General features: G+C 52.6%; 39 protein-coding genes. 20 read left to right on the top strand and 19 right to left on the bottom strand.

Features of this window, described 5'->3' with window-relative positions:
* From FDW94_RS07720 to FDW94_RS07710, 3 genes are all read left to right on the top strand, one after another.
* A partial coding sequence (locus tag FDW94_RS07720) for a phosphoenolpyruvate carboxylase (protein ID WP_137377416.1) occupies positions 1-555 on the top strand: 555 nt, incomplete at its 5' end.
* Positions 556-766: 211 nt separating this feature from the next.
* Positions 767-2,500 (top strand): phosphoethanolamine transferase CptA, encoded by a 1,734-nt coding sequence (locus FDW94_RS07715; RefSeq protein WP_111466268.1) that lies wholly within the window; start codon positions 767-769, stop codon positions 2,498-2,500.
* A gap of 151 nt (positions 2,501-2,651) precedes the next feature.
* A complete protein-coding gene (locus FDW94_RS07710; protein WP_048215170.1) occupies positions 2,652-3,512 on the top strand; it encodes an AraC family transcriptional regulator in 861 nt (286 codons plus the stop codon).
* Here the strand turns inward: FDW94_RS07710 and FDW94_RS07705 are convergent.
* From FDW94_RS07705 to FDW94_RS07685, 5 genes are all read right to left on the bottom strand, one after another.
* Positions 3,499-3,855 carry a PTS fructose-like transporter subunit IIB gene (locus FDW94_RS07705; RefSeq protein ID WP_048215171.1) on the bottom strand — a complete coding sequence of 119 codons (357 nt, stop codon included), beginning with the start codon at positions 3,853-3,855 and terminating at the stop codon, positions 3,499-3,501. The two genes, FDW94_RS07710 and FDW94_RS07705, sit on opposite strands and share 14 nt — an antisense overlap.
* A 1-nt stretch (position 3,856) precedes the next feature.
* Complete coding sequence (locus FDW94_RS07700) at positions 3,857-4,735, bottom strand: [formate-C-acetyltransferase]-activating enzyme (protein WP_128317573.1); 879 nt, start codon at positions 4,733-4,735, stop codon at positions 3,857-3,859.
* Positions 4,701-6,998 carry a formate C-acetyltransferase gene (locus FDW94_RS07695; RefSeq protein WP_137377415.1) on the bottom strand — a complete coding sequence of 766 codons (2,298 nt, stop codon included), beginning with the start codon at positions 6,996-6,998 and terminating at the stop codon, positions 4,701-4,703. Before FDW94_RS07695 ends, FDW94_RS07700 begins: the two co-directional genes overlap by 35 nt.
* Positions 6,999-7,167: 169 nt before the next feature.
* Positions 7,168-7,488: a PTS fructose-like transporter subunit IIB gene (locus FDW94_RS07690; protein ID WP_003825151.1), complete on the bottom strand. Its 321-nt coding sequence runs from the start codon at positions 7,486-7,488 to the stop codon at positions 7,168-7,170.
* 14 nt (positions 7,489-7,502) lie between these two features.
* A complete protein-coding gene (locus FDW94_RS07685; protein ID WP_003825153.1) occupies positions 7,503-8,582 on the bottom strand; it encodes a PTS fructose transporter subunit EIIC in 1,080 nt (359 codons plus the stop codon).
* A 308-nt stretch (positions 8,583-8,890) separates the two neighbouring features.
* Between FDW94_RS07685 and ptsP the strand changes: the two genes are divergently transcribed.
* The 3 genes from ptsP to FDW94_RS07670 are packed head-to-tail and all read left to right on the top strand — an operon-like array spanning position 8,891 to position 13,186.
* Positions 8,891-11,392, top strand: a complete 2,502-nt coding sequence (ptsP, locus tag FDW94_RS07680) for a phosphoenolpyruvate--protein phosphotransferase (RefSeq protein WP_137377417.1) — start codon at positions 8,891-8,893, stop codon at positions 11,390-11,392.
* Between the two features lie 15 nt (positions 11,393-11,407).
* Positions 11,408-12,070, top strand: coding sequence for a fructose-6-phosphate aldolase (fsa, locus tag FDW94_RS07675; RefSeq protein WP_020996106.1), 663 nt, complete (start codon positions 11,408-11,410; stop codon positions 12,068-12,070).
* 12 nt (positions 12,071-12,082) lie between these two features.
* Positions 12,083-13,186: a glycerol dehydrogenase gene (locus tag FDW94_RS07670; protein WP_003825158.1), complete on the top strand. Its 1,104-nt coding sequence runs from the start codon at positions 12,083-12,085 to the stop codon at positions 13,184-13,186.
* Between the two features lie 86 nt (positions 13,187-13,272).
* Here the strand turns inward: FDW94_RS07670 and katG are convergent, their stop codons facing one another.
* The 4 genes from katG to metB all read right to left on the bottom strand — a co-directional run bounded on the left by katG (position 13,273) and on the right by metB (position 20,479).
* On the bottom strand, positions 13,273-15,453 hold the full coding sequence (katG, locus tag FDW94_RS07665; RefSeq protein ID WP_137377414.1) for a catalase/peroxidase HPI: 2,181 nt from the start codon (positions 15,451-15,453) through the stop codon (positions 13,273-13,275).
* A gap of 168 nt (positions 15,454-15,621) precedes the next feature.
* On the bottom strand, positions 15,622-16,509 hold the full coding sequence (gene metF, locus FDW94_RS07660) for a methylenetetrahydrofolate reductase (protein WP_137377413.1): 888 nt from the start codon (positions 16,507-16,509) through the stop codon (positions 15,622-15,624).
* 374 nt (positions 16,510-16,883) lie between these two features.
* Entirely contained in the window at positions 16,884-19,316 is a 2,433-nt protein-coding gene (gene metL / locus FDW94_RS07655; RefSeq protein ID WP_008787044.1) for a bifunctional aspartate kinase/homoserine dehydrogenase II, read from the bottom strand.
* Between the two features lie 2 nt (positions 19,317-19,318).
* Positions 19,319-20,479 (bottom strand): cystathionine gamma-synthase, encoded by a 1,161-nt coding sequence (metB, locus tag FDW94_RS07650; protein WP_003028818.1) that lies wholly within the window; start codon positions 20,477-20,479, stop codon positions 19,319-19,321.
* 265 nt (positions 20,480-20,744) lie between these two features.
* Here metB and metJ point away from each other — a divergent pair, with 265 nt between their 5' ends.
* Positions 20,745-21,062 carry a met regulon transcriptional regulator MetJ gene (gene metJ, locus FDW94_RS07645; protein ID WP_003825168.1) on the top strand — a complete coding sequence of 106 codons (318 nt, stop codon included), beginning with the start codon at positions 20,745-20,747 and terminating at the stop codon, positions 21,060-21,062.
* Between the two features lie 58 nt (positions 21,063-21,120).
* On the opposite strand, the gene FDW94_RS07640 is transcribed toward metJ, so the two are convergent.
* The 3 genes from FDW94_RS07640 to rpmE form a co-directional block, all read right to left on the bottom strand.
* Positions 21,121-22,545 (bottom strand): MFS transporter, encoded by a 1,425-nt coding sequence (locus FDW94_RS07640; RefSeq protein WP_032945626.1) that lies wholly within the window; start codon positions 22,543-22,545, stop codon positions 21,121-21,123.
* Between the two features lie 78 nt (positions 22,546-22,623).
* Positions 22,624-23,304 (bottom strand): oligogalacturonate-specific porin KdgM family protein, encoded by a 681-nt coding sequence (locus FDW94_RS07635; RefSeq protein WP_003825173.1) that lies wholly within the window; start codon positions 23,302-23,304, stop codon positions 22,624-22,626.
* A gap of 338 nt (positions 23,305-23,642) precedes the next feature.
* A complete protein-coding gene (gene rpmE, locus FDW94_RS07630; RefSeq protein WP_062776554.1) occupies positions 23,643-23,855 on the bottom strand; it encodes a 50S ribosomal protein L31 in 213 nt (70 codons plus the stop codon).
* Positions 23,856-24,112: 257 nt separating this feature from the next.
* Here rpmE and priA point away from each other — a divergent pair, with 257 nt between their 5' ends.
* From priA to rraA, 7 genes are all read left to right on the top strand, one after another.
* On the top strand, positions 24,113-26,311 hold the full coding sequence (priA, locus tag FDW94_RS07625) for a primosomal protein N' (RefSeq protein WP_137377412.1): 2,199 nt from the start codon (positions 24,113-24,115) through the stop codon (positions 26,309-26,311).
* A gap of 156 nt (positions 26,312-26,467) precedes the next feature.
* Positions 26,468-27,493 carry a DNA-binding transcriptional regulator CytR gene (cytR, locus tag FDW94_RS07620; protein ID WP_003825179.1) on the top strand — a complete coding sequence of 342 codons (1,026 nt, stop codon included), beginning with the start codon at positions 26,468-26,470 and terminating at the stop codon, positions 27,491-27,493.
* Positions 27,494-27,586: 93 nt separating this feature from the next.
* The gene (gene ftsN, locus FDW94_RS07615; RefSeq protein ID WP_008787037.1) at positions 27,587-28,561 is read left to right on the top strand and encodes a cell division protein FtsN; all 975 of its coding nucleotides are present in this window, start codon (positions 27,587-27,589) and stop codon (positions 28,559-28,561) included.
* Between the two features lie 91 nt (positions 28,562-28,652).
* Positions 28,653-29,183, top strand: a complete 531-nt coding sequence (hslV, locus tag FDW94_RS07610; protein WP_003028805.1) for an ATP-dependent protease subunit HslV — start codon at positions 28,653-28,655, stop codon at positions 29,181-29,183.
* A 9-nt stretch (positions 29,184-29,192) separates the two neighbouring features.
* Entirely contained in the window at positions 29,193-30,524 is a 1,332-nt protein-coding gene (hslU, locus tag FDW94_RS07605) for an HslU--HslV peptidase ATPase subunit (RefSeq protein WP_003028803.1), read from the top strand.
* Positions 30,525-30,591: 67 nt separating this feature from the next.
* Positions 30,592-31,521 carry a 1,4-dihydroxy-2-naphthoate polyprenyltransferase gene (menA, locus tag FDW94_RS07600; protein ID WP_003825185.1) on the top strand — a complete coding sequence of 310 codons (930 nt, stop codon included), beginning with the start codon at positions 30,592-30,594 and terminating at the stop codon, positions 31,519-31,521.
* A 92-nt stretch (positions 31,522-31,613) separates the two neighbouring features.
* A complete protein-coding gene (rraA, locus tag FDW94_RS07595; protein ID WP_008787034.1) occupies positions 31,614-32,099 on the top strand; it encodes a ribonuclease E activity regulator RraA in 486 nt (161 codons plus the stop codon).
* Between the two features lie 37 nt (positions 32,100-32,136).
* On the opposite strand, the gene FDW94_RS07590 is transcribed toward rraA, so the two are convergent.
* From FDW94_RS07590 to zapB, 3 genes are all read right to left on the bottom strand, one after another.
* Positions 32,137-32,526 carry a hypothetical protein gene (locus FDW94_RS07590; RefSeq protein WP_003825190.1) on the bottom strand — a complete coding sequence of 130 codons (390 nt, stop codon included), beginning with the start codon at positions 32,524-32,526 and terminating at the stop codon, positions 32,137-32,139.
* Positions 32,523-33,191, bottom strand: coding sequence for a hypothetical protein (locus tag FDW94_RS07585; protein ID WP_137377411.1), 669 nt, complete (start codon positions 33,189-33,191; stop codon positions 32,523-32,525). The genes FDW94_RS07590 and FDW94_RS07585 overlap by 4 nt, the downstream gene beginning before the upstream one ends.
* Before the next feature lie 92 nt (positions 33,192-33,283).
* On the bottom strand, positions 33,284-33,529 hold the full coding sequence (zapB, locus tag FDW94_RS07580; RefSeq protein ID WP_095533156.1) for a septal ring assembly protein ZapB: 246 nt from the start codon (positions 33,527-33,529) through the stop codon (positions 33,284-33,286).
* Between the two features lie 428 nt (positions 33,530-33,957).
* Here zapB and FDW94_RS07575 point away from each other — a divergent pair, with 428 nt between their 5' ends.
* The 4 genes from FDW94_RS07575 (at position 33,958) to fpr (ending at position 38,322) form a co-directional block, all read left to right on the top strand.
* Positions 33,958-34,803: an MIP/aquaporin family protein gene (locus FDW94_RS07575; RefSeq protein ID WP_008787032.1), complete on the top strand. Its 846-nt coding sequence runs from the start codon at positions 33,958-33,960 to the stop codon at positions 34,801-34,803.
* A gap of 22 nt (positions 34,804-34,825) precedes the next feature.
* Positions 34,826-36,334 (top strand): glycerol kinase GlpK, encoded by a 1,509-nt coding sequence (gene glpK / locus FDW94_RS07570; RefSeq protein ID WP_003028792.1) that lies wholly within the window; start codon positions 34,826-34,828, stop codon positions 36,332-36,334.
* A 135-nt stretch (positions 36,335-36,469) separates the two neighbouring features.
* The gene (gene glpX / locus FDW94_RS07565; RefSeq protein WP_008787030.1) at positions 36,470-37,480 is read left to right on the top strand and encodes a class II fructose-bisphosphatase; all 1,011 of its coding nucleotides are present in this window, start codon (positions 36,470-36,472) and stop codon (positions 37,478-37,480) included.
* Between the two features lie 95 nt (positions 37,481-37,575).
* Positions 37,576-38,322, top strand: a complete 747-nt coding sequence (gene fpr / locus FDW94_RS07560) for a ferredoxin--NADP(+) reductase (protein WP_048215185.1) — start codon at positions 37,576-37,578, stop codon at positions 38,320-38,322.
* A 63-nt stretch (positions 38,323-38,385) separates the two neighbouring features.
* On the opposite strand, the gene FDW94_RS07555 is transcribed toward fpr, so the two are convergent.
* On the bottom strand, positions 38,386-38,814 hold the full coding sequence (locus FDW94_RS07555) for a DUF805 domain-containing protein (RefSeq protein WP_008787028.1): 429 nt from the start codon (positions 38,812-38,814) through the stop codon (positions 38,386-38,388).
* Positions 38,815-38,914: 100 nt separating this feature from the next.
* Between FDW94_RS07555 and FDW94_RS07550 the strand changes: the two genes are divergently transcribed.
* Both FDW94_RS07550 and tpiA read left to right on the top strand, forming a co-directional pair.
* Entirely contained in the window at positions 38,915-39,517 is a 603-nt protein-coding gene (locus tag FDW94_RS07550) for a YiiQ family protein (RefSeq protein ID WP_071444510.1), read from the top strand.
* A 228-nt stretch (positions 39,518-39,745) separates the two neighbouring features.
* Positions 39,746-40,513 (top strand): triose-phosphate isomerase, encoded by a 768-nt coding sequence (tpiA, locus tag FDW94_RS07545; RefSeq protein WP_003028783.1) that lies wholly within the window; start codon positions 39,746-39,748, stop codon positions 40,511-40,513.
* Positions 40,514-40,552: 39 nt separating this feature from the next.
* On the opposite strand, the gene FDW94_RS07540 is transcribed toward tpiA, so the two are convergent.
* The 3 genes from FDW94_RS07540 to FDW94_RS07530 form a co-directional block, all read right to left on the bottom strand.
* Entirely contained in the window at positions 40,553-42,025 is a 1,473-nt protein-coding gene (locus FDW94_RS07540; protein ID WP_003825206.1) for a DASS family sodium-coupled anion symporter, read from the bottom strand.
* 113 nt (positions 42,026-42,138) lie between these two features.
* A complete protein-coding gene (locus tag FDW94_RS07535) occupies positions 42,139-43,443 on the bottom strand; it encodes an SLC13 family permease (protein WP_137377410.1) in 1,305 nt (434 codons plus the stop codon).
* Between the two features lie 73 nt (positions 43,444-43,516).
* The coding region (locus FDW94_RS07530; RefSeq protein WP_249358351.1) for a CDP-diacylglycerol diphosphatase at positions 43,517-44,204 on the bottom strand (688 nt) is incomplete at its 5' end.

The raw sequence follows: 44,204 nt of genomic DNA, 5'->3' as shown, positions 1-44,204 counted from the left end.
CCGGCAAAACGCCGTCCGACCGGCGGGGTAGAGTCTCTGCGCGCCATTCCGTGGATCTTCGCCTGGACGCAGAACCGCCTGATGCTCCCGGCCTGGTTGGGTGCAGGTACCGCGCTGCAAAAAGTGGTTGAAGACGGCAAGCAAAGCGAACTTGAAGCCATGTGCCGCGACTGGCCATTCTTCTCCACACGCCTTGGCATGCTGGAAATGGTTTTCGCGAAAGCAGACCTGTGGCTGGCAGAGTATTACGATCAGCGCCTGGTCAAAAAAGATCTGTGGCCGCTGGGTGCAGAGCTACGCCAACGCCTGGCAGCAGATATCGATGTCGTACTGGCGATTGCCAACGACTCGCATTTGATGGCCGACCTGCCGTGGATTGCCGAGTCCATTCAGTTAAGGAATGTTTATACTGACCCACTGAACGTCTTACAGGCAGAGCTGTTACACCGCTCGCGCCAGGCAGAAGAACAGGGCAATGCACCAGACCCACGCGTGGAACAAGCATTGATGGTCACAATCGCTGGTGTCGCCGCTGGTATGCGTAATACTGGCTAACGTCCCTCCCCCCGTCGCCTTCGTGCTATTGTATGAAGGCGACAGCAAAAACCACTGTTACAACCACTTCATTTTCAATATATTTCCCCTCGAACATATTCACCACGTGAATATAACAACGGCAAAACACGATCCTAAGATCGTGATGCTTCAGTTCCTCTTAATGTTTAGGTGCTAATCTTGGCGCTACAATTAAAGACAGGCTCATACTATGCAATCCTTACAACTCCAGTCTAAACCCGTATTTAGCTGGAAAGCCCTGGGTTGGGCGCTCCTCTATTTTTGGTTCTTTTCTTCGTTACTGCAGGCCGTTATCTATTTTAGCGGCTACAGCGGATCTACCGGTTTACGCGACTCCTTGCTGTTTAGTTCGCTGTGGTTGATTCCGGTATTCTTATTTCCAAACCGTATCCGCATTATTGCTGCCGTGATAGGCGTGGTGTTATGGGCGGCCTCGCTGGCTGCTCTGAGCTATTACGTCATCTACGGGCAAGAGTTCTCGCAAAGCGTTCTGTACGTAATGTTTGAAACCAATGCGAACGAAGCCAGCGAATATCTGAGCCAATATTTCAGCCTGAAGATTGTCTTAATTGCGCTGGCCTATACAGCTGTGGCAATTCTGCTATGGACACGTCTGCGTCCTGTGCATATTCCATCACCCTGGCGCTATCTGGTGTCGTTTGCACTGTTATACGGATTGATTCTGCATCCGATGACAGTGAACACATTTATCAAACATAAGCCGTTTGAAAAAACGTTGGATGGTCTCGCCTCACGCATGGAGCCTGCCGCACCGTGGCAGTTCATCTCCGGGTATTATCAGTATCGTCAGCAGTTGACCGCGCTGAATAGCCTGCTGAATGAGAACAATGCCCTGCCGCCGCTGGCCAACTTTAAAGACAACTCCGGTGATGCGCCGCGTACGCTGGTACTGGTGATTGGCGAGTCAACGCAACGTGGCCGCATGAGCCTGTACGGTTACCCACGCGAAACAACGCCTGAACTGGATGCGCTGCATAAATCCGATCCTAACTTCACCGTGTTCAATAATGTCGTGACCTCACGTCCGTACACCATTGAAATCCTGCAGCAGGCGCTGACCTTTGCCAACGAGAAGAACCCAGATCTGTATCTGACTCAGCCGTCCCTGATGAACATGATGAAACAGGCAGGTTATAAAACCTTCTGGATCACCAATCAGCAGACGATGACCGCCCGCAACACCATGCTGACGGTGTTCTCTAAGCAAACGGATAAACAGTTCTATATGAACCAGCAGCGTACCCAAAGTGCGCGCGAATATGACAGCAACGTGCTGGCGCCATTTAAAGAAGTACTGGCTGACCCTGCACCGAAAAAGTTCATCATCGTTCACCTGCTGGGTACGCATATTAAGTACAAATTCCGTTACCCGGATGGTCAGGGTAAGTTCGACAATAATATCGACAATGTGCCCGCTGGTCTGAGTAACGATGAGCTGGAAGCTTACAACGATTACGACAGCGCGAATGTCTACAATGACCATATCATTGCCAGTCTGATCAAAGACTATAAAGCGACCGATCCGAACGGCTTCCTGCTGTACTTCTCCGATCATGGGGAAGAGGTATACGATACGCCGCCGCATAAAACGCAGGGTCGTAATGAAGACAACCCAACGCGTCATATGTATACGGTGCCGTTCCTGCTGTGGACCTCGGAAAAATGGCAGGCTGCACACCCGCGTGACTTCTCACAGGATGTGAATCGTAAATACAGCAGCTCAGAGCTTATCCACACCTGGTCTGATTTAGCGGGCTTCACCTATGATGGTTTCGATCCAACTCGTGCCATTACCAGCCCGCAGTTCAAAGAGACGACCCGCTGGATTGGCAACCCGTACAAAAAGAATGCCCTGATTGATTACGATACCCTGCCTTACGGCGATCAAATCGGTAATCAGTAACAGTCTGCCGGATGCGCTACGCTTATCCGGCCTACAGCTCGCAAAGACTTGTAGGCCGGATAAGGCATTAGCCGCCATCCGGCAATAATCACTTGAGGGCGATTGTTTTCAACGTTACTGTTTCCCTGTCTGCTGCCTGCAAGGGATTAACATGTATCACGACATCAGCCACCTGCTCTCTCGCCTGATCAACGGCCCCACACCGCTGCGGCAGATTTACTTTGCCAGCACCAGTAGCTCAACGCCGGAACTGGCGTATCAGGTCGATTTTCCCCGACTGGAGATTGTGCTGGAAGGTGAATTCACCGATAACGGTGTTGCTGGCGCATCCGCGACGTTACAGCCTTGCGATGCCTTGTTCGTTCCGGCTGGTGGCTGGAACTTTCCACAGTGGCTCACACCGGTGACCACGCTCAGTATCTTATTTGGCAAACAGCAACTGGGTTTTAGCATCGTTCAGTGGGACGGTAAGCAATATCAAAACCTTACCCGCCAGCACGTTGCGCGGCGTGGACCGCGTGTTGGCTCATTCCTGCTGCAAACGCTCAATGAAATGCAGATGCAGCCGCAGGAGCAGCAAACCGCCAGGCTAATCGTTGCAAGCTTACTGAGCCACTGCCGCGATCTGCTCGGCAGCCAGATCCAAACCGCATCACGCAGCCAGGCGCTTTTCGAAGCCATTCGCAACTATATTGACGAACGCTACGCTTCACCGCTCACCCGAGAATCCGTCGCGCAGGCGTTCTACATCTCACCCAATTATCTTTCCCACCTTTTTCAAAAAACGGGCGCTATCGGTTTTAACGAATACCTGAACCACACGCGACTGGAACACGCAAAAACGCTGTTGAAGGGTTACGAATTGAAGATTAAAGAGGTGGCGCACATTTGTGGGTTTGTTGACAGCAACTACTTCTGCCGCCTGTTTCGCAAAAATACCGAACGTTCACCATCAGAATACCGTCGGCAGTACCACAGCCAATTGACGGAGAAAGAAGCTAATCCAGAGTAAGATGTGTGTGCTGTGGCGCTGAAAGCAGCTTTCGTACGGCGCTCATCACCCGCTGCGGCTCACGCAGAAATGCGCTAATGCCCGACTGAACGTATCGGCTCTGCGTAAAACGCTCTGCTCCTGCCAGTTCAATATCAGTAATGAGCAACACCACATCAGCGCGGTTAATATCCTCTTCCATCAGGCGATTTTCGGTTCCCAATGCCCCTTGAGTTTCGATCTTGATGCTCCATTTTTCCTGCTGGCAGAGTTTCTCCAGCCGCTCAGCTGCCATATAGGTATGGGCCACGCCGCTTACGCACGCGGTGACAGCAACCAGATATCGTACAGGTGCGATGGTCATACTATCCTCCTACTGTTACCTGAAATCCGGCGCATTCTGCCATCTTACGTATAATATCCACCTCTTGCGCCGTCGGTACGGGCACTTCTTTCATCAACCAGGGCAAACCGAGCAGGCTGTATTTGGGCTCGCCATATTGATGAAACGGTAGCAGGTGTACCTGTTTTATGCCTAGTGATGACAACATCGTCAACACATGCTGCGTGTTATCTGAATTCATCGTAAAGCCCGGAATCAGCGGCAGGCGAGGTATGACATTAACCCCTTCCTCCACCAATAGCCGTAAATTCGCCAGTACACGCGGTAGGTTCATGTTGATGACCTCACGAGCCAGATCTCCATCCATTATTTTGAGGTCGAACAACACCTCATCACACTCTTTTGCCAGCGATAACAAGCGACCGGCCGGCGCATCGCCAGCCGTTTCAATTGCACAGCGCACATCCCAGCGCCGCAGACGTTGCAGGAACCGTGTGGCAAAGGGCGCTTGCATCAGCACTTCACCGCCGGAAAGCGTTACCCCCCCACCAGAAGAGCGAAAGAAAATATCATCTTTCATCACTTCACGTTCCAGATCGTCCAGCGTGATATCACGACCAATACGTTCAAATGCCCCAGAGGGACACTCGTCGGCATCACGCAGACAGGGTGTACAGTGCAGACATTTACTCTCCCGCCGTACCGTTTCAATACGTGGCGAGAGTGATTCCGGGTTAGCACACCAAGGGCAGGTATGCGGACAGCCTTTAAAAAAGACGACCGTACGAATACCCTGCCCATCATTCAGTGAGTAACGCTGAATGTTGAATATACGCGCGACTTCCTCGCCTCGTGGGTCAATTACCTCACAGTTGATGCGCGGTGCGGCGAATAATGTCATCCTGGATCTCCTTCGACAACTCGACAAAGAAGGCGCTGTAACCCGCCACGCGCACCACCAGCCCGGTGAAATCCTGAGGGCGCTGCTGCGCTTCGCGCAATGTGTCGGCATTCACCACGTTAAACTGGATATGCTGGAGTTTGAGCTGGGTAAATGCCCGCAGAAAATCCGCCAGCTTGCGTAAACCGGCCTCACCTTCCAGTGTGGCTGGCGTAAACTTCACGTTCAGCAACGTCCCATTGGAAAGCAGTGTGTTATCCAGCTTGCTGACCGACTTCAATACCGCCGTCGGTCCTTGCATATCCTGTCCCAGCATCGGCGACAGCCCCCCATCTGCCAGTTGCTCCCCGGCTAAGCGGCCATCCGGTGTTGCCCCAACGACCGAACCCAGCGGCACGTGTGCAGAGACGGTATACGAACCCGGCGTAAATTGCCCGCCGCGCGGATTCTGGTATTTCTCTACCTCTTTGCAGTAATGACGTAGCAGTTCGGCGCTAATGTTATCTACATCATCGATATCGTTGCCGTATTTTTCGAAGCGATTGATCAGCCTGGCGCGAACTTTCTCGCCTTCCGGGGTAGCAAAGTTATCTTTTAGCACCGACAAAAGTTCATCAAAAGATAAGCGCTGTTGTTCGAATACCAGCCCATTGAGCGCATGCAGCGAATCGCTCAGGTTTGCAATACCGATCCCCTGTACGCCGGAGAAGTTATAACGCGCACCGCCGTCGGTAATATCGCACCCTTTATCCAGACAGTCGCTAATAAACGAGGAGAGCAGCGGAACCGGCGCCCAGTCGCGGTGACCGATATCGCAGATATTACTGCCCTCCACCATCAACGTGATGTAGTGGCTGATTTTGGCACGAATATGCGCCAGGAGATCGTCGTACGTCAGAGTGCGGTTGCCTTCGTTCTCATGCAGACAAATTTCCATCACTTTCAGCAGATTAAACATAGCGATATCGTGCAAACCGTATGTTCTGCCTGGAATAGACAGCTCGACACAGCCTACTACCGCGTAATCCCGCGCATCTTCCAGCGAAACACCGCGATTAAGAAACGCGGGCACCACCACTTCATCGTTAAAGATTTGCGGGATGCCGGTACCAAGACGAATGGTCTGTGCTGTTTTCATCAGGAACGGTGTATCGATCAACGCATTCGTGCGCACACCGAGGTTTGGTTGTGGTAGCTGTACGTTCTGATACGCATCAAGACAGAGGAAAGACAATACATTTACCGCACTACGACCATTCTCCGTCAATCCCCCCAGTAGCGCGGTGTAGCCTGTTGGGAAGCCAGCGAAATAGCGCGCGCTGCTGGTGGATCGCAGCAGTACGATGTCATTACATTTCACCCACAGGGATTCGAGGATCTCTTGTAAGAATGCCGGGTCTTCCCCCTGCGTCAGCGAGGCCTGATAAAACGGCAGCATATACTGGTCGAAGCGTCCAAGTGAAAGAGAACTGGCGTTGGATTCATATTGCAAAATAATGTTCATGTACCAGAACAGCTGACATGCCTGCCAGAAGGTTTGCGGCTTGCTTTGGGCGTTATGCCGAGAGTTTTCAGCAATCGTCAGTAATTCCTGGCGTCGCTGCGCATCCGGGCAGCTTTCCGCCATCTTCTCTGCCAACATAGCGTAACGCAAAATATGTTTTTGCGAAGCCTCAAGCAGTAGCAGCGCAGCCTGATAAAAGTGATTCTCCGGCTGCTGCAGACAATGCGCTCGCATCTGCGCTACCAGTTCGCCAAGCCCATGATTCAACAGGCGTGGATAATCAATAATGATATGTCCCTGACCTTTGTCAGTCTGGTTAATGCTAAAAATCTGGGTGCTGACGGCGGCTTTAACCTCATCGGTCATCTGACCGTTGATGAAATCTTTCATCGACCGCTTTTCCCAGTACGGATACAGCACATCGCGATAGAGATGTTTATCCTCTTCGCTGATGTCAAAACGGTCCTGCGGACGGGTTGGAAACTGCTCCAGCTCTTTAAGCAGCCAGTAAGGATCCATTTCCGGTGACATAATGCCCGCACGCGGTTTAACAGTACGGTTTCCGGCAATCAGTTCCTCATCACGAATCGAAATCTCAACGTGCTCAAGAATATATGCGGTGGCTTTCGCCCGACGCAGAATAACCGGCTCTCCCTCCGTCTGCTGGTGGCTGGCGGTATATAACAGCGCACGTTCAAGCGAAATTTCACGGTTGTTCTGAAACAGAGCGGTTTTTAAACGTTGGATGCGGTTAGTCATGAGGAACTCCCTGGAACCTGTCCATCAGGCTATCTTATTTGTCATTTTGAACCAGGGCAGTGCTCGCGCCCCTCACGTACTGCGTGTACGCTCGGGTTCCTGCGCGCTGTCCGTGTTCAAACTGCCTGCAACGATAACGCCTGATGAAGCAGGCTCTAAAAATGAAAAGTTAAGCGGTTTGCGCAAGGTGCGCGCCAATCTTGTTCATGATGGCGTCGGCACGTTTCACCGCATCGCTGATGTTGACGCGAACGATAGTTTTGCCCGCAAAGCGCTCTTCAAACTTGATACCAATATCCTTGGTCAGAATGACCATGTCGGCTTCCGCCACATCCGCCGCGGTCAGTTCGTTTTCCAGACCGATCGAACCCTGAGTCTCAACCTTTACTTGCCAACCTTTAGCTTTAGCGGCGCTTTCCAGCGCTTCGGCTGCCATATAGGTGTGGGCAACGCCAGAAGGACATGCGGTTACTGCGATAATCTTGGTCATGACTCATTCCTCACTTAATTCATTTCAAAATCTAAATCCAGGTCATCTTCTTTCTGATCGACCTGAGACACTTTTTTCCGCGCCAGACTTTTCAGTACGTTAACGCACACGGCGGTCACTACAGCACCAACGGCAACCGCCGCGATATAACCCAGTTTTCCTTCCACTACAGGCAGAACAATCAGCCCGCCCCAGCCGGCATAACACTGCGCACCAAACAGGGCGGCAGTTACCGTGCCGCAGGCGGAACCCACCATAATCGATGGAATGACGCGCAGCGGATCGGCTGCAGCAAACGGAATCGCGCCTTCCGTTACGCCAACGCAGCCCATTACCAGCGCAGCTTTACCGGCTTCGCGTTCTTCAGAAGAGAAATTCTTACGACCAATCAGCGTCGCTAAACCTAAACCCAGCGGCGGTACGCAGATCCCTACTGCGGCGATTGCCACGACGGTATAAACCCCCTGCGCCACACAAATCAGCATGAAGGCGTAGGCAACTTTGTTAATTGGCCCTCCCATATCGAAGGCCAACATCAGTCCCATAATTACCGCCAGCAGCACAATGCTGCCCTGCTGCATACCCTGCAGCCACTCAGTCAGGCTAGTGGTTAACGCGCCAACAGGCTCCCCCAGCCCCCACATCATGATGCCTGCGGTGATAAAAGTGCCGACAATGGGAATAACGAAGATAGGCATTACCGAACGCAACACCTTATGTACGGGGATCTTCTTCAGATAATGGACAACGATACCGCCAATAATCCCAGCAATTAATGCGCCAAAGAAACCTGCACCGAAGCTGTTTCCCACCCATGCGCCAATCGCACAAGGGGCCAGAGCAGAACGTTCAGCGATGGAATAGCCGATATAAGCGGCAAGAAATGGCACCATCAAAGTCAACCCGGCGACGCCAATATCAAACAGCTTTTTAAGATTAGGATCGGTCGCAGCATCCGGTACCGCGCCTTTGCCATACAGCATGACGGAGACAGCCAGCAAAATACCGCCCGCTACTACGAAGGGGATCATATGCGAAACACCGGTCATCAGGTGCTGACGAGTATTTTTCAGGATTTGTACCAACTCTTTCATAAGTCGCTCCCGGGCTGCCTAAAGCCCATATCCATAAACTTGTTGCGGAAAACAATAGGCAATCTGACGCGACGCAAACAGTGGATAAAAAGGCCATTTGCTGGACTTTTGTAATGTCAGTACAAAAATGCGATCCGCCTCATAACTTGCAGCTTCTCGGAATTTATAGTGGATACGCTGACTTGTGAGGGATGTCTCACTTTGATAGTTACATTACATTTATCCAGTTTTTGGCAGATTTGTCACATGGCAGGCTCAGGCGTTGCCCTTTTATCCTGTAGCGAGAAATCGTTATGGGAGATGAGGCTATGGCCCTGATTGTGGAATTTACCTGTGAGCTACCCAATGGCGTACATGCACGCCCGGCAAGCCACATAGAAACGCAGTGCAACACCTTTACCTCACACATTGAGTGGCACAACCTGCGTACCGAACGTAAGGGCAACGCTAAGAGCGCACTATCGTTGATTGGCACCGATACTCTGGCGGGTGATAGCTGCCAGTTGCTGATTTCCGGTACAGATGAACAGGCAGCCCACCAGCATCTGAGCCAATGGTTACGAAATGAATTTCCGCACTGCGATGCACCGCTAGCGGAAGCCAAAAACAACGAGCTGGAGCCACTTCCGGCATCGCTCACCCATTTAAATCCACAGCTTTTCCGCGCTCGCACCGTCTGCAGCGGCAGCGCAGGAGGCGTTCTGAGTCTGCTTTCTTCGCTGGATCTTAACGCGCTCAGTAACCTTCCATCCGCTCAAGATATTGAAACCGAGCAAGCGGCACTGGATAACGGTTTAACGCTGTTGATGAAAAATATTGAGTTTCGATTACTCGACAGCGACGGCGCTACCAGTGCGATTCTGGAAGCACACCGCTCGCTGGCAAGCGACCTCTCACTCCGTCAGCACCTGCTCGCCGGCGTATCACGCGGGTTAAGCTGCGCCCAGGCGGTTGTCGAAAGTGCCGGACATTTTTGTGATGAATTCGCCCGTTCAAGCAGCAGTTATTTACAGGAGCGTGCACTGGATGTACGCGATGTTTGCTTCCAGCTTCTGCAGCAAATTTATGGGGAACAGCGCTTCCCTGCACCGGGAAAACTGACCCAGCCTACGGTTTGCATGGCGGATGAGCTAACACCGAGCCAGTTCCTCGAACTGGACAAAACATTGCTGAAAGGCTTGCTGTTAAAAAGCGGTGGTACTACGTCACACACGGTGATTCTCGCCCGGTCATTCAACATCCCTACGCTGGTTGGCGTAGATATTGAATCTTTGATGCCATGGCTACAGCAAACGGTTTATATCGATGGTAACGCAGGAGCAGTCGTCGTTGCCCCTGATGAATCCATCGTACGTTATTATCAGCAAGAAGCCCGTATCCAGGATGCCATTCGGGAACAGCAACGTATCTGGCTGACCCAGGAGGCACGCACGGCTGATGGCATCCGTATGGAAGTCGCCGCCAACATCGCCCACTCCGTGGAAACACAAGCAGCCTTTAGTAACGGTGCGGAAGCGGTTGGCCTGTTCCGTACGGAAATGCTGTATATGGACCGTACCTGCGCCCCGGATGAGAACGAACTATACAACATTTTCTGCCAGGCGCTGGAACCCGCAAAGGGACGCAGCATTATTGTACGCACCATGGATATCGGCGGTGATAAACCCGTTGATTATCTGAATATTCCTGCTGAGACCAACCCATTTCTCGGTTATCGCGCGGTGCGTATTTATGAAGAATATGCCACGTTGTTTACTACGCAACTGCGATCGATCCTGCGCGCCTCAGCGCACGGTAGCCTGAAAATCATGATCCCAATGATCTCCTCGATGGAAGAGATCCTGTGGGTCAAAGAGAAACTGGCAGAAGCCAAGCAGCAACTGCGAAGTGAACACATTCCGTTTGATGAGAAGATCCAGCTCGGTATTATGCTGGAGGTTCCGTCTGTGATGTTCATCATTGACCAATGCTGTGAAGAGATTGATTTCTTTAGTATTGGTAGCAATGACCTGACGCAATACCTGCTGGCGGTCGACCGTGACAACGCCAAAGTTACCCGCCACTACAACAGCCTGAATCCGGCCTTCCTGCGCGCGCTGGATTACGCCGTGCAGGCAGTACATCGGCAGGGGAAATGGATTGGCCTGTGTGGCGAACTGGGTGCCAAAGGTTCGGTGCTGCCATTGCTGGTGGGACTGGGTCTGGACGAAATCAGTATGAGCGCTCCCTCCATTCCCGCCGCCAAAGCGCGGATGGCGCAACTCGACAGCCGTGCCTGCCGTCAATTGCTGAATCAAGCGATGGCTTGTCGAACCTCGCTGGAGGTCGAACATCTGCTGGCTCAGTTCCGCATGACCCAACAGGATACTCCGCTGGTTACCGCCGAGTGCATCACGCTGGATAGCGACTGGCGCAGTAAAGAAGAGGTCATCAAAGGGATGACCGACAACCTCCTGCTGGCAGGCCGTTGCCGCTATCCACGTAAACTGGAAGCAGACCTGTGGGCACGCGAAGCCGTCTTCTCTACCGGATTAGGTTTTAGCTTCGCCATTCCACACAGCAAATCCGAACATATTGAGCAGTCCACCATCAGCGTAGCGCGCCTGCAAGCGCCGGTACGTTGGGGTGATGATGATGCACAGTTCATTATTATGCTGACGCTCAACAAACATGCCGCTGGCGATCAGCATATGCGTATTTTCTCGCGTCTGGCGCGCCGCATTATGCATGAAGAATTCCGTAACGCGCTGGTTAGCGCCGCCTCAGCCGACGCTATCGCCAGCCTGTTGCAACATGAACTTGAACTTTAAAGAGGATGTTTTTGTATGGAACTTTACCTTGATACCGCCAACGTCGCGGAAGTTGAACGTCTGGCACGCATCTTCCCTATCGCGGGTGTTACCACCAACCCAAGCATTGTGGCGGCAAGCAAAGAATCTATCTGGGATGTACTGCCACGCCTGCAAAACGCCATCGGCGAAGAGGGTATTTTGTTTGCCCAAACCATGAGCCGCGAGGCGCAGGGCATGGTGGAAGAAGCCAAACGCCTGAGCAATGCAGTGCCCGGTCTGGTAGTGAAAATCCCGGTGACATCCGAAGGTCTGGCCGCGATTAAGATGCTGAAAAAAGAGGGTATCACCACGCTGGGAACCGCCGTTTACAGTGCTTCTCAGGGGCTACTGGCTGCGCTGGCAGGAGCTAAATATATCGCGCCTTACGTTAACCGTATCGACGCACAGGGCGGCGATGGGATTCGCACAGTACAAGAACTGCAAACGTTACTGGAGCTGCATGCGCCAAACAGCATGGTACTGGCAGCCAGCTTTAAAACCCCGCGTCAGGCGCTGGATTGCTTACTGGCAGGATGTGAAGCTATCACCCTGCCATTAGACGTAGCGCAACAAATGCTCAATACCCCTGCGGTAGAGTCAGCAATAGAGAAGTTTGAGCAGGACTGGAACAACGCATTTGGTCACATCAACCTGTGAGGGAAATAAAGTATGGATCGCATTATTCAATCACCTGGTAAGTACATCCAGGGTGCCGATGTTATTACCCGTCTTGGCAGCTACCTCAAACCACTGGCAGAACGCTGGCTGGTCGTTGGGGACAAGTTTGTCTTAGGCTTTGCCCAGGGCGCACTGGAAAAAAGCTTCCAGGATGCCGGACTGGCGCTGGAAATTGCACCGTTTGGCGGCGAATGTTCACAAAACGAAATCGACCGTCTGCGCGGCGTAGCGGAAAAAGCGCAGTGTGGCGCAGTACTTGGTATTGGCGGCGGTAAAACGCTGGATACCGCCAAAGCGCTGGCGCACTTTATGGGCGTGCCTGTCGCCATTGCCCCAACCATCGCCTCTACCGATGCGCCGTGCAGCGCGCTGTCCGTCATTTACACCGATGCCGGTGAATTCGATCGCTATCTGCTGCTGCCCAACAACCCGGACAGGGTCATTGTGGATACCAAAATTGTCGCGGGCGCACCGGCGCGTCTGTTAGCTGCGGGTATTGGCGATGCGCTGGCAACCTGGTTCGAAGCGCGTGCCTGTTCACGCAGCGGCGCAACCACCATGGCGGGCGGTCAGTGTACTCAGGCGGCGCTGGCGCTGGCAGAGCTGTGCTTTAATACGCTGATCGAAGAAGGCGAAAAAGCGATGCTGGCAGCCGAGCAGCACGTGGTGACACCAGCACTGGAACGTGTTATTGAAGCCAACACCTATCTGAGTGGCGTCGGTTTTGAAAGCGGTGGTCTGGCAGCGGCTCACGCCATTCATAATGGTCTGACCGCAATCCCGGATGCGCATCACTACTATCACGGCGAGAAAGTGGCGTTTGGTACGCTGACGCAACTGGTGCTGGAAAACGCACCGGTCGATGAAATTGAAACCGTTGCCGCGCTGTGCCATTCCGTTGGCCTGCCGATTACCCTAGCGCAACTGGACATCAAACAGGATATCCCGGCGAAAATGCGCATTGTGGCTGAGGCCGCCTGTGCCGAAGGCGAAACCATCCACAACATGCCTGGCGGCGCGACGCCGGACCAGGTGTATGCCGCCCTGCTGGTGGCTGACCAGTACGGTCAACGTTACCTGCAAGAGTGGGAATAACCTGCCAATAGAAAATCCCCGCAATCGCGGGGATTTTTTTATTCATACTATGCCGGATACGCACAAGCGACATCCGGCATTATCTGTTACAGCAGATCGAAACGATCCAGGTTCATCACTTTCACCCATGCGGCAACGAAATCTCTCACGAACTTCTCGTGAGCATCGCTGCAGGCATAAACTTCAGCCACTGCGCGCAGTACGGAGTTAGAACCGAACACCAGATCGGCGCGGGTTGCCGTGTATTTTACTTCGCCGCTCAGACGGTCACGACCTTCAAACAGCTCTTTTGACTCATCAACCGCCTTCCACTCATGGCGCATATCCAGCAGATTGACGAAGAAGTCAGTGCTGAGCACGCCAGGACGATCGGTAAAGACGCCATGCTGGCTGCCGTCGAAGTTGGTGCCCAGTACGCGCATACCGCCCACCAGCACGGTCATTTCCGGTGCGGTCAGCGTCAGCTGCTGTGCTTTATCAATCAGCAGCGACTCGGTGGTCGATACGTCAGGACGAGCGCGGTAGTTACGGAAACCATCGGCAATCGGCTCAAGCAGTTCAAACATCTCAATATCCGTTTGGTCCTGACGCGCATCCACGCGGCCCGGCGCAAAAGGTACTTTAATGCTGACACCCGCAGCGCTAGCCGCCTGCTCTATACCGACAACACCGGCCAGCACGATAATATCGGCTAACGAAGCGGTATGGGCTGACTTATAAATGCCTTCCAGCACAGGCAGTACGCGTGCCGCGGTAGCATTCACATCCCAGCCACGCTGTGGGTCCAGCGCCAGACGCGCACCGTTAGCGCCGCCACGTTTATCCCCACCGCGGAACGTTGATGCCGAAGCCCACGCCACTGACACCAGCTCGCCCACGGACAACCCGGAAGCAGCAATGGTCGCCTTCAGTTTCAGGATATCTTCTTCGCTTGGGTTAAAGAACGCATGCGGCAGCGGGTCTTGCCAAATCAGCTCTTCTTTTGGCACTTCCGGTCCGATGTAACGTGCTTTTGGCCCCATATCACGGTGCGTCAGCTTAAACCATGCGCGGGCAAATGCTTCGTTGAAGGCCTGCGGATCGTTCAGGAAACGACGGGAGATCTTCTCGAACTCCGGATCGAAACGCAGCGTCAGGTCGGTAACCAACATTGTTGGCTTACGTTTTTTCGACGGATCGAACGGATCGGGGATAATTTCCGGTGCGTCAACCGCTTCAAATTGAATCGCACCTGCCGGACTGCGGGTTTGTACCCATTCATATTTGAACAGGTTCTCGAAGAAATAGTTGCTCCATTGGGTCGGCGTCTGCGTCCAGACCACTTCCAGACCGGAAGTAATTGCGTCTGCACCCGCGCCGCTGCCGTAGCTGCTGGCCCAGCCCAGGCCCTGCGCTTCAATTGGTGCGGATTCTGGATCGGCGCCTACGTGCGAAGCCGGTGCTGCACCATGGGTTTTACCCAACGTATGACCGCCGCCAATCAGCGCTACGGTTTCTTCGTCGTTCATACCCATGTTACCGAAGGTCGCGCGAATAGCCGCGGCCGCAGAGAGCGGTTCGCCGCTATGGTCCGGCCCTTCCGGGTTCACATAGATAAGGCCCATTTCGGTTGCGCCCAGCGGCGCTTTTGCCAGTTCTTCCGGATGACGGTGGGTCAGCCAGGCTTTTTCATCACCCCAGTTTACGTCGAGATCCGGTTCCCAGACGTCTTCACGACCGGCACCAAAGCCGAAGGTACGGAAGCCTGAGTTTTCCAGCGCCACGTTACCCGCAAGGATAAACAGGTCGGCCCAGGAAATTTTCTGGCCATATTTCTGCTTGATTGGCCACAGCAGACGACGCGCTTTATCCAGGCTGACGTTGTCCGGCCAGGAGTTCAGTGGTGCAAAACGCTGCTGTCCGCGACCCGCGCCACCGCGTCCATCGACGGAGCGATAGGTCCCTGCACCGTGCCATGCCATGCGGATAAATAATCCGGCATAGGTTCCCCAGTCAGCGGGCCACCACGGTTGAGATTCGGACAGAAGGGCTCTGAGATCCCCTTTCAGGGCTGAATAGTCGAGTTTGCTAAACTCTTTTCGGTAGTCGAAGTCCTCACCCAGCGGGTTAGAACGGTTGGAATGTTGGTTTAAAAGATCTACACGGAGTTGATTGGGCCACCAGTCGCGGTTGTTCGTTCCTGCTCCCGCACTCTGATCGTGACCGCCCTGATGAAAAGGACACTTACCGGCAGTTGATGCGTTTTGGCTATCGTCGGACATGCTCATCTATATGCTCCCTTTACAGTGTTCTGACTACGATATACACCACCAGAGATAAGATATAGTCGAAAAAACCCACAGATTCGATAGCTAATTCCTTTTATATTTAAAGTTACAGAGATGTAGATCAAAATGATCAATAAAAAGCCCTCCGTAGAGGGCTGGGGCATCTGTTTAATTCGGTCTTACACCCAGTGTGTGACAAATAGCGTAGCTCATCTCGGCACGGTTAAGGGTATAGAAGTGAAAATCTTTCACCCCTTCGCGACTGAGGATTTTCACCATGTCCATAGCGATGTTTGCACCTACCAGCTTGCGGGTTTCCGCATCATCATCCAGACCATCAAACATGGTCGACATCCAGGAAGGGATACGAACATTGGTCATATCGGCAAATTTTTTCGCCTGCTTAAAGTTAGAGACTGGCAGGATACCCGGAATAATTTCCACATCGATTCCCGCAGACACGCAGCGATCGCGAAAGCGCAGATAGCTTTCCACATCGAAGAAAAACTGAGTAATGGCGCGGTTTGCACCGGCATCAACCTTACGCTTCAGGTTCAGCAAATCGGCCTGAGCGCTCTTCGCTTCTGGGTGTACTTCCGGGTAAGCCGCAACGGAGATATCAAAGTCCGCAACGTCTTTCAGCAGAGTCACCAGGTCAGAGGCATACATATCCGGTTTACCGCTTCCCGGCGGCAAGTCACCGCGCAGAGCAACAATATGACGAATACCGTTATTCCAGTAGTCCTGAGCAATGGTGCGCAGCTCATTGCGGGTTGCATCAATACAGGTCAGGTGCGGAGCTGCTTCAAGACCAGTGCGATCCTTAATGCCTTTAATAATGCTGTGCGTACGGTCGCGCTCACCAGAGTTTGCACCGTAGGTGACTGAAACAAACTTCGGCTTCAGGCTGCTCAGGCGATCGATGGAGTTCCACAGGGTTTGCTCCATTTCACTGGTGCGCGGCGGGAAAAACTCAAACGAAACGTTAATCTGACCCTGTACTTCCGCCAGGCTCTGATTCAGGGCTTCCCGCTGGTTGGCGTGAAAAAAGCTCATACCTTACCTCATCAATCTTTTGTCGTTATATGTTGTGTTGTGAACTGCTATACGTTTAGACGTCTAGATGTAAAAATGACGGAAAAGCATGCTGGCGTCAACACAAAAATCATCGTTAAAGGTGAGGAATACTCAGCCAACGTGAAAAAAATTCACATCAGCCTGAAATGATGGGGAATTGTGGCATGACCGTCTGCCAGCCGTTAACGAGAGCGGTGACAGACTCGCCTCTGGCCAGAGCGCGGGTAAGACGCAATACGGGTAGGTTTAACGCAGGATGAGAGCGTTGAAGTGATTATGCAGATGGCTGTTGACGTATTTTATCCGGCCTGGGTCACAAACGAACCGTCGGCCGGATCATCCGGCAACAAAAACTACAGCAGCTGCGCCAGACGGTTGATGTCTGACTGAATAGCGCCGGCGGTGACGTCACGACCTGCGCCCGGTCCACGGATCACCAGCGGGTTATCGCGATACCAGCGGCTTTCAATGGCGAATACGTTATCGCACGGCAACAGCGCCGCCAGCGGGTGTTCAGGACGAACCGCCTCAACACCAACGCGCGCTTTACCGTTAGCATCAAAACGCGCCACATAGCGTAGCACCAGCCCCATTTCACGCGCCGCTTCCAGACGCTGCACCATCTGCTCGTTCAGCTCATCACCATTCTCAAAGAAATGGTCAATAGAGCCTTCTTCACAATGCGCAGGCACCAGCGATTCCACGCGAACCTGGTCCGGTTCGATGTCGTAACCTGCTTCACGCGCCAGAATCACCAGCTTACGCATCACATCTTTGCCGGAAAGATCTACGCGCGGATCGGGTTCAGTCAGCCCCTGTTGCCACGCCTGATCCACCAGATCGGTGAACGGGACCGTGCCATCAAATTGCAGGAACAACCACGACAACGTACCGGAGAAGATCCCGCTGATCGACAGAATGGTATCTCCACTATCAATCAGATCGCGCACGGTATGATTGATCGGCAAACCTGCTCCCACGGTGGCGTTATACAGCCAGTGGCGGCCGGTTTTTTCAAAAGCGTCATGAATTTGGCGATAATTATGACTGCTGCTCGCCCCCGCCAGTTTGTTGGCGCTGATAACGTGGAAACCATGGCTGGCAAAATCCAGATACTGATCCGCAAGTTGCTCGCTGGCAGTAACGTCCAGCACCACTAAATCATCATACGGGTGAGCACGCATCCACAGGAATAGAGACTCTTCATCCTGCTCTACCGCCTCGTCATCAAAGAAAGCTAACGCGCGGCTGGCATCCAGCCCTTCGTAATTCAGCAGGCTACGACGGCTATCAACCACACCCGCCAGCACAAACTCTAATCCGGTGCGCGCCGAGAGCGTGCTCTGCTCGCGAGCGAACAGCTCCAGCCAGCGCGAACCAATGTTGCCTTTGCCGAACAACACCAGACCAATGCGTTTTTCCGCGCGGAAAATTGACTGATGCAGGCCCTGAATCAGGCTCTCTGTTGGCCCAGTACGCAGTACCGCGACCAGGCTGATACCCTCTTCCGATTGCCAGGTGAATTCAACCGGCTGACCTTTCAACTGTTGCCAGAAACGGTGGCAGTGCAGCGGATTACGGGTGACGCCCGCCCCGACCATCGCTACCAGCGCCAGCCCCTGGCGCAAACGCAGCTCGCCCGGCAGACCAGCTTCATCCAGAATTTTCAGTGCGCCGTCAGCGACTTCGGAGGTATAGCAAAATTGCAGCAGTTGGCGGTCAGGATGCACACCCACTGCCAGCGGACGCACCTGGGTACGTTTTAAAACCTGATCAATCTCTTTATAAGCCAGCTTAAAGTCCTGGCCAGTCGGAACCAAAAACTCAATCAGGCAGACGTCATCATGACTGGTCACAATACGCGCCCCGGTACCGGAGGCCAGTACGCGTTCAATGCGCGTTGAACCCTGCTCCGGCGTATAGCTACAACGCAGTTGGAGATCGATATCGCTACCGGAAACCGGCTGTAAGGTACGGGCATGGAGAACCGGTGCCGCCAGACGCGCCAGCTCGCTGGCTTCATCCAGACGCAGCAGCGGCAGCAAACAGGCGTCTTTTACTTTACGCGGGTCCGCGCTGTAAACCCCGGCGACATCGCTCCAGATAGTTACGCGAGAAACGCCCGCCAGCGCGCCAACCTGCGTCGCCGAGTAGTCGGAACCGTTACGCCCCAGCAGGACCGTTTCACCGGCATTGCTGCGGCTAATAAAGCCGGTAACCACCAGCCGTTTACCCGGATGCTGCGCCAGCAGTTGCTGTAGCAGCGGGTAAGAAAGACCTTCATCTACCTGCGGCTGGGCACCGCGTTCAGCACGTAAAAAATCGCGCGCATCCAGCCAGGCTGACTCCAGCCCCTGTTGGTTAAGGACCGCAGACATCAAACGCGCGGACCATACCTCACCATGCCCAACAACCTCAGCATAGACGGCATCGTTCACGCCGCTGTCGAGTAATCCAGCCAGACGCTCCAGATCGTGAATAAACGCGCCAATTAGTCCATCCGCTATCTCAGGCGGTAACAAACCGCTGATAAGCTCGCTCTGATAGCGACGTAACGCCTGTTGAACCTGATGCGCAGAAAGGCGATCGGTCTGGCTTAATTTCAGCCAGCTAATCAACTGGTTAGTGGTACTGCCTGCGGCTGAAACAACCATCATGTCATCAGGCTGCGAGTACTCCGCCATAATGCCTGCGACACGCAGATAACATTTCACATCAGCCAGACTACTACCACCAAATTTGTGCAGTTGACGACCCTTCGCCCCTGCCTGCGCAATCACACTCATGTTTACCCCTTGTTTGCAGCCCGGAAGCCATTTTCCAGGTCGGCAATTAAATCTTCGCCATCTTCAATACCGGTGGAGATACGCAGCAGCGTTTCGGAAATTCCGGCAGCAGCACGCGCTTCTGGCGCCATGCCCGCGTGTGTCATGGTTGCGGCGTGGGAGATCAGACTTTCAACGCCCCCTAACGATTCCGCCAGCGTAAACAATGACAACCCGCCAAGGAAGCGGCGCAGCGTTTGCTCATCACCATCCAGTTCAAAACTTAACATCGCGCCAAAGCCTTTTTGCTGACGCGCGGCAATCTCATGGCCCTGATTATCCGGCAATGACGGGTGATACAATTTTTTCACCAGCGGCTGAGTTTGCAGATAATCGACTATCGCCTGAGCATTACGTTGCGCCACCTCCATTCGAGGAGACAGAGTACGCAGGCCGCGCAACAGCAGATAACTATCAAACGCGCCGCCGGTCACACCAATATTATTCGCCCACCATGCCAGTTCAGTGACCGTTTCCGGATCTTTCGCTATCACAACACCAGCCACCACATCTGAGTGACCGTTTAAATATTTCGTGCATGAATGCAACACCAGATCGGCGCCCAATGCCAGTGGATTTTGCAATGCCGGGCTTAAAAAAGTGTTGTCGACCACGCTGACCGCGCCAGCTTCACGCGCCAGCTGACAGATTTTCGCAATATCCACCACGCGCAGCAGCGGGTTGCTTGGGCTTTCTACCAGCACCAGTTTCGGTTTTTCCGCCAATGCGGCCTGCAATGCCTGCTCATCTCCTTGATCGACAAACAGGACCCGGTAACAGCCACGCTTTGCCAGACTGTCAAACAGTCGGTAGCTCCCGCCGTAGCAGTCATGCGGTGCGACCAGCAGATCGCCTGGCTTGAGGAAGACCGTGGTCACCAAATGAATCGCCGACATGCCAGTATTGGTCAGCACAGCACCTGCACCGCCTTCCAGTTCCGCCAGCGCACGCTGAACAACATCGCGCGTTGGGTTGCCGCGACGCGAATAGTCATGGGCGCGAGGTTCATTAAATCCGGTAAAGTTATAGGTGCTGGAGAGGTGAATCGGCGGGACAACGCAACCGTACTGTTCGTCGTCATTTAACCCGCTACGCACTGCGATGGTGGCCTGTTTACGCGTCATATTGAGGAGATCCTGGCTGAGTCGGTGAAAAGTCAGACACCAGAGTAATCATAGTTACGATAGCCGTCAATACATCTGGACATCTAAACTTCTTTGCGTATAGATTGAGCAAACTGGAAATAGCCGTTAAAATTATATGCATTAGCGTACATCTGCGTCGGCTTACTTCGTGTCAGGGCCACGCCACTACGATAAACTACGCGCAATTATGGTCCGGGCTCAGGTTCTGGCCTCAATATTAATGACGAAGAGGATTAGGTATCTCATGGCTGAATGGAGCGGCGAATATATCAGCCCATACGCTGAGCACGGTAAGAAGAGTGAGCAAGTCAAAAAAATTACGGTTTCCATTCCTCTGAAGGTGTTAAAAATCCTTACCGATGAACGCACGCGTCGTCAGGTGAACAACCTGCGCCACGCCACCAACAGCGAACTGCTGTGTGAAGCGTTTCTGCATGCTTTTACTGGGCAACCCTTACCCAACGATGACGACCTGCGTAAAGAACGCAGTGATGAAATCCCGGAAGAAGCAAAGGTAATCATGCGTGAACTGGGTATCAACCCGGAAACGTGGGAATACTGATAGTTAGAACAGCAATGGGCGTGTAGAGGCGGGAATGCTCCCGCCTTTTCTCACAGTGTTACTTACTAATACCATTGAGTTTATTCAATGTTTCTTCCATTTTGAGCGTTTCCGTACGGTTCAATGGATAGAAATAAATCAGAATGACCGCCGCCAAAAACAGGCATAGCGCCGGCAAGAGATTCGCCATCGTATAAATATTTTCCTGCACAATGCTGGTTTGCACTGCACCACCTGTTGACGATGATTGATAGCCAATGATAGCCAACATAAAGCCACCAATCGCCCCTGCGCATGCCTGACCAACCTTGCGCGCAAAGAAGTTCACACCATAAACCGTGCCATCCTCGCGATCGCCAGTGACATACTGATGGTAGTCACAAACATCAGTCATAAACGCCCAAATCATCAGGTTGAATAACCCTGCACCCAGCGTCGCCAGGAACAAGAAAACCAGATAGACCTTTGCATCCGTAATGTGGACAAAGTACATAATCACATACATGACCACGGCAAAAAGCAACGCGCCTACGCTGGCTTCTTTTTTACCAAACCGCTTCGTGAGCCAGGATGCCGATGGCGCCAGCAAAACCAGGGAACCAAAGGTAAACAGCAACGCGACTGACATCGCCTCTTTATTGTGGAAATAGTCATTAAACAGGTAAGTCATGTTGGTACCGGACAACCCCTGATTAATTACAATCAGCAAATCCACAACCACTAAAACAATCAGCGCCTTATTGCGTGCCAGTCCCTTCAGCAACACCGAAACGGGCATGCTCTCTTTTCTCTCCACGCGCACGCGCTCCGTCGTTAAATGACAGGTCAAGGATAAAAAGATCAAGCCCAGCACTGCGCAACCAATGGAAATCCAGAAGAAGTGTTGCCCGGAAATCACCTGGCTTCCATCCACCAGGGTGGTGTACATCAGGATTGGAATGAAAAAGCCAGTTGCCCCACCGCCAATTGCTGACCCAACGCTACGCCAGGTTGAAAGCGATACACGATCTTCAGGATTCGAGCTAATCGCCGCAGACATAGCGCCGTACGGAATACTCACGGTAGATAACAGCGAACCGTAAATGAAATAGGAGCAGCAGATGTAGATGATTTTCGCCGTATAAGAAAAATCATTCACAAACGGCAGGAACAGGACAACCGCAATGATGCAAAATGGATACTTCATGCGACGCACCCACGGGTTGAAACGTCCATGTACCGTCAGTTTAGAGGTATCGCATAAGCGCCCTACACCAACATCAACGAACGCATCAAAGAGTTTGGTCACAAAATAGAGTGAGCCAACAATAACGCCGGAAATACCGAGGACGTTAGTGTAATAAATCATTAAAAAACTATTAACTAAGCCAAGAATAAAACAGGTTCCGAGGTCGCCACATAAATAACCAATTTTATCTCTAATTCCGAAAGGCCTGACGGCAGTGGTTTCATTATTTCCGATAATAGTTCCATCATTAGACATGATGTCAACTCCTTAGACATATTATTCACACAAACTATGCTTATCGACGTAATCAGCCGATACGAAAACTATTACCGATTAAAAGTTATAACCAAGACCGACACGATAACGGGTCTGACGATCGTCTGTCGTTGTTGTGTTATAACCCGAGGAAACGTTGCCAACCTCAACAAATGGAACCCAGGAGCCTAATTTGTACGCCACGCGGAAGTTATATTCATAATCATCTTTCCGGTTGTTATATAAATCTTCGCTATCGGCAATTTTATAAATACCATTTAGCTCAAACATCCAGTCATTGACGTTATAACCAAGCCAGGCTTCCGGACGATAGACCATGCGGTCATCTTTGCCGTCAGTATTTCTGCGCATGTACTCCTGACGATAGCGGAACGCGGTCCACCAGTTGTCGTTGATGTTGTACTGCACGCGGATATAAGGCTTATAAATCGCGATATTATCGCCCGTTTCGATCGCAATGCCGGGCTGCCAGACAAGACCCTGCCAGGTGAACTGGTAGCTTGCGGTATACTCGTTACCATTACTTTCCATATTATTCCACGCATCATTTGACTGCGTGTTTTCGGAACGAGAAATGGCTTCTACTGCCACACCAAAACCCGTGGCAAAACGGTGAGACATATACACACGATCGTAATTACGTCCATCGTCATAATATTCATGTCGGTAATCAACATAACCCGCCTGTGCGGCCGCAGAGAATAATGGAATCAGTAATAACGCAGATTTAAATTTCATGACAATCCCTCTTCACACTCAACAACGGAAATAATCCATCTCGTTTGTCCATAAAATGGGAAAACAAAAAGGCTTTTAGATTAATTTTATATTTCCACAAAAGTGTATTTTAGAAAGAAAGCAGAAACCTTTGGTATTTTGCCAGGAACTGGTAAAAGTGGCAAAAGACAGAAGATAAAAAGGACGCAGATCACCAGTTGCAATATTTTATCGAAAAAATAAAACACCGTTTTATTTATTGAATAAAATAGATTATTCAATACATCAATATATATTTCAGTTCTGAAGCGCAGAAACAAAAAAAGCGCCATAAGGCGCTTTTTTCTGACAGCTGAAACTTACTTGCTGCCTGGGATGCTGAAACGCTTGTTGAAGCGATCAACACGGCCACCGGTAGCAACATCACGCTGCTTGCCAGTATAGAACGGGTGGCACTGACCGCACACGTCCAGGTTCAGATCGTGACCGACGGTAGAGCGGATTTTCATGACGTTACCGCAAGAGCAGCTTGCAGTAATTTCTTCGTATTTCGGGTGAATATCTTTTTTCATGGGAAAACCTCGGTTTAAGGCCGCGTCGCTCTTCCAGCCCTAACGCCAGACACCACGCGATGTTAATTATTCCCCGTCACCTTTCACGCTGCATCAACAGCCTGAAACTCTCGGGTAATGGTCATTGTTTGACGCAATCAATTTGCATCAAAGGCGGCGAATCATACAGAAATTAACCTGCTCATGCAAACTGATCCGCATTCTACCCTCCACTAATGTGTATACTAACCCGCCAGATTTCAAGTCAGGATGATTCAATGCCCGTTGCGCACGTTGCCTTACCTGTTCCGCTACCTCGCACCTTTGACTACCTCCTGCCGGAAGGCTTGAGTGCCAAAGCCGGGTGTCGTGTACGCGTGCCCTTTGGCAAGCAGCAGGAGCGCGTGGGTATCGTCCTTTCCGTCAGCGAGCACAGTGAACTGCCGCGGAGCGAATTGAAAGCCGTTCTCGAAGTGCTGGACAGCGAACCGGTCTACTCGACCTCTGTCTGGCGTCTGCTGTTGTGGGCGGCTGATTATTATCATCATCCCATCGGTGACGTACTGTTTCACGCTCTGCCAATTTTACTGCGCCAGGGACGCCCGGCGACAAACGCGCCCATGTGGTACTGGTTTGCCACTGAAGAAGGCCAGGTTATTGACCTCAACAGCCTGAAGCGTTCTCCCAAGCAGCAACAGGCGCTGGCTGCGCTACGCCAGGGGAAAATCTGGCGCGACCAGGTGGCTGAACTGGAATTTAATGATGCCGCATTACAGGCACTGCGGAAAAAAGGGCTGTGCGATCTGGCGAGCGAAACACCAGGCTTTAGCGACTGGCGTACGCACTACGCGGTTTCTGGTGAGCGTCTGCGGCTGAACACCGAGCAGGCCACCGCCGTCGGGGCGATTCACAGCGCCTCAGACAGTTTTAGCGCATGGCTATTAGCGGGCGTAACGGGATCAGGCAAAACAGAGGTCTATCTCAGCGTTCTGGAAAACGTCCTTGCCCAGGGCAAGCAGGCGCTGGTGATGGTGCCGGAGATTGGCCTGACGCCGCAAACTATTGCCCGTTTTCGCGAACGTTTTAATGCGCCGGTCGAAGTCCTGCACTCCGGTTTAAACGACAGTGAACGTCTTTCAGCCTGGCTGAAAGCAAAAAATGGCGAGGCGGCGATTGTTATCGGCACGCGTTCTTCGCTATTTACGCCGTTTAAAAATCTCGGCGTGATTGTCATCGACGAAGAACACGACAGCTCTTATAAACAGCAGGAAGGCTGGCGCTATCATGCGCGCGACCTCGCGGTTTACCGCGCCCATAGTGAGCAGATCCCGATTATTCTCGGCTCAGCCACTCCGGCACTAGAAACGCTGTGTAACGTGCGGCAGAACAAATACCGCATGCTGCGCCTGACGCGCCGCGCCGGAAATGCGCGCCCAGCCACTCAGCACGTGCTGGATCTCAAAGGTCAGCAGGTGCAGGCCGGACTCGCCCCTGCGCTGATCGCCCGTATGCGTCAGCACCTGCAGGCGGATAACCAGGTGATCCTGTTTTTGAACCGTCGTGGTTTTGCGCCTGCGCTGCTGTGCCACGACTGTGGTTGGATTGCCGAATGTCCGCGTTGCGATCATTACTACACGCTACATCAGGCGCAGCACCACCTGCGTTGCCACCACTGCGACAGCCAGCGCCCAATACCGCGTCAGTGCCCCTCCTGCGGTTCGACGCATATGGTTCCGGTAGGACTCGGCACCGAACAGCTTGAGCAGGCTCTGGCACCTTTTTTCCCCGGTGTGCCAATTTCACGTATCGATCGCGACACCACCAGCCGTAAAGGGTCGCTGGAGCAGCATCTGGCGGAAGTGCATCGCGGCGGAGCACGAATTCTTATAGGCACGCAAATGCTGGCCAAAGGCCACCACTTCCCGGACGTCACTCTGGTGGCGCTGCTGGACGTTGACGGCGCGCTATTCTCCGCAGATTTCCGGTCAGCAGAACGCTTCGCCCAGCTCTATACGCAGGTCTCTGGCCGTGCCGGACGCGCCGGGAAGCAAGGCGAAGTGGTGCTGCAAACGCACCATCCTGAACATCCGCTGCTGCAAACCTTGCTGTATAAAGGCTATGACGCGTTTGCCGAACAGGCGCTGGCCGAGCGACAAACGCTCCAGCTTCCACCGTGGACCAGCCATGTGATCGTGCGGGCAGAAGACCATAACAACCAGCATGCACCAATGTTCTTGCAGCAGCTACGGAATCTCATTCAAGCCAGCCCGTTGGCCGATGACAAACTCTGGGTGCTCGGCCCGGTTCCCGCACTGGCGCCCAAACGCGGTGGTCGTTATCGTTGGCAAATATTGTTGCAACATCCATCACGAATTCGTCTGCAATATATCGTCAGCGGCACGCTGGCACTGATCAATACGCTACCCGATGCACGCAAGGTTAAATGGGTGCTGGATGTCGATCCCATCGAGGGATAACCCCTCACGATGCGAGGCGGATCGTAAAATTAAAGATCCATCACACTTTTTATGAAAATTCTGTAACCGCTTCCATTCACTATCTGATAAAAATGTTTCAGATGAAGGTTATCCAGGGACGAGTCTGTGCCAGCAGCTCTCTGGCGAGGAGAAAGAGTGAAACCGAATAAGCAGGTTGCCGCCGCTACGATGAAAGATGTTGCTCTGAAGGCGAAAGTCTCAACGGCAACCGTATCCCGCGCATTAATGAACCCGGACAAAGTCTCGCAGTCAACCCGTAACAAGGTTGAGCAGGCAGCACTGGAAGTGGGATATCTACCCCAATCAATGGGACGTAACGTTAAGCGTAATGAGTCACGTACCATTCTAGTGATTGTGCCGGATATCTGCGATCCGTTTTTTAGCGAAGTGATTCGTGGCATCGAAGTGACTGCCGCAGAACAGGGATACCTGGTGCTTATTGGCGACTGCGCGCACCAGAACCAGCAGGAAAAGACGTTTCTTAACCTCATTATCACCAAGCAGATCGATGGCATGGTACTGCTCAGCTCGCGCCTGCCGTTTGATGCCAGCGTGGAAGAACAGCGCAATTTACCGCCGATGGTCATGTCGAACGAGTTCGCGCCAGAGCTGGAACTCCCTACCGTGCACATTGATAACCTCACCGCCGCCTTTAACGCGATGAATTATCTGCTGGAACTAGGGCATAAACGCATTGGTTGTATCGCCGGACCCGAAGATATGCCGCTGTGCCATTACCGTCTGCAAGGCTACGTTCAGGCATTACGCCGCAGCGGAATTACGGTCGATCCGCATTTCATCGCGCGCGGTGACTTTACCTATGAAGCGGGAGCCAATGCGTTGAAGCAGCTCCTTGAACTACCGCAGCCGCCTACCGCTGTCTTTTGTCACAGCGACGTCATGGCGCTGGGTGCACTCTCTTACGCCAAACGTCAGGGTCTGAAAGTCCCTGATGATTTATCCATTATTGGCTTTGATAACATTTCGCTCACGGAATTTTGTGATCCACCCCTGACAACCGTCGCACAGCCGCGTTTCGATATCGGACGTGAAGCTATGCTGTTACTGCTCGATCAATTACAAGGGCAGAGCGTCAGCAGTGGCTCACGTTTACTGGACTGCGAGCTTATTATTCGGGGTACTACCCGGGCACTGACGTAAAGTAAAGTGCTTTCGGACTCCCCTGTCTGGTCAAAGGCCCGCCGCTTAAGTAACATGGCGGGCTGACGAACGAATAAATACAGCGAAACGATAGTGGCACAACGAGATTATGTACGTCGCGGCCAACCGGCACCTTCGCGGCGCAAGAAGAGCACATCACGGAAAAAACAACGCAATACGCCTGCGGTATCGCCCGCAATGGTTGCTATTGCTGCAGCCGTACTCGTGACCTTTATCGGTGGTCTGTACTTCATTACGCATCACAAGAAAGAAGAGTCCGAAACGCTGCAAAACCAGAAAGTCACCGGTAATGGCATTCCGCCAAAACCGGAAGAGCGCTGGCGATACATCAAAGAGCTGGAAAGCCGTCAGCCTGGCGTACGTGCGCCTACCGAACCGTCTGCGGGCGGCGAGGTGCTGAATGCCGATCAGCTAACCAATGAGCAGCGCCAGCTATTGGCGCAAATGCAGGCTGATATGCGTCAACAGCCGACGCAGCTCAACGAAGTACCGTGGAACGAGCAAACGCCTGAACAACGCCAGCAAACGCTGCAGCGTCAGCGTCAGGTGCAACAGCAGCAGTGGAATAACGCACAGCAGCAGGCTCAGCAGCCGCGTCCACGGGCAACAGAACAGCCGTATCAGCAGCAGCAAACGCGTACAGCACAAGCCGCGCCGGTACAGCAGCCGAAACCGCAGCCAAAACCGGCGGCGCAACAGCCGTATCAGGATCTGCTGCAAACGCCAGCGCATACCACCGCTGCTCAGCCAAAACCGCAACCGGCCGCGCCGATAACGAATGAAACGCAGCCGCCAAAACAGACTGCTGAGAAAAAAGATGAACGCCGCTGGATGGTTCAGTGCGGATCATTTAAAGGCGCTGAGCAGGCAGAAACTGTGCGTGCGCAGCTGGCCTTTGAAGGCTTTAACTCCCGTATTACCACCAATAACGGCTGGAATCGTGTGGTCATTGGTCCGGTCAAAGGCAAAGAGAATGCCGACAACACCATCAGCCGCCTGAAGGTTGCTGGTCACACAAACTGCATTCGACTCGCCACTGGGGGTTGAAACCCCCAAAATCCCCCCCATCTATACTTGCATTACGCCCCGTACACTGTGCGGGGCCTGTACATTGCATTTGTAACCAAGGGGTCTGCTCGTGACAACAATAGTAAGCGTACGCCGTAACGGCCATGTGGTAATCGCCGGTGATGGTCAGGCCACACTGGGTAACACCGTAATGAAAGGCAACGTGAAGAAAGTCCGCCGTCTGTACAACGATAAAGTCATCGCGGGCTTTGCGGGCGGTACTGCGGATGCATTCACGCTGTTTGAACTGTTTGAACGCAAGCTGGAAATGCACCAGGGTCACCTGGTGAAAGCTGCCGTTGAACTGGCAAAAGACTGGCGTACCGACCGTATGCTGCGCAAACTCGAAGCGCTGCTGGCCGTCGCAGATGAAACTGCATCGCTCATCATCACCGGTAACGGCGACGTCATCCAGCCAGAAAACGATCTGATTGCTATAGGCTCCGGCGGTCCCTACGCCCAGGCTGCTGCACGCGCTCTGCTTGAAAATACCGAGCTTGGCGCACGCGAGATTGCTGAGAAAGCGTTGGATATTGCAGGGGATATCTGCATTTATACCAACCACTTCCATACCATCGAAGAATTGAACTCCAAAGCGTAAGGATCCCCCATGTCTGAAATGACCCCACGCGAAATTGTCAGCGAACTGAACAAACACATCATCGGCCAGGATAACGCTAAGCGTTCCGTGGCGATCGCCCTGCGTAACCGCTGGCGTCGTATGCAGCTCAACGAAGAGTTGCGTCATGAAGTCACGCCGAAAAACATTCTGATGATTGGCCCGACCGGCGTCGGTAAAACCGAAATCGCCCGTCGTCTGGCAAAACTGGCCAACGCGCCATTCATCAAAGTTGAAGCAACAAAATTCACCGAAGTCGGCTATGTTGGTAAAGAAGTAGATTCCATCATCCGCGATCTGACCGATGCTGCCATCAAAATGGTCCGCGTGCAGGCAATCGAGAAAAACCGCTTCCGTGCCGAAGAGATGGCGGAAGAGCGCATTCTCGACGTGCTGATCCCACCAGCTAAAAATAACTGGGGGCAATCAGAGCAGCCGCAGGAACCTTCTGCAGCGCGTCAGGCATTCCGTAAAAAACTGCGTGAAGGCCAGCTGGATGATAAAGAGATCGAAATCGATCTCGCGGCCGCACCGATGGGCGTTGAAATTATGGCGCCTCCAGGAATGGAAGAGATGACCAGCCAGCTGCAGTCCATGTTCCAGAACCTGGGCGGTCAGAAGCAAAAACCGCGTAAGCTGAAAATCAAAGACGCGATGAAGCTGCTGATTGAAGAAGAAGCGGCCAAACTGGTGAACCCGGAAGAGCTGAAACAAGAAGCTATCGACGCCGTTGAGCAGCACGGGATCGTGTTTATCGACGAAATCGACAAAATCTGTAAGCGCGGCGAATCCTCCGGCCCGGACGTGTCCCGTGAAGGCGTACAGCGCGACCTGCTGCCGCTGGTTGAAGGCTGCACGGTCTCCACCAAGCACGGCATGGTGAAAACAGATCACATTCTGTTTATCGCTTCTGGTGCATTCCAGGTAGCCAAACCGTCCGACCTGATCCCAGAACTGCAGGGTCGTCTGCCGATTCGTGTCGAGCTGCAGGCGCTGACCACCAGCGATTTTGAGCGTATCCTTACCGAACCGAATGCCTCCATCACCGTCCAGTACAAAGCGCTGATGGCGACTGAAGGTGTGGACATCAACTTCACTGAATCCGGTATTAAACGCATTGCCGAAGCGGCCTGGCAGGTTAACGAAACCACCGAAAACATCGGTGCACGTCGTCTGCATACCGTTCTGGAACGTCTGATGGAAGATATTTCCTATGATGCGAGCGATTTGAACGGCCAAAGCATCACAATTGATGCCGAATATGTGAGCAAACATCTGGATGCGCTGGTCGCAGATGAAGATCTGAGCCGTTTTATCCTATAATCGCGTTCAATGCATTTTCATCACTGTTGATGGGGCTGATAAAGCCCCATTTTTATTGGCGCTAAATATGACTGAACAACAACAAATTAGCCGCTCACAAGCCTGGCTGGAAAGTTTACGACCTAAGACCTTACCGCTCGCCTTCGCGGCGATCATCGTCGGTACGGCATTAGCATGGTGGCAAGGATACTTCGATCCGCTGGTTGCTCTGCTGGCATTGATTACGGCAGGACTGCTGCAAATTCTGTCCAATCTCGCTAACGACTATGGCGATGCCGTCAAAGGCAGCGACAAGCCCGACCGTATTGGACCGCTGCGCGGTATGCAAAAAGGGGTCATCACCCAACAGCAGATGAAGCGCGCGCTGATCGTCACCGTAGTGCTGATCTGTCTGTCCGGGCTGGCCCTGGTAGCTGTAGCCTGTCACACGCTGGCGGATTTTGTCGGTTTCCTGGTGCTCGGCGGTCTGTCGATTATCGCCGCGATCACCTACACCGTGGGTAATCGCCCTTACGGATATATCGGCCTGGGCGATATTTCTGTGCTGGTATTCTTCGGCTGGCTCAGCGTAATGGGAAGTTGGTACCTGCAGGCGCATACGTTGATTCCAGCGCTGATTCTGCCTGCCACCGCCTGCGGCCTGCTGGCAACCGCCGTGCTCAACGTCAACAACCTGCGCGATATCAACAGCGACAGAGAAAACGGCAAGAACACGCTGGTCGTGCGTTTAGGCGCTGTCAATGCCCGCCGCTACCACGCCTGTCTGCTGATGGGCACGCTGGTCTGTCTGGCACTGTTCAACCTGTTCTCACTGCAAAGCCTGTGGGGATGGCTGTTTATCCTCGCCGCTCCGCTGCTGATCAAACAGGCTCGCTATGTAATGCGCGAGATGGACCCGGCAGCAATGCGTCCGATGCTGGAACGCACCGTAAAAGCGGCATTGTTAACTAACCTGCTGTTTGTCGTTGGAATTTTCTTAAGTCAGTGGTCTCTTTAACTGACAAATATCAATTAACAATTGATGATTTTGCCAACAGTACACATAGCGCGATATACTAAAAATTCTCGCAGCAACTGAACGTTAAGCCTATGAAATACGATACATCCGAGCTTTGTGACATCTATCAGGAAGATGTCAACGTCGTGGAACCGCTGTTCTCTAACTTTGGAGGACGGTCGTCGTTTGGCGGACAAATCATCACGGTAAAATGTTTCGAGGACAACGGGTTGCTGTACGATCTGCTCGAACAAAACGGCCGTGGTCGCATTCTGCTGGTCGATGGCGGCGGTTCTGTTCGTCGTGCGCTGGTCGATGCCGAACTGGCACGGCTGGCCGTACAGAATGAATGGGAAGGTCTGGTCATCTACGGCTCAGTACGCCAGGTAGACGATCTGGAAGAACTGGATATCGGCATTCAGGCGATTGCCGCTATTCCGGTAGGTGCCTCAGGTGAAGGCATTGGAGAAAGCGATGTACGCGTCAACTTCGGTGGCGTGACGTTCTTCTCCGGCGACCACCTGTACGCCGATAACACCGGGATAATCCTCTCCGAAGACCCGCTCGATATCGAGTAAGCGAAAAAGGCCATCAGCAAATTTGATGGCCTTTTTTTCATTCATTTGATTCGTAATGAATGACTTTAATATCATACTTTTTATATTTTTCTTCGACAACGATACTCATCGTCTCACGACTGACAGGATAAGTTTCGATATAAGCATTTAATTTATCCTCAGCTATCTGAATGCCACTCTTTTGTATCCCGGTAAAAATTATCTCACTGCGTTGAAGATGACTACCATCATCTGCATAGCTTACAAAAAACCAGTCGTTAGATATCCTTGGAGCCTGTTTAAGAGGTTTCGGTGTTAGCAGATGATAAAATAATAAATTCTGCTGAGTGTAGATTTTTTCTGTATAGATGCTCACCATAAAATGACAATAAAATAGCGCAATAAAAAGCATAAACACAATAATAAAACCTGATCTCCTGGATTTCATATGTGAAGTTCCCGAACATAATCAGGATTAGCAATAGGTCTTATTACATCCATAAATAAAGGTAATTCACCCGAATAGGGTTCATGTCTCTTATCTTTATTGATAGGGTCAGGAAACAGTAACGGAATAACACTTTTATTCTTAAACTCACCAACTGGGCCATAGAAGTCCCAGATTCGATAAGCCTTTTCTTTCGAGCATATCTGAAGGTAAGAGGTGTAATCTGCATAATTTACCGCTTGGTAAAAACCAAATAGATTTGAGACCAAATCTTCAGCACTATAACCACTATCCGTTAAATAAACATAAGGCCAAAAGTCCTGTAAGGACTCAAAGCGATGTGACGTACCTAAGAATATTGATAAAGCAATACCTTGTAAGATTCGCTCCTGCAATCCTCGGCGCACCATAAATCTACGATATATACCAGTATTGATATTTATGCCATGAATGTTTTTGGACATACTTTGATGATAATTCACTTCATAAAACTCACTATCACCACCACGAGGCCTTGTCATTTCAAACCATAATTTTTCAGCCCCTGCCGGATTAGCATGGCCTAAATCAATCCATCCTAAATTATCTGTATAGATAAGACCATATCTAATATCTCTGGTGATAAGTCGATCCGAATCATCAATAATATCGTTTCTTTTTGTCATATCGTATTCTTTGATATTTAAAAAATACGATATCCTAATCTCTACATAGCAAAAAGGCATCCATTATGGATGCCTTTTTCAAGAAATCAGGATTAGACTTCTTCCATACGACCCAGCAGGGCATGCAGACGATCCTGCCAGCCGCTCTGCTGTTCTTTCAGGCTGTTGTTCTCACGTTCCAGTTCTTCACGCTGCTGCTGTGCAGTCTGAACTTCCTGCGACAGTGAGTTGTTCTTTTCTTTCAGCTCTTCGATTTCCATCTGCAACAGCGTGATGGTATCAATCGCCTGCTGTACTTTTGCTTCCAGTTTCTCAAACACTTCTAATGACATCGTCATACCTCTCCTGAATTGCAAGGCGTTGATGGATAAAAATCCTCGTCCCGATAACCGGCGACGCCTTAATAAAAACGAGCGCACTCTACTTAACACCGATTGTATGAAGCCGCGTCATCCCTGTCCAGCGGCATCCCGCGCAGATTGCGGTTTGCAACACTTTTAGTCTTTCTCCTGGTGACATTACTGTCATAACTCTTAAGTGTTAACAGATTGATCAGTGAAATGATTCAGCTCACACTATTTTTGTATAACAAATACCTCACAATGGCGCGAAAACGCTCATTTTGTTGATGCAGTACACACATTTTAATTTCGATATTTCTCGTTTTTGCGCGTTAACGATAAATTAACAGTGTGCCTACCGGCTCCGGGGATGTCAGTGACCTTCTCGCACACAATAAACATTAAACTCTCTTCAGGATCCGATTATGAGTCAAACATCAACCTTAAAAGGCCAGTGCATTGCTGAATTCCTCGGTACCGGGTTGTTGATTTTCTTCGGTGTGGGCTGTGTCGCTGCACTTAAAGTGGCTGGGGCTACTTTCGGTCAGTGGGAAATCAGTGTCATCTGGGGTCTGGGGGTAGCGATGGCTATCTATCTGACCGCAGGCGTTTCTGGTGCACACCTGAATCCCGCGGTAACCATCGCACTCTGGCTGTTCGCCTGTTTTGATAAACGCAAAGTTGTTCCTTTTATTATTTCGCAAATTGCCGGCGCCTTTTGCGCAGCGGCACTGGTTTACGGGCTTTATTACAATCTTTTCCTCGATTTCGAACAAACTAACCATATCGTACGCGGCAGTACCGAGAGCCTGGGTCTGGCAGGTACTTTCTCCACCTATCCGAACCCGCATATCAATTTTGTGCAGGCCTTCGCGGTTGAAATGGTCATTACCGCTATTCTAATGGGGCTGATTCTGGCTCTGACCGACGATGGTAACGGTGTACCTCGTGGTCCACTGGCACCACTGCTGATCGGCTTGTTGATTGCCGTTATTGGTGCTTCCATGGGTCCGCTGACAGGTTTTGCGATGAACCCGGCACGTGACTTCGGACCGAAACTCTTCGCCTGGATGGCCGGATGGGGTGAGATTGCCTTCACGGGTGGTCGCGATATCCCTTACTTCCTGGTTCCGGTGTTTGGCCCGATTACCGGCGCGATTTTGGGCGCATGGGCATATCGCAAACTGATTGGTCGTCATTTACCGTGCGATGTCTGCGCGATTGAAGAAAAAGACGTTGCGGCCAACACTCAACAAAAAGCTTCGCAGTAATGTGACTACGGGACAAAAAATTATGACTGAAAAAAAATATATCGTTGCGCTCGACCAGGGCACCACCAGCTCCCGCGCGGTCGTAATGGACCACGATGCGAATATCGTTGCCGTTTCACAGCGCGAATTCGAACAAATCTACCCGAAAGCAGGTTGGGTAGAACATGACCCGATGGAAATTTGGGCGACCCAAAGCTCCACGCTGGTAGAAGTTCTGGCGAAAGCCGATATCAGTTCCGATGAAATTGCAGCGATCGGTATTACCAACCAGCGTGAAACCACCATCGTCTGGGAACGCGAAACCGGTAAACCTATCTATAACGCGATTGTGTGGCAGTGTCGTCGTACCGCGGATATCTGCGAAAAGCTCAAGCGCGACGGTATGGAAGAGTACATCCGTAATAATACAGGTCTGGTCATTGACCCGTACTTCTCCGGCACCAAAGTGAAGTGGATCCTCGACCACGTAGAAGGCTCGCGTGAGCGCGCTCGTCGCGGCGAACTGCTGTTCGGTACCGTAGATACCTGGCTTATCTGGAAAATGACGCAGGGACGTGTACACGTCACGGATTACACCAACGCCTCACGTACCATGCTGTTCAACATCCACTCCCTGGACTGGGATGACACGATGCTGGATGCGCTGGATATTCCGCGTGCAATGCTGCCTGAAGTTCGTCGCTCTTCTGAAGTGTACGGCCAGACCAACATCGGTGGTAAAGGCGGTATTCGTATTCCTATCTCCGGTATCGCCGGTGACCAGCAGGCAGCGCTGTTTGGCCAGCTGTGCGTGAAGGAAGGGATGGCGAAAAACACTTACGGTACCGGCTGCTTCATGCTGATGAACACCGGCGAGAAAGCCGTTAAGTCCGAAAACGGACTGCTGACCACCATCGCTTGCGGACCGACCGGGGAAGTGAACTACGCGCTGGAAGGTGCGGTATTTATGGCTGGCGCATCTATCCAGTGGCTACGTGATGAAATGAAACTCATCAGCGATGCGTTCGACTCCGAATATTTCGCCACCAAAGTGAAAGACACCAACGGCGTGTACGTCGTTCCGGCATTTACTGGCCTGGGCGCACCGTACTGGGACCCGTATGCTCGCGGCGCCATCTTTGGTCTGACCCGTGGGGTAAACTCCAACCACATCATCCGCGCCACGCTTGAATCTATTGCATACCAGACCCGTGATGTTCTGGAAGCAATGCAGGCTGACTCCGGTATTCGCTTGCACGCCCTGCGCGTCGATGGCGGTGCGGTCGCCAACAACTTCCTGATGCAGTTCCAGTCCGACATTCTCGGCACGCGCGTTGAGCGCCCGGAAGTCCGCGAAGTCACCGCATTGGGTGCGGCATACCTGGCTGGTCTGGCAGTAGGCTTCTGGCAGAATCTGGATGAGCTGCAGGAAAAAGCGGTCATCGAGCGTGAATTCCGCCCAGGCATCGAAACCACCGAACGTAACTTCCGTTACAGCGGCTGGAAAAAAGCGGTCAAACGCGCCATGGCGTGGGAAGATCACGACGAGTAATACGTCATAGCCGGATGGCAACTGTGCCTTATCCGGCAATATCTTCGTGCGGGGGCAACCCCGCACACACATCAATAATCTCGCCCCCTCCCCTGTGCTACACTTCGCGCCATTCCTTTCAGCTACGAGTTTGCAATGAGACGAGAACTTGCCATTGAATTTTCACGCGTGACCGAAGCGGCCGCGCTGGCTGGCTATAAATGGCTGGGCCGCGGCGACAAAAATACCGCTGACGGCGCGGCGGTAAACGCCATGCGTATTATGCTCAACCAGGTCAATATCGACGGCACCATCGTGATTGGCGAGGGTGAGATCGATGAAGCACCGATGCTGTTTATCGGTGAGAAAGTCGGGACCGGTCTTGGTGATGCGGTCGACATCGCCGTCGATCCTATCGAAGGCACACGCATGACGGCAATGGGTCAGGCAAACGCGCTGGCCGTACTGGCTGTTGGCGATAAAGGCTGCTTCCTGAACGCGCCAGACATGTACATGGAAAAGCTGATTGTCGGCCCAGGCGCAAAAGGGTCTATCGACCTGAACCTGTCGCTGGAAGCCAACCTGCAGAACGTTGCCGCTGCACTCAATAAGCCGCTGAGTGAACTGACCGTCACCATTCTGGCCAAGCCACGCCATGATGAAACGATCGCCGAAATGCAAAAATTGGGCGTGCGCGTCTTTGCTATTCCAGACGGTGACGTTGCTGCCTCCATTCTGACATGCATGCCAGACAGTGAAGTTGACGTGCTGTACGGCATTGGCGGCGCACCGGAAGGCGTCGTTTCGGCCGCCGTTATCCGCGCGCTGGACGGTGACATGCAGGGCCGTTTGCTGGCACGTCATGACGTCAAAGGCGACAGCGAAGAAAACCGTCGCATTGGCGAACAGGAACTGGCTCGTTGCGCCGCCATGGGCATTGAAGCGGGCAAAGCGCTGCGCCTCGATGAAATGGCGCGTAGCGACAACGTCATTTTCTCTGCCACCGGCATCACCAAAGGCGATTTGCTGGAAGGGATTAGCCGCAAAGGCAATATCGCGACCACCGAAACGCTGCTGATCCGCGGCAAATCACGTACGATCCGTCGCATTCAGTCGATTCACTACCTCGATCGTAAAGATCCCGATGTGCAGGCGCACATCCTGTAATTGATTTGATCAATAGAGCCTTCCAGCCCATATGGGCTGGAAATCTTTCGTCCAACGAACGAAGATAAGGCAATCAAAGCAGACAGGAGAAAACCATGGCAGATTGGGTAACAGGCAAAGTCACGAAGGTACAGAACTGGACCGATGCCCTGTTTAGTTTGACCGTGCGAGCTCCGGTTCTTCCTTTCACTGCAGGTCAATTCACCAAGCTTGGCCTTGAGATCGAGGGCGAGCGCGTCCAGCGTGCTTATTCTTACGTCAATGCCCCTGATAACCCCGATTTAGAGTTTTATCTGGTGACGGTTCCCGACGGCAAACTCAGTCCTCGTCTGGCAGCACTGAAGCCTGGCGATGAAGTCCAGGTGGTGAGTGAAGCTGCTGGTTTCTTCGTTCTGGATGAAGTCCCCGATTGCGACACGCTGTGGATGCTGGCAACCGGCACGGCTATCGGCCCATATTTGTCGATTCTGCAATTAGGCAAAGACCTGGATCGCTTCAAAAATCTGGTGCTGGTCCACGCCGCGCGCTATGCCGCCGATTTGAGCTATCTACCGTTGATGCAGGCGCTGGAAAAGCGCTACGAAGGTAAATTACGCATCCAGACGGTGGTCAGTCGTGAAACCGTGGCAGATTCGCTGACCGGGCGTGTACCGGCACTAATTGAAAGCGGTGAACTGGAAAAAGCGGTCGGGCTGCCAATGGATAAAGAAACCTGTCATGTGATGCTGTGCGGAAACCCGCAGATGGTACGCGACACGCAGCAGTTGCTGAAGGACACCCGGCAGATGACCAAACACCTCCGCCGCCGACCGGGCCATATGACCGCAGAGCACTACTGGTAAGAACGTTTCAATGCCCGGTAAACACCCGGGCATTTTGCCGGATGGCGCTTACACTTATCCGGCCTACGAGTCAGCTCTGTACTTTACGTCCTGCGTATCCTTACCATATTTATTTGCGTCCTGGGTGCCAATGAACGCACCCAGATCGATAAGCATGCCGACCAGAATCAACGTTGGAACAAAGCGGCCTACCGCCCATTGCCAGACGCCGGGTAACATCGCCCAATTTCCGGCCAGCAGCATCCACGCCAGAATCATCAACAGCGCCCACGCTCCAGAACGCCCACGGTCATGCAGACGTTTTACCGTCACTGCCGCCGTTGGCCATAGCAGACACACCAGACAAAAAGCCGCGGTCTGAATATCGAGTAATTGTTTGCTCGCCAGCGAAAACAAAACCAGCATGCCGACGATCCATAGGCCAATCCAAATCCAGAAATCACGGCGCCCGATGCGCCCTTTAAATGAGAATAACCACTGCTGTATGGTCATGTAAGTTCCTTTATTATTACCTTCCAGAACAGTTTACCCTTTTGACAAGCTCGACGGTTACCGTTTTAATCGTGAGCAGTGAGAATGAAAGGTACGATTGATGAAGCACGGATTTACACTGTTTTTATTATTGTTTTCAGCCTTAACCGCCAGCCCTGCGGCATTGGCGGAAGCGCCATCGACGGCAACCACAGCCCCCTATTTACTGGCGGGCGCGCCGACCTTTGACCTGTCGATTAGCCAGTTTCGCGAAAACTTTAATACACAGAATCCGAAGCTGATCCTGAATGAGTTCCGCGCCATCGACAGCAGTCGCGATCGGGCAAATCTCACCCGCGCGGCCAGCAAAATCAATGAAAACCTGTATGCGTCTTCCGCCCTTGAGCGCGGTACCCTGAAAATCAAAAGCATGCAGATAACCTGGTTACCAATTCAAGGGCCAGAGCAAAAGGCAGCCAAAGCGAAAGCGCTGGAATACATGACCGCCGTCATCCGCACCGTCGCACCGCTACTGACGAAGGAACAGAGCCAGAAAAAACTGCAAAAACTGCTCGCCGCAGGCAAAGGTAAGCACTATTACGCCGAAACAGAAGGCGCAATTCGCTATGTCGTGGCAGATAACGGTGAAAAGGGGCTGACCTTCGCTGTTGAACCGATTAAGCTGGCTCTATCTGAAAACCTCGAAGGGTCGAATTCCCCCTAAATTATTCACGTTTCAGGAAGGCGGCGACGCAACGAATCCCCAGGAGCTTACATCAGTAAGTGACTGGGGTGAGAGAGTACAGCCAACGCACCTGCAACGTGGAGAATGACGGGGAAATGACAAAAAGCAAAGCCTTTCGGGGGATGAATCTCTATACTGTTTCACAGACCATGCTGCCCTTACGGGCGGCCATATTCCTTAATTCGCTGACAAGCGTGGAGAAATGAAATGCGACATCCTTTAGTGATGGGTAACTGGAAACTGAACGGCAGCCGCCACATGGTAAACGAACTGGTTGCTAATCTGCGTAAAGAACTGGCTGGCGTTGCTGGCTGTGCAGTAGCGATTGCTCCGCCGGAAATGTATATCGACCTGGCGAAACACGCCGCTGCCGGTAGCCACATCATTCTGGGCGCGCAGAACGTTGACCTGAACCTGTCTGGCGCATTCACTGGTGAAACAAGTGCTGAAATGCTGAAAGACATCGGCGCACAGTACATCATTATCGGTCACTCTGAGCGTCGTACTTACCACAAAGAATCTGACGAGCTGATCGCTAAAAAATTCGCCGTACTGAAAGAGCAGGGTCTGACTCCAGTTCTGTGCATCGGTGAAACCGAAGCAGAAAACGAAGCGGGCAAAACTGAAGAAGTTTGTGCACGTCAGATCGACGCGGTTCTGAAAACTCAGGGCGCGGCAGCATTCGAAGGCGTCGTTATCGCTTACGAACCAGTATGGGCTATCGGTACCGGTAAATCTGCAACTCCTGCTCAGGCTCAGGCTGTTCACAAATTTATTCGTGACCACATTGCTAAAGCTGACGCGAAAATCGCTGAGCAAGTAATCATCCAGTACGGCGGTTCTGTAAACGCAGCTAACGCGGCAGAACTGTTTGCTCAGCCGGACATCGACGGTGCGCTGGTAGGTGGTGCTTCTCTGAAAGCAGACGCCTTCGCCGTCATCGTTAAAGCAGCAGAAGCCGCTAAACAGGCTTAAGTTGTTAAGGCGGGAGGAGCACTCCTCCCGCTGTATTAACTACCAGTATCCCAACCAGTGCCACCAGAAGGCGCCGGTCACACCCCAAATGGTCAGGTTGACCACACTCATCACCAGCCCCGTTTTCCACCACTCTGCCAGCGTGACATAGCCCGAACCAAAGATGATCGGCGCAGTACCCGTGCCATAGTGCGTGAGCGACATCATCAAGGAGGAGGAGAAACCGAGCATTAAACCAAGCAATGCTGGCGGCGCGCCGAGGCCTAATCCTGCGGCGAAGAACGCAGCGAACATAGCCGTAATATGCGCAGTAGTGCTGGCGAAAAAGTAGTGCGAGTAGACATAAAGCAGAATCAACAGCAGCGTTGCAACACTCCAGTGCACGCCAAGATGGTCGATTGCGCTACCAACGCTGGTTGCCAGCCATCCCACCAACCCCAGTTTGCTGAGAAAATCCGCCATCATCACCAGCGCGGCAAACCAGACTATCGTATCCCATGCCCCGCGGCATTTAAGAATGTCATCCCAGCTCAATACGCCCGCCATCAATAGAATCGACAAACCAATTAACGCGGCGCTAGTGGGGTTTACGCTCCAGGCACTACCCATCAGCATCGCTGGAACACCCGCCCACAGGCAGAGCAGCAAAATGAACACTGCCAGGGTGATTTTTTCTGCCAGTGATAGTGGACCCAGCGCATCCAGTTTTTGCCGCGCGAACTGCGGCGCATTTGGCGTGCGCGTGATAGCTGGCGGATAGAGCCACCAGATTACAATCGGCATGACAACCAGTGATACCAGAGCAGGAAGAAGCGCCGCAATAGCCCACATTCCCCAGGTCATGTTCAGCACTCCATCCGTCCCCTTCGTCAAAAAGCTGACGATTAACGGGTTAGGTGCGGTCGCGGTGATGAACATTGCCGAGCTGATCGGGTTAATGTTGTAGTTCACCAGCGCGAGATAACGGCCCGTTGAGCCATTCTCGGCATGGCCGGGCTGCGAGCCGAGGCTCTCCGCAATCGCCCGCATTACCGGGTGGATAATGCCGCCGCCACGCGCGGTATTGCTTGGCGTTACGGGTGCAATTAGCGTTTCCGCAAGGGTTAATGCCCACGCAATACCCAGCGTTCTTTTACCAAATAGCGCAATAAACCCGTAGCCAATACGCGCTCCCAGGCCAGTCTTTAACAAACTTTGCGACAGCATAATGGATAAACCAATCAGCCAGATTAACTGGTTAGAAAAGCCACTCAACGCATCGTTCAACGCCGCGGAGGGTTTGCCGGGGTTAGTAACGCCAGTCATCGCCACCAGCATAATCGCCACAATCGCAATTGCGCCAATGGGCATAGCTTTACCGATAATTGCGGCGATCGTACCAATAAACAGTGCCAGCAGGTGCCACGCTTGCGGGGTTACGTCAGGAGGACACGGGATAACAAACCAGATGGTCAGCGTAATCACGAGCGAGATGATGGCAGGCCAACAGCGGATGGGGGTCAAACTGTCCATGAATCAATCCTTGAGTTTCCAGTGCGCAAATCTGCGCTCGGGCATTAACCGATATTGCCGCACAGAATACAATTCACTCACTCACAAAACATAAAATTAACATTTTGATACATCTACAGTTTTCCTAACACCGTAAACCAGGCGTAATCCAGCGGCAGAAGAATCAAATACGTTGCCGCCGCCAGTGCGATACACAGCAGCATCCCCGCCCTTGCAGGTACTTTCCCGAGCGCCATCGCCACTACGATCGGTGAAGCCTGATACGGCAACAGTGGCGTTGAATAACCCAGCACCTGGATCATAATCACCGACAGCAGCGGGAATCCCGTCGCATCGGCAAAACTTTGCGCCAACGTGGTATACAGCGCCGGAACACCGTTCGCCGTCATAATAAAATTAAGCGCAGTGGTAATACCGGTCAGCGCGAGGAAACTGGTAAACGGCTTTTCCGCATCCAGCGGCATCACCTGTAACAGCGCTTCGCCAACAGCGCTACCAATACCGGTTTGCGTGACGGTGATCGCCAGCCCCAGAATACCCGCCACATAAATACAGGTACGAATGTTGACCCCAGTGGAAAACTCGTCGCCATTGATAAAGCCAACCCGTGGTAGCAATGTGATAACTGCCGCCGCCAGTCCGGTCCACGCAGGGCCAATGCCGTGCCAGCTTTCGCTAACCCACAGCAGCAGCACCACGGCCAGCATCCAGGCCAGGCGTTTTTCATCCCGACTCATCGGCTCCAGCGGTGTGAGATCGCGCGGCGCATGGGGCTTACCAGGGAACAGCCAGCAGATAAGCACGATAAGCACCGCCCCCTTAAGCCAGCCCAGAACTGGCGTATGCAGCAGCAAATAGGGAAGATAATTGAGGTGGATGCCGTAAGAGCCTTCCGCCGCGCCGCTCATCACCAGATTCGGTACGTTAGCGGGTAAAATCGTCGCGGAAAGCTGGAACGTCCCAAACCCGACGGCCAGTGCCAGACCATACCAGGCGCGCGTGCCGTCGTTAATTCCAGCCCGTTTCGCCATCGCCGCGACGATCGGCATCAGCAGCGCAATGCGGCCCATGTTGGATGGCATTACAAATGCCAGCGCGTAACTCAGCAGCACTACGCTCGCCACCATTAACGGCCAGGAATCAGTCAACCTCGATGACAGCGCCCTCGCCGCCCTGTCCGCCAGCCCCGTTTTACGAATCGCGATACCCAGTACAAAGCCGCTAAACACCAGCCAGAATGCGGAGGACGCAAAGCCGCCAAAAATCACATCCGGTGGCGCGATTTTGGCCACCATCGCCACGGCAAAGAACAGCAACGCCGTTATAAACTCCGGCAGCAGCGACGTAGCCCAGAGCAGAATGGTGATACCAACCACCAGAGAGGGGATAAACAGAGGGTGTGTAAGCCAGAGCGACATGCCTGTCTCCTGTTGTTTTTTTCAACAAGAATACGGGGACAGGCATGCGGAGTAAACGCCAGATTAGGTGGGGTTAACGCAGAATATCACATTGATGATCCTGAATTTCCTCAGCGGAGGCGAGATTCAGTGCCAGCAGATTGCGCTGAGTAGCCAGCAGGACAAAGGATTCGTCGCTCTGGCGCACCATCGCCAACGCATAGCTGCCCATATGCTCACGCGCATCCGGCACCTCTTCCGCCAGCATCATAAACGGGCTGCGTTGTGCCAGTTCATTTTCCGTGACGCGACGTGCCAGATATTCATGACCGCGCAGCCCACCCGGTAATGGTAGCCAGCGGGTGCTGATTTTCGCCAGGTTGTCATCCAGCTGCTTTCTGACATCGGTTCGCAGGCAGGAGATATGAATATGCAGGTGATTTTGCGTACGCCCGCTACGAGAGTTAATGGTCAGAGAGACTGCTTTGTCAGGGATTTCCTGGCCGTATTTTTGGCTCATAAAGCTACGCGCCTGCCAGGCCAGCCAGAAAAAGTTCGGTGTGCCTGATTTCAACAACAGCGGACTTTCCGTACCGTTGATCCGCCAGGTAGGCATCAACAGATATTGCAGTGGGCCGTTACGGTCTTTGAACACCACATATCCGGCATCCGGCTTTACTTCAGCGCATGGTGCGGGGTCCTGCTGCTGCAACTGGTGCGGCAGGCATTGCTGAAGAACGATCTGGCGTAATGCGTCCGGGTTGCCGGTGAATTTCCAGTAC

Source organism: Citrobacter sp. wls757 (assembly GCF_005280935.1).
GTDB lineage: Bacteria > Pseudomonadota > Gammaproteobacteria > Enterobacterales > Enterobacteriaceae > Citrobacter > Citrobacter portucalensis.
This window is presented reverse-complemented; position numbering and strand designations above follow the sequence as displayed.

Excerpts from the sequence above, each read along its gene's own strand:
- FDW94_RS07715 (WP_111466268.1), top strand. The coding sequence starts at position 767 with ATGCAATCCTTACAACTCCAGTCTAAACCCGTATTTAGCTGGAAAGCC.
- FDW94_RS07710 (WP_048215170.1), top strand. The coding sequence starts at position 2,652 with ATGTATCACGACATCAGCCACCTGCTCTCTCGCCTGATCAACGGCCCC.
- FDW94_RS07705 (WP_048215171.1), bottom strand. The coding sequence starts at position 3,855 with ATGACCATCGCACCTGTACGATATCTGGTTGCTGTCACCGCGTGCGTA.
- FDW94_RS07700 (WP_128317573.1), bottom strand. The coding sequence starts at position 4,735 with ATGACATTATTCGCCGCACCGCGCATCAACTGTGAGGTAATTGACCCA.
- FDW94_RS07695 (WP_137377415.1), bottom strand. The coding sequence starts at position 6,998 with ATGACTAACCGCATCCAACGTTTAAAAACCGCTCTGTTTCAGAACAAC.
- FDW94_RS07690 (WP_003825151.1), bottom strand. The coding sequence starts at position 7,488 with ATGACCAAGATTATCGCAGTAACCGCATGTCCTTCTGGCGTTGCCCAC.
- FDW94_RS07685 (WP_003825153.1), bottom strand. The coding sequence starts at position 8,582 with ATGAAAGAGTTGGTACAAATCCTGAAAAATACTCGTCAGCACCTGATG.
- ptsP (WP_137377417.1), top strand. The coding sequence starts at position 8,891 with ATGGCCCTGATTGTGGAATTTACCTGTGAGCTACCCAATGGCGTACAT.
- fsa (WP_020996106.1), top strand. The coding sequence starts at position 11,408 with ATGGAACTTTACCTTGATACCGCCAACGTCGCGGAAGTTGAACGTCTG.
- FDW94_RS07670 (WP_003825158.1), top strand. The coding sequence starts at position 12,083 with ATGGATCGCATTATTCAATCACCTGGTAAGTACATCCAGGGTGCCGAT.
- katG (WP_137377414.1), bottom strand. The coding sequence starts at position 15,453 with ATGAGCATGTCCGACGATAGCCAAAACGCATCAACTGCCGGTAAGTGT.
- metF (WP_137377413.1), bottom strand. The coding sequence starts at position 16,509 with ATGAGCTTTTTTCACGCCAACCAGCGGGAAGCCCTGAATCAGAGCCTG.
- metL (WP_008787044.1), bottom strand. The coding sequence starts at position 19,316 with ATGAGTGTGATTGCGCAGGCAGGGGCGAAGGGTCGTCAACTGCACAAA.
- metB (WP_003028818.1), bottom strand. The coding sequence starts at position 20,479 with ATGACGCGTAAACAGGCCACCATCGCAGTGCGTAGCGGGTTAAATGAC.
- metJ (WP_003825168.1), top strand. The coding sequence starts at position 20,745 with ATGGCTGAATGGAGCGGCGAATATATCAGCCCATACGCTGAGCACGGT.
- FDW94_RS07640 (WP_032945626.1), bottom strand. The coding sequence starts at position 22,545 with ATGTCTAATGATGGAACTATTATCGGAAATAATGAAACCACTGCCGTC.
- FDW94_RS07635 (WP_003825173.1), bottom strand. The coding sequence starts at position 23,304 with ATGAAATTTAAATCTGCGTTATTACTGATTCCATTATTCTCTGCGGCC.
- rpmE (WP_062776554.1), bottom strand. The coding sequence starts at position 23,855 with ATGAAAAAAGATATTCACCCGAAATACGAAGAAATTACTGCAAGCTGC.
- priA (WP_137377412.1), top strand. The coding sequence starts at position 24,113 with ATGCCCGTTGCGCACGTTGCCTTACCTGTTCCGCTACCTCGCACCTTT.
- hslU (WP_003028803.1), top strand. The coding sequence starts at position 29,193 with ATGTCTGAAATGACCCCACGCGAAATTGTCAGCGAACTGAACAAACAC.
- menA (WP_003825185.1), top strand. The coding sequence starts at position 30,592 with ATGACTGAACAACAACAAATTAGCCGCTCACAAGCCTGGCTGGAAAGT.
- rraA (WP_008787034.1), top strand. The coding sequence starts at position 31,614 with ATGAAATACGATACATCCGAGCTTTGTGACATCTATCAGGAAGATGTC.
- FDW94_RS07590 (WP_003825190.1), bottom strand. The coding sequence starts at position 32,526 with ATGAAATCCAGGAGATCAGGTTTTATTATTGTGTTTATGCTTTTTATT.
- FDW94_RS07585 (WP_137377411.1), bottom strand. The coding sequence starts at position 33,191 with ATGACAAAAAGAAACGATATTATTGATGATTCGGATCGACTTATCACC.
- zapB (WP_095533156.1), bottom strand. The coding sequence starts at position 33,529 with ATGACGATGTCATTAGAAGTGTTTGAGAAACTGGAAGCAAAAGTACAG.
- FDW94_RS07575 (WP_008787032.1), top strand. The coding sequence starts at position 33,958 with ATGAGTCAAACATCAACCTTAAAAGGCCAGTGCATTGCTGAATTCCTC.
- glpK (WP_003028792.1), top strand. The coding sequence starts at position 34,826 with ATGACTGAAAAAAAATATATCGTTGCGCTCGACCAGGGCACCACCAGC.
- glpX (WP_008787030.1), top strand. The coding sequence starts at position 36,470 with ATGAGACGAGAACTTGCCATTGAATTTTCACGCGTGACCGAAGCGGCC.
- fpr (WP_048215185.1), top strand. The coding sequence starts at position 37,576 with ATGGCAGATTGGGTAACAGGCAAAGTCACGAAGGTACAGAACTGGACC.
- FDW94_RS07555 (WP_008787028.1), bottom strand. The coding sequence starts at position 38,814 with ATGACCATACAGCAGTGGTTATTCTCATTTAAAGGGCGCATCGGGCGC.
- FDW94_RS07550 (WP_071444510.1), top strand. The coding sequence starts at position 38,915 with ATGAAGCACGGATTTACACTGTTTTTATTATTGTTTTCAGCCTTAACC.
- tpiA (WP_003028783.1), top strand. The coding sequence starts at position 39,746 with ATGCGACATCCTTTAGTGATGGGTAACTGGAAACTGAACGGCAGCCGC.
- FDW94_RS07540 (WP_003825206.1), bottom strand. The coding sequence starts at position 42,025 with ATGGACAGTTTGACCCCCATCCGCTGTTGGCCTGCCATCATCTCGCTC.
- FDW94_RS07535 (WP_137377410.1), bottom strand. The coding sequence starts at position 43,443 with ATGTCGCTCTGGCTTACACACCCTCTGTTTATCCCCTCTCTGGTGGTT.